A 55,988-nucleotide genomic window follows, 5' to 3' on the forward strand; every position below is an offset into this window, starting at 1 on the left:
GCAGCAGCGCGTGCGACGGTGCCTCGCGGACCAGGGTCGTGAACAGGTCCTTCTTGAACTCGACGCTCTCCGGTCCGTTCTCCTGCACGACATCCGCGTGCCGGACGGCTTCCGTGACGTCAGCGGCGAGGTGGACGCGAGGGGCGAGGTCCGCGGCGTCCCGGCCGAGATGCGGGGCGAACGCCTCCAGTGCGGCGGCGACGGCGTCGGCGAGGTCCGGCCGCGGGTCCGAGACCCAGACCTCCATCTCGTGCGCGGCGAACAACGCCGTCCACGAAAGGCCGATCGTGCCCGCGCCGATCACCGCGGCGGTACGAAAAGTCATGACTGCGCTCCCTTCAAGTAGTCGAAGACCGGCTTGACCGGGGCGAGCGTCAGGTCGGTGAGGATGTGGCTCGCGGAGACGACCTCCAGCACCGGGAGATCGGCGAGCGGGGCCAGGACGTGCTGGAACAGCTGCAGCCGCGCCGGCCCGGTCCACGCTTCCTTGACCACGACGTCGGTGATCTCGGTGCGGACCAGTTCGAAGACCCGGGGCGAACCGTCGTAGTCCGGGATGGTCTTGAGCATGAACGTCGGCACGGTGATCTGCGCTTCGGCCTCACGGACTTCCAGCCGGTTGTGCTTGTAGCCCATGGTCGCTGTCGCGACCCGCTGGCTGCCGTAGTCGAGTGTCCCGACGAGCGCGCCGTTCTCGGCGAACAGCTTCGGCGAGCCGATGGTCTTCGGGTACGCGCTGATCTCGCGGCCGGACGCGGTGGCCGGGAAGTTGTCGAGGTACATCGCGTGCAGGTACTCGCCGCGCTCGCCCTCGAAGCTCACCGGGATCGCCTGGCCGGACTCCGTGTAGGGCCCGTATCCGCTGACGTCGCCCATCTTCATCACCTCGAACCGCACCAGCGGCTCGTCGATCTCCAGGGGCTCCGGGACGACAGCGCGCAGGGCGTCGGCGTCGGTGCGGTAGACGATGTTCAGGTACTCGCGGTCGGTGAACCGGGGCACCACCGGCGCGTACGCCGGGTTCGTGAGCGGGGTGGTCACGTGCTGGAGGACTTCTTGCTGCTTCATTTCACTCACCGGTCCTCTCACTTACAAGTCCACAGTGGGGCGCGGCGCTCGGCGAAGGCCTGCATGCCCTCGCGGACGTCGGCCGACTTCATCAGCGCCGGCATCGCCGAACGCTGGGAGGCAAACGCTTGCGCGTCCGGGACGCCGTCCGCCGCGCGGACGATCTTCTTGACCAGGGCCAGCGCCAGCGGAGCGTTGGCGGCGATTTGGTCGGCCAGCTGCAGGGCGACGGCGGCGGCCTCGCCGCTCGGGACGACCCGGTTCACCAGACCCAGCTCCCCGGCGCGCCCGGCGCCGATCGGCTCGCCGGTGAGCAGGAACTCCATCGCCAGGTGATGCGGGATCCGCTTCGGCAGCCGGATCACGCCACCACCGGCGGCGATCAGCCCGCGCTTGACCTCGGGCAAGCCGAACTTCGCGTCTTCGGCGGCGACGATCAGGTCGCAGCCCAGCGCCAGTTCGAACCCGCCGCCCATGGCCCAGCCCTCGACGGCGGCGATGAGGGGTTTCGACAACTCAGCCTCGGTCAGCCCGCCGAACCCGCGGCCGGGGAGCTCGGGAGACTCGCCTTTCAGCGCCGCCTTGAGGTCCATTCCGGCACTGAACGAGCCGTCCGCGCCGGTCAGGACCCCGGCCCGCAGCGCGGGATCGGCTTCCAGCAGGTCGAGCGCTTCCGCGAGCCCGGCGGCGACGGCGGCGTTGACCGCGTTGCGGGCCTGCGGTCGGTCGATCGTGATCAGCAGCGTGCTGCCGACCCGTTCTGTCCTTACTTCGTTGGTGCTCATGGGTTCTTCCTCAACTGGGTGTTCTCAAAGCGTGGTGGCGAGTTCGCGCAGGACGTCTTCGGTGTCCTGACCCGGCAGGGGAGCCAGGCGCCGGACGGAACCGGGGGTCGCGGAGAACTTCACCGGGATGCCGATGGTGCGGATCGAGCCCTCGCTCGGGTGCTCGACGACGTCGAGCAGGTGACCGTCGCGGACGTACTCGTCGTCCTGCGCCTTGTCCAGTTCCAGGACCGGGGCCATCGGGATGCTGTGCTTCGCGCAGACCTCGGTCCACTCCTCGGTGGTCAGCGCCGGGGCGCATTCGGCGATCATCGCGGCCAGCGCCTCGTGGTCGGCGCCGTCGATCGCGTCGCCGTTGACCCGGGGGTCGTCGGCCAGTTCCGGCCGGCCGGCGGCGTGGAAGAAGTCGCGGAAGTTCTGCGGGTTGTAGGGGATCACGCAGGCCATGCCGTCCTTGGTGTGCACGGCCTGGTGCCCGGGGTTCATCGACGGGCCGAAGCCGGTCGGGCCCTCCGCGGGCTCGAAGACGTGCCCGGCCAGGTGCTCGACCAGGTTGAACGCGATCAGCGTGTCGGTCATCGGGATCTCGACCCGCTGGCCCTCGCCGGTCTTGTCGCGGTGCACCAGCGCCGCGAGCACGGTGTAGGCGATGGTCAGGGAGGAGACCTTGTCGCCGATGATCGTCGGCAGGTAGACCGGCTTGCCCAGCGCGCGGTTCGCGACGTCGACCAGGCCGGAGGATGCCTGCACTGTCTCGTCGTAGGCGGCGTGGCCCGCGCGGTCGGAGTCGCCGCGGAAGCCCTGCGCGTGGGCGTAGACCAGGCCGGGGTTGCGGGCGGCGACGTCGGCGTAGTTCATGCCGAGCCTGCTCAGCGCACCCGGGCGCATGTTCGTGATCAGCACGTCGGCGGTGTCGATCAGCTTGAGCGCCTGCTCGCGCTGCTCCTCGTCCTTGAGGTTGAGGGCGACGCTGCGCTTGTTGCGGTTCACGTTCAGGTTGAGCGGCGTCATCCCCGGCGTCGTGCGGAACTTGCCCACTCGCACGGTGTCGGCGGGGGACTCGATCTTGATCACGTCGGCGCCGAGGTCGCCGAGGATCTGCGCGGCGTACGGACCCATGACGACCGTCGAGAGGTCGATCACGCGAACGCCGTCCAGCGGTCCGGTGGCGGTCTGAGTCATTTGCTTTCCCTTCGCCGTTGTTCGCTCTACTTACGAAGTTAGGCGCGAATGGCGATAAAGGGAATGATCAAAGAAAGAAGAATGGTATGACCGCGGTGGTCATACCATTAAATGGTGTCCGGAGGGAGGTGGGGCGCGTTGTCGTGAGTGGTAAGTGTTGTTAGAACGGCACTTACCACTCACGACCAACCGGACCGAGGCGGCTGGTGAGATGCACCGGAAAGCGTTGCGAAAGCCACTTTCGCAACATCGTCTTCCGTCAGGCCGCACTGGGGTCGTGAGTGTGAGGGGTAGGGCGAACGTGGCGTGCTGTTGAGGTGTGCCCCCAATGCCACATTGGAGCCTTCAGGACATTCCGCGGCGCTGCTCAGGGCACCCGAACCTTTGCGGACGTGACGGTGAAGGGAACCTTCCCCGCATGCGATGCGACGAAAGTCCCTTTCACCCCGACCGACAGGACACCTTTGCCTTTCGGTCCACTAGAACCAACCGTGTCCTGGGTGCCCGCACCGGGCAGGTTCGCGTGACTGGATGGACGACACACGTGACTGAGCGGACGACTCGCGGTGAGGCTCCGGTCATGAGCGAGTTGTCCGTCCAGGCGCGCGAAAGTACTGGCTGGGGCCGGTGGGTCGTGAGTGGCAATGAGCGTTAGAACGACACTTGCCACTCACGACCAACGGGACCGAGACGGCTGGTGAGACGCACCGGCCGCGCGACCGCCTTCACGTTGAAAGCGGCTCGGCGAAGATCTCGCGGACCCCGGCGACGAGTCCGGCGAGGTCCCCGTCCTCGGCGCGGTCGCGCCGCCAGACCAGGGCGGTCTCCAGCTGCGGGCGGAAATCGGCGAACGGCAGGATGGTGGCGCCGTCGACCAGGAACAGGTGCATCGGGCTGGCCGGATCGAGCATGGTGATCGAGAACGACGAGCCGTTCGCCACCAGTTCGGAAATGCCCGAATATTCGGTTCCGCAGACCTTGAGCCTTTTCTTGATGCCCGCGTTCGACAATTTCCGGTCCATATCGTCCGAATAGGCTGGAATACTTTCCGAGGCCGACGCGATATAGGACAGATCAGTCAATTCGGCGATGTCCACCGTTTCCCGGCCGGTGAACCGGTCGGCCGGGACGACGGCGCCGAGTCGCTCGACCTGCACCGGGACGATCTCCAGCGCGGGATCGGTGACCGGCATCCGGACCAGCGACAACGCGAGTTTGCCCTCGTGCACCGCGGCGACGAGATCCGGCGTCGTCCCGGGCCAGCGTTTGAGTTCGAACCGGTCGTGGCAGCGTTCTTCGAGCCGTTTGACCCGTTCCCGCAGGGCCGGGTGCACGCCGGCGGGCATGCCGACGAACACGGTGCTCCGGCTCGGTTTCACCGCTTCCTGCAGCCGCCACGGAATCGCGTTGACCTGGTCGAGGACGTCCCGCGCGATCGGCAGCAGCGCGGCCCCCGCCGCCGTCAGCGTGACGTGGTGGGTGCTGCGGTCGAACAGCTTGTGACCGAGCTCGTGTTCGAGATCCTTGATCCGCTGGCTCAGCGGGGAGGCGGCCATATGCAGCTTCCGGGCCGCCTGGGAGAAATTCAGCTCCTCGGCGACGGCCACGAAGTACCGCAGGTGCAACATCTCCACGTGATCACCCTAACCGGAACGCGACGGTGAACGCCGCTCCGCCTTCCGGCGCCGGACCCGCGGTCAGCGTCCCGCCCATCCGGGTGACCAAGCCGTGGGCCAGCGCGAGCCCGATGCCCGACCCGACCGGGCGGCTGTCGCGGTAGCGCTTGTTCAGCACGCCGCGGTCGAACGCGACAGGGTAGTCCTCCGGCGCCAGGCCCGGGCCGCCGTCCCGCACCGCCAGCTGCGCCTGTCCCTGGGTCGTGACCAGGGAGAACACGATCGGCGCGCCCGCCGGGGTCACGCGCAGCGCGTTCTCGGCCAGCCCGTCGACGACCTGGCGGAGCCGCCGCGGATCGGCGACGACCGGGACCTCTCCGGCGGACCGTTCCACCAGCAGCGTGACGTTCTGCTGAGCGCATCGCAGCCGCCAGACGTCGGCGCATTCGTCGACGAGCGCGGCGAGATCGAGCCGTGCCGGGTCGAGACGGAACTCGTCGGCGCCGAGCCTCGCCAGTTCCAGCAGGTCGCTGACCAGGCGTTCCAGTCGGGCGGCCTCACGGTGGATGGTCTGCCCGGCGCGGCGCGCGTCCTCGCCTTCGGCCACGCCGTCACCGATCGCCTCGGCGAATCCGGTGACGGCGGTCAGCGGCGTCCGCAGTTCGTGCGACACCGAAAGCAGAAACTCGCGTTGCCTCGCCTCGCTGCACTGCAGCGCGTCGGCCAGCTCGTTGACCGACGTCGCCACGTCCGCGACCTCGGACGGCCCTTCGACGGGAACCCGCAGGTCACGGCGTCCGGACCGCATCCCGTTCGCCACCGACGCGGCCCGGCGCAACGGCCGGGACAGCATCCGGCTCAGCACGAGCCCCGCGATCGCGGCGACCGCGAGCCCCGCGCCGAGCGCGAGCACGGTGTTGCGCACCAGCATCCGTCCGCGCGCCTCACCGAGCTTGGTCGATTGGACGAGCGCGAACGCGGCGCCCTTCGCACCGACAGTGCGGGCTTCGACGAGGTACTGCTGACCTTCGACGAGGACCGTGCCCGAGCGGGTGAACCCCGTCTTGGTGGCGGCGATCGCCGCGACGGTCCCGGCGCCGTCGAGCGTCCCGTTCGGACGGCGGGCCACGACGTCGATCCCCTGTCCCCGAACGACTTCCGCGGCCTTGCCGATGCCGAGCCGGTTGCCGATCCCGGTCTCGTCGAGCTGGCTCGCGACCACGTCGGCCTGCGCCGAGAGCGACTGGCGGAGCACGTCGATCCCGGTGGTGCGGATCAGCCGGGCCGCGACCAGCCCGGCGACCACCACCGCGACCGCGGCGATCGCCAGGCACACCACGGTGATCCGCAGCGCGAGCGACGTCCGCTTCATCCGGCGTCCGCCGCGTAGCCGATCCCGCGGACCGTCCTGATCGGACTCCGGCCGCCGAGTTTCCCGCGCAGCTGGGCGATGTGGACGTCCACGGTCCGCGTGCCCGCCGAAGCCGCGTAACCCCAGACGGAACTGAGCAGCTGTTCGCGGCTGAACACCTGGCCGGGGCGTTTCACCAGATGAGTGAGCAGGTCGAACTCGGTCGAGGTCAGCGCGACCTCGGTTTCGGCGGCCCAGACGCGGCGCTGGGTGACGTCGACGCGAACACCGCCCGCCGTGTAGGTCTCGGCGGGCGGCGCGGCCCCGGCGGCACGGCGCAGGACGGTCCGGACCCTGGCCGAGAGCTCACGCGGGCTGAACGGTTTCGTCAGGTAGTCGTCCGCGCCGATCTCCAGGCCCAGCAAGCGGTCCAGTTCGTCGTCGCGGGCGGTCACGAACAGCACGGGTGTCCAGTCGCCGTCCGCGCGCAGCGTCCGGCAGATCTCGATACCGTCCATTCCGGACAGTCCGATGTCGAGCACGATCGCGACCGGGCGCGTCCGCCGGATCGTGGCCAGCGCCGCGCCGCCGTCCGCCTCCACCTGCACGCCGAACCCGTCCCGCCGCAGGTACAGCGAGGCGAGTTCGGCGATCGCGGGGTCGTCCTCGACGACCAGTACCAGTCCGCGTCCCGGTTGTGTCGTCACCGGCAGATCCTGTCACGGGGCCGGGTCGCCGGCCATGTCCTGTTCTATCGAGTCGAGGGTGCGCTGGACATCGCTCAGCTCACCCGGCGCCGGGCTCGACGTCGGCTTCTCGTCGGTGCACGCGGCCGCTCCGAACAGTGCGAACGCGGCCAGGGCCGTGATCAGGAGGCGTTTCACTTGCCCGCCCTGCAGTGCGCGCCCGCGAAGGCGTCGAGCTTCTGCTTCGCCGCGGTGAGTTCGGGAAGCCGTCCGCTGCGCTTGTCGGCCCGTTTCTGAAGCCTGTCGGCGGTGTCGTTGTGGTTCTTCTTGCGATGGTCCTCGGCCCTGGCCTTGAGATTCGCCACGGAACCGCGGATCTCGGGGCCGCCGTTGATGCGGTCGGTGAGCTTCGTGGTGCGCTCGGTGAGCTTGGGCAGCCACTCGGTGCACAGCTGCTGGGACTCCTCAGGGCTGAGGGTGATGGGCGCCGTCTGGGCCGAGGCGGCGGGGGCGAGGACCGTGAGACCAGCGAGGCCGGCCGCGGTCAGGCAGGCGGCGATGGTGTGTTTCAGCATGCGAAGAGCGTCGCGCGGGCAGATACGAGGAATGTGGGGGAAATGTTCGGGTTTCGTAAGCGATACTCGGACGATGGGGCTGAAGACTCTGACCGCCACCGTCGTGGCGACGCTGTTGCTGACCGCCGCACCGGCCATCGCGTCACCACCCGCGTTCGTCCTGCGGGACGGCGTCAGCGAGCCGGTGTTCTCCTACGAGAAGGCCATCCGTGAGACCGCCTGGGTGGAGACCGGCCAGGACCTCGACCGCGACGGCCAGGTCGATCGGGTCGCCGCCGACATCATCCGCCCGGCCGAACCGGCCGCACGCGGGCAGCGCGTTCCGGTGATCATGGACGTCAGCCCGTACTTCGAGAAGATCGGGCGTGGCAACGAGCGCCAGCCGAAGACCTACCTGCCCGACGGCACGCCTTCGCAGTTCCCGCTCTTCTACGACAACTACTTCGTGCCGCGCGGGTACGCCGTCGTGCTGGTCGACGTCGGGGGCACCAATCGCTCGTCCGGGTGTTTCGACGACGTCGCCTCCGGCAACGGGGTCGTGAACTGGCTCAACGGGCGCGCGAACGCGTTCCGGACGCCGTTCGGGCCTGAGCGTGTCCGGGCGGGCTGGGCGAACGGGTCGGTCGGCGCGATCGGGAAGTCGCAGGACGGGGCGACGGCGATCGGGATGGCGGCGTCCGGGATCGAGGGTCTGAAGACCATCGTGCCGATCGCCGGGGTCAGTTCGTACTACGAGGTGCACAACGCGGACGGCGCGTACTTCGGCTGGGCGGGCGGGCCGGGCCTGTACAACGAGCGGGCGCTGAAGCTGTGTCAGCCGTTCGAGGACGACAACGCGCGGCGCGCGGGCACGGACGGGAACTTCAACGACTACTGGCGCGGGCTCGACTATGTCGCGAAGACGGGGAAGGTGCGTGCAAGCGTTTTCGCGTCGATGGGCTTCCACGATCTCAACGTGAACCCGATCCAGTTCGGGCCCTGGTGGGAGGCGCTGAACGCGTACGGCGTGCCGCGCAAGGCGTGGCTGCACCAGGCGGCGCACGTCGACCCGTTCGACCTCGACCGGTCGCTGTTCGTGAAGACCCTGCACCGCTGGTTCGACCGGTGGCTGCTCGGCGTCCGCAACGGCGTCGAGACCGAACCCGCGATCCGGATCGAGCACGCCCCGGACCGCTGGGCCGACGAACGCCGCTGGCCGCCTGCCGGTCGTTCGCGCACCCTGTGGCCCTCCTCGGATGGCGGGCTGGGGAACCGTCCTGCCGCTGGCGTCGCTTCGGTGACCGAAGACCCGGCGCGCGGCGCGTCCCAGTGGGTGGAGAACCCGTCGCAGTCCAGTCCGGATCGCCTTGTCTTCGCGGGTGAACCGGTGCGCGCGGACACCCGGATCGCCGGGACCGCCACCGTGACGGTGACCGCCCGTTCCGACAAACCGAGCGCGCGGCTCGGGGCGGTGCTGGTCGACTACGGTCCCGCGACAGTGCGGAACACGCAGTTCCCCGCGCTGGGCACCAAGAACCTGACGAGCCGATCCTGCTGGGGCGCGGGCACGGCCGTGGATACCGGCTGCTTCCTCGACACCGTCGCGGATCTGACCACCGTGGACAAACAGATCGTGGCGACCGGCTGGGCGGATCTCGGCCACCATCGGTCGCTGTGGCGGGGCGAGCTTCTGGAGCCCGGCAAGGCGTACACGATGACGTTCCGGCTGAGCAGCCTCGACCACGTCGTCCCTGCCGGACACCGGCTGGCGCTGGTCCTGGGCGGTACCGACGCGGACATGTTCGACCCCACGCTGCCCGCGCCCGGGGCCCGGGTGACCTTCGACCTGGGCGGGACTTCGCTCTCGGTGCCGGTCACCACCCGCGTTTAGTCCTCTGAATGCGGTCCTTGCGTGCGCAACTACCGCGTTCAGAGGACTAAACGCGGGGCGACCGGCTCGGGAGGGCGTCGGTCCGGGGTGGTCGTGAGTGGCAAAGAGCGTTCTAGTGGCGGGTAGGGGGAATGTGTCATGTCGTTGAGGTGTGTCCCCAATGCCACATTGGGGGCTTTCCGGGGGCGTAGGGTCGGTGTCGTGAAGGCCCCCTTCAGGACAGTGACGTAGCGCGGGCTTGGGGGCACCGGAACCCAGCGGGGTGAGGTGAAGGGAACCTTCCGCGCGCGCGATGCGGCGAAAGTCCCCTTCACCAGACCGACACGGCCGCCTTACCCCTCAATAGAACCCGACTTGCCACTCACGACCCCCTGGACCGGCCGCCCTCCCTCGCCCACCAACGGCCACGTCGCGAAAGCCACTTTCGCGACGTCTGATGTCCCGAAAGTGGCTTTCGCGACACGCCGACGGCTCGTGAGGCGCACCTGCCCGGGCAGCGGCAGCACCATCCGCGTTCAGTCCTCTGAATGCGCGGGCGGAACACCCTGAGCGAGTGGTAAGCCTGGAGCCGGGAGTGAAGGAGTCCGCATGGCGAAGATCCAGCGCATTTCCGCGAACGGCCACACGAGCGCGAGCCCCGAAGCCGTCTACGCCCTCCTCGAAGACCGCGAGCACTGGCCCGACTGGTCCCCGCTGGGCAAGTTCCGCCTCCTGGAGAAGGGCGACCAGAACGGCCTCGGCGCCGTCGGCGTCTTCAGCACGAGCGGCGTCAACGCCTGCGAAGAGGTCATCGCGCTCGAACCCGGCAAACGCTTCGGCTACACGCTGCGCAAGGGGATGCCGCTGCGCGACTACCGCGCGTACGTCGACCTCACGCCCGCGCTCGGCGGCACCGACATCCACTGGCACGCTTCGTTCATCGCCAAGATCCCCGGCACCGGAGGGCTGTACCGCCGGTTCCTCGGCGGCTTCTTCGGACGCATGGTCGACGGCCTCGTGGCGCGGGCCTCGCGCGGCGCCCCATAAAGTAGGCGCATGGCAGCCCCACGACGCACGCAGGAGGAACGCAGCGCCGCGATGCGCGTCAGGCTGCTCGACGCCACGATCGACTGTCTCGTCGAGTACGGCTACGCGGGCACGACGACCACCCGCGTCGCGGATCGCGCCGGGGTGACCCGCGGCGCGCAGGTGCACCATTTCCCCACCAAGACCGACCTCGTGACCTCCGCGATCCGGCATCTCGCGGCCAAGCGCACCGAGGTCGCGATGGCGGAGATCGACAGGCTGAAGGCGGCGGCCGACCCGGTCAGGGACGCGTTGCAGCTGCTGTGGGAGATGCATCAGGGCCCGGTCTTCTCGGCGACCGTGGAGCTGTGGGTGGCCTCGCGGACCGACGCGGAACTGCGCGCCCAGATGGCGGTGGTCGAGCCGATCGCGACGAGCAGCCTGGTCGAGTTCGGCAAGGCGCTGCTCCCGGACCATTCGGCGCATCCGGAGTTCCTGCACGCGGTGTACACGGCGATGGACGTCGTCCGTGGCATCCTCATCGCCAGCTGGGCGACCCGCGACCAGACCGAACTGGAGGCGCGCTGGGAGCGCGGCCGCCGTCACTTGATCCTGCTGTTCGAGGCGCTGATGCAGCCCTCTCCCTCTCGTTAGGCGTGTTACTCTCCTGGAGAGAGTGAGGAGGTCACGTGCTCGGAAACCCGTACGACCCCGACTGCCCCACCCGCGCGCTGCTCGACCGCATCGGCGACCAGTGGACCGTGCTGATCGTCGGCGTGCTCGGCGACGGCCCGCTCCGGTTCACCGAGATCGGCAAACGCGTGCGCGGTATCTCGCAGAAGGTCCTCACCCAGACGCTCCGCAGCCTCGTCCGCGACGGCATCCTGACGCGCACCGCGTACCCGGAGATCCCGCCGCACGTCGAGTACGAGCTGACCGAGCTCGGCCGCAACCTGGCCGAACCGCTCGACATGCTCGACAAATGGGCCCGCGTCCACATGGGTGAGGTCCTCGACGCCCGCCGTGCCCACGACGGTCAGCTCACCGCTTGACCAAGCCGGCCTCGTGCGCCAGCAGCCCCGCCTGGGTCCGGTTCGCACAGTCCAGTTTGACCAGCATCCGCGACACGTAGCTCTTCACCGTCGCCTCCGCGAGGTGCAGCCGCGCCGCGATGTCCGCATTGGACAGTCCTTCGCCGAGACAGGCCAAGACATCCGTTTCGCGCTCGGTCAGCCCGTCGGTCTTCCGCCGCGCGTCGTCCCCGCGACGCCGTCCGTCGGCCGACATCGCCACCAGCCGTTGCGCCGCTTCGGGGGAGAGCACGGTGTGCCCGTCCGCCGCGACCCGGACCAGGCCGATCAGGTCCTCCGGCGGCGTGGACTTCACCAGGAACCCGGCCGCGCCCGCCCGCAGCGCGCGGATGACGTAGGTGTCCGCGTCGAACGTCGTCAGTGCGACGACCGCGGGCGGCTCCGGGAGTTTCGCGATCCGCTCGATGGCCGTCAGCCCGTCGACGCCCGGCATCCGCAGATCCATCAGCACCACGCGCGGCCGATGCCGGATCACGGCTTCGACAGCCTCGGCGCCGTCCTGCGCCTGCGCCACGACCTCGATGTCGGCCGCGGAGCCGAGGATCGTCCGCAGATGCGCGCAGACCATCGGTTCGTCATCGACGACGACCACCCGGATCACCGATCTCCTTCCGCCGTCGGGACGTAGGCCGGAAGTATCGCACCGACGCGGTACCCGCCGCCCGCCCGCGGCCCCGCGTCGAACCGGCCGCCGATCAGTTCGACGCGCTGCCGCAGTCCGGCCAGGCCCGAGCCGGAACCGCTGCCCGCCAGCGCTGGATCCGGCGCGGCACCCGCTCGCGTGTTCTCCACCTCGATGTCCAAGCCGCCCGCGTGATACCTGAGTTCGACGGTCGCGGTCGAGCCCGGCGCGTGCTTGCGGATGTTCGTCAGCGCCTCCTGCACGACGCGGTACGCGGTGCGGGCGACGGTCGGGGAGATGCGCCCTGGGTCGCCGTGCACGGCGAGTTCGGTCGGGATGCCCACCGACGCCGATTCCGCGACCAGCGTCGCCGGATCGCCCGCCACGCCGTCGGTGAGCGTGCGCGGTTCGGCGTTCGCGCCGTTGCGCAGCACCCCGACGAGATCACGCAGTTCGTCCAGGGCCAGCGCGCCTTCGCGCCGGATGTCCTCGGCCGAGGTCCGCACGGCCTCATCCGCCGAGACGACGCCGAGCGCGCCCGCGTGCAGCACCATCAGGCTCAGCCGATGGGTGACGACGTCGTGCATCTCCTCGGCCAGCTTCCGCCGCTCTTCGGCGCGGGCGCGTTCGGCGAGCAGGTGTTGCTCGCGCTCGGCACGTTCGGCACGGTCCCGCAGCGAGCGCAGCAACTGGCGCCGGGCCTCGAAGTACAGCGAAAGCGTGGTGGGCAACGCCGTGCCCAGCAGGCCGAACGGGGTGGTATTCCACTGCGCGTCCCAGGGCCGTGACGCGCAGAGCACCAGGATCCCGGTCAGCCAGAGCAGGGTCCGCCGGTCCATCAGGCGGGCGAGCTGGCTCAGCACCACCGGGGTGATCGTCGGGACGGTCATCAGCGTCAGCTGGCGCTCCGGCACCAGCAGCCCGGGGGAGAACAGGTCGGAGGCGAGCATCAGCAGCCCGCCCGCCGTGACCAGGCCCGCGACCAGTTTCGGATACCGGAACAGCAGGATCAGCGAGAGATCGAGCAGCACCTGCAGGGTGACGCCCGCGGCAGGGCCCGCCCAGCCTGTCGTCGGTTCGCCGAACACGTACAGCGTGATGTCCAGGCCCACGAACGCGAGCGCCGCCAGCGTGAGCCACACGGTGTCGGCCGGACCCGGCCGGAACGGCCTGCTTTTCTCCACCCGGTCACGGTAACCAGCCGTCGACCGAAGGCGGGGAGATCCGCAACTTTCGTCTATCCGGTGACCCTCCTTACCCGGTTTCCCGCAGCCGCCGTCTCCGGTGGACTGGAGCACATGGACATCGCGACCCCAACAGTCCGAACAGGACAGGAGCAGGCGTTCGCCCGGCTCCCGGTGTTCGTCGTCGCCGCGGTGGCCGCCGCCGCGCTTCTGGCCACGAGCGGCCGCTACGCGCACGGTTTCGACGAGCTGTACTTCCTGATGGCGGGCCGGGAACACCTGGCGTGGGGGTACTTCGACCAGCCGCCGCTGATCCCGGCGCTGGCCGGGGCGATGGACTCGCTGTTCCCCGGCTCACTGGTGATGCTGCGCCTGCCGATGACGGTGGCCGCGGCCGCCGGGGTGGTCGTCACCGCGCTGATCGCCAGGGAACTGGGCGGCGGACGCGGCGCGCAGGTGCTCGCGGCCGGGCTCTACGCGACGTCCGGGGTGATCATCGTCAGCCACTGGATCGGCACGTACGTCTTCGATCCGTTCCTCTGGACGGTGATCGTCTGGCTGGTCGTCCGCTGGGTGCGTGTCCGCCGTGACGGCCTGCTGGTCTGGGCGGGCGTGGTCACCGCGATCTCCCTCGAGACGAAGTTCCTCATCCCCGCGTTCTGGGCGTTGGGCTTGCTCTCCGCGCTCGTACTCGGCCCGAGGGAGCTCGTGCGGCGGCCGAAACTGTGGCTGGGCGCGGGAATCGCCGTCGTCGCGACGATCCCCACGCTGCTCTGGCAGGCCTCGAACGGCTGGCCGTACCTGATCATGAACGACGTCGTCTCGGCGGAATTCCCCGGCACCTGGCCTTTTCTTCGCGACGGCTTCCTGACGGCCGGAGTCGGGGCGGGCGTGCTCGCGTTCGTCTACGGTCTCGTCCGGCTGATCTTTTCCCGTGAACTTCGCGGCTATCGCTTCCTGGGGGTAGCGATAGCCGCGCTCGTCTTGGCGTTCCTGCTGCTGCACGGCCGTTCCTACTATCTGATGAGCGTCTTCGCGCTGCCGTTCGCCGCCGCGGCGACGGGCTTCGCGCGGCACGTTCCCAAGTGGCGGCTCGTGGCCTGGCCGGCGATGGTGCTTTCGGCCGTGATCACCCTCGCCGGCCTGCCGATCTATCCGGCGAGCATGACCCGGACGAACTTCGGCCCGATCACACTCGGCAGTTCCTTCGCCGGTGGTGAACTGCCGCAGCAGGAGCTGGTCAAGGCGATCGGCGAGACCTACGCGGCCCTTCCGCCGGAGCAGCGGGCGCACATCGCCGTCTACGCCGAGATCTACCCGTTCGCCGCCGCGACCGAGTTCTACGGTCAGCGGTACGGCATCGACCACGTTTACAGTGGCCACCGCGGCTACTTCTACTTCGACCGGCCACCGGAGTCCGCGAGCAGCGTGCTGTTCCTCGGCTTCGATCCGGAACTGCTCAAGCCGTACTTCACCTCGGTGACCCCGGTGGTGGAAGGACTGCTGTGGCGGTATGACGGCAGACAGGGTTCCTGGGACGAAATCTGGCCCAAGCTGGAAAGGCACTGACGATGACCGAACTTTCGTTGCCCGCCAAGGCGTATCTGCTCGCCTGCGACGTCGGGAAGAACAAGCTGCGCGACCGGCGGCGGGCGGGCCTGCTGATCCGCGGCGCCGCGCTGACCGATCTCGTGCTGCGCGGCCGCGTCGCCGACGCGGACGGCCGGGTCGCGGTGTCGGGCGCCGGGCAGACCGGGGACCTCGTCCTGGACGAGATGCTCGCCGAGATCGCGGCCGAGAGTCCCGGCAAGTGGAAATGGTGGGTGCGCAAGGACGCGCGCGGCACCTTGGAGGCACTGGAGTCCCAGCTGGACACCGCGGGCGTGATCGAGCTGAAGACCGGCCGGACGCTCGGGCTGTTCCCGTCGCGGCGGCCGAATGTGCGGGACACCGCCACCGTCGACAGGCTGCGGGCAACGGTCGACCGGACGTTGCGCGGGCCTTCGCCGGCGTCCGATGTGGACGCGAGCGACGCCGCCCTCACCGCGCTCGCGGCCGCCGTCGAGCTCAAGGACGTCGTTTCCGGCAAGGACAGGCGGCAGTACAAGGACCGGATCGAGGAGCTGACCGAGCGGGGCGGCGACGCGGTTCCCGCACTGCGGAAGCTGTTCCGGGAGCTGCGCGCGGTGCGGGCGTCGGCTGCGGCTTCATCCGGTGGGAGCTGAGCCGAACAGCCGGTCGAGGTAGTAGTCCACAGTGGACACCACCTCGTCCGGTGTCCGGTGCTTCAGCACGACGTTCGTGCCCTGTGAATCGGCGAGCGCCCAGAGCATCGCGGACTCGTGCGCCGGATCGGCCGACTTGTCGACATCGCCCGCCTCCTGGCCCTGACGGATGAGCATGGCGAAGAGTTCGAACAGCTCGGGAACGCCTTCGGCGTACACGGCCGCGAAAGACGGGTCGGAGACCGCGCGGATGAAGAACGCGACGCCCATCAGCCAGTTGCCGCGGCTGTGTTCGTCGAGCGGCAGGATCTCGATCATGATCGCGCGGAGGATCGCCTTGGGTGTCGACGGCAGTTCGCCGGCCTCGAGCTGAGCCTTGATGCGTGCTTCGTACACCTCGGAGCGGCGTTCGACGGCGAACAGCAGCATTTCGTCCTTGGTCTTGAAGTAGTGCTGCACCAAACCCATCGACATGCCCGCCTCGGCGGCGACGTGCCGCAGGCTGACGCCCTCGAGGCCGCGCCTGGCCGTCAGCCGCGTCAGTGCCTCGGCGATCTCCCCACGCCGCGCGGCGTGATCCACCTGCTTCGGCACCTTCACCATCCGTTCCGGGAGTTTGCAATGCGATCGCATTGCCACTACGGTCCCAGGTTATTGCGATGCGACCGCATTGTAAACGATCGTCGGGGGTGAATTCGGTGGAAGCCGATCGGGGGAAGGTGCGGCTGAGGCCGCCGCGGAACGCGCTGGATCAGCGGGTCGTGGGCTGGTGGCGGCTGCAGGGAACGCTCTTCTGGGTGTCGCCGGTGCTGGTGTTGGTGCTGCTCGGGTTGCTCATCGCGCCCGCGCGGACCTGGCTGCTGACGCCGGCGGCGGTGATCGCGGTGCTCGGCCTGGTCTGGGTGCTCGCGATGCCGGTGTGGTGGTTCAAGGTGCACCGCTGGGAGGTCACGGAGACAGCGGTGTACGCGCGCTCAGGGTTCTTCTGGCAGGAGTGGCGGGTCGCGCCGATGTCGCGGATCCAGACCGTGGACACCCTGCGCGGACCGCTGCAGCAGGTGTTCAAGCTCGCGACCGTCACGGTCACCACGGCGTCGGCCCGGGGCGCGGTCAAGATCCGCGGGCTCGACCACGAACTGGCCGCGAGCCTGGCGGAGCAGCTCACGGAGACGACGCAGGCGACGCCGGGGGACGCGACATGACCTCGGGCGAGTTCGAAGGCTGGAGCACACTCGACAAGCGGACCCTCCCCGTCACCGCGCTGACGATGGCGGGGGTGGCCGTCGGTGCCGCGATCCCGACCACGGCCGCGATCGTGGGCGCCGGAGGACGGTTCTGGGTCGCTCTCGCGTGGGTCGTGGGCGGTGGGCTGGTGCTCGTCGGCGGCGGCGTGCTGGCGGAACTGTTCTACTGGAAGGGCGTGCGGTACCGGGTCACGCCGGACCGGCTGGAGACGGCGTTCACCCTGGTCTTCCGCTCGCGGAAATCCCTGCAGCGCGAACGGATCCGCAACGTCGACCTGACCGCGAACCCGCTGCACCGGCTGTTTGGCGTCGCCGTGGTGACCATCGGCACCGGCTCACACGAGTCGGGCGGGCAGGGCAGGATCAAGCTCAACCCCGTCTCGCGCGCCGAGGCCGAGCGGCTCCGCGCGGATCTGTTGCGCCGCGCGGAAATCGCGGAAACCGACGAGGACGCACCGCTCGCCGAGCTGGACCGGAGCTGGATCCGCTACGCGCCGGTGTCGTTCGTCTCCCCGACACTCGGCCTCGCGGCGGGCGGCGGGCTCATGCAGCTCGCCGATTGGACAGGGCTGCAGAAGGGCCTGATCGACTGGGTGATGGACCTGTTCCTCGGCATCCCGCTGGTGGTGGCGATCCTGATCCTGCTGGCGGCCGCGATGCTCGTCGGCGTGGTCGGCGCGCTGGGCCTGTGGGTCGAGATGTGGTGGAACTACCGGCTCGACCGCGAAGCCGGCGGCACGCTGCGAGTGCGCCGAGGGCTGTTCACCACACGCTCGATCTCGATCGAGGAACGCCGGATGCGCGGCATCGAGCTCGTCGAGCCGCTCGGGAACCGGATCTCCGGCGCGGCCCGCGTCGACGCGATCGCCACCGGCATGCGGCAGAGCGACGACCAGGACAAGACCGACTACCACACCCTCCTGCCCGCCGCGCCGGTCGCGACGGCCACCCGGATCGCCGCGGAGGTCCTGCGTGAACCGGTTTCGCCGACCGAAGCCGTCCGGCTCGCCGGGCATCCGCGCGCCGCGCGGGGACGGCTGCTGCGCTGGTGGGTCGGTTCGGTGGTGGTGCTGCTGGCGATCTTCGCGATCCTCGGTCTCCTGCTGACCGACGTCCTGCTGGTGATCGGCGCCGCGCTCGGTGTCGTGCTGCTGCCGGTGTCGGTGCTGCTGGCGCTGGACGCCTACCGCAACCTTGGGCACGGGATCACCGGGCGGTACCTCGTCGGGCGGCACGGGTCCGTGCGGCGGAGCACGTTCGCGCTGGAGCGGGACGGTGTGATCGGCTGGACGGTCAAGCAGTCGATCTTCCAGCGGCGCAAGGGATTGCTGACCGTCGTGGCGACCACGGCGGCCGGGGCCGGGGCGTACTCGGTGTACGACGCGGGGGAGGAGCAGGGCCTGCTGTTCGCGGAGGCTTCTGTGCCGGACCTGCTGACGCCTTTTCTTGAGCGAGCCTGACGTTCTTGGGTCGTGAGTGGCGATTCGGGTTCTAACGGCACCTACCACTCACGACCAAAGTGCCCCAGGGCCTGCTCGCCGTGCATGAAGGTCCCTCTCTTTGCGTCTGGTGCGAGGAAGGGCCCTTCACGTACTTGGCCGCGCCAGTTTCGCCGCTGAGCCGGGGGAAGGGGACCTTCGCGCACCTCCGCCGTGACCAGTGCCGGAAGTGGCGATACCGGATGCCGTGAAGGCCTCCTTGCCTACCGTCAGGGTAGGAAAGGAGGCCTTCACGGACGTGCTGCCTCCTGATGGCGCCCCTCACTCACGAGGGCGCCCCAGGCGGTCCTAGCGCGCAATATGCCTGCCGGAAGTACGTGAAGGACCCCTTCACTGCGCTAGGCGCAATGAAGGGGTCCTTCACGTACTGAAGAGTTTCCTCGCCTGAGCCGCCCACCGGACCGACCCGCCGCCGACACGTCGGCCGCCGCCGAAGCGTCCGCTGGCTACCGTCGTGCCATGACCGCATTCGCCGCACTGCACGTCCCCGGGTCCCCGCTGCTCCTGCCGAACGTCTGGGAGTTCGGCACGGCCGCCTTCCTCGCCGCGCAAGGCTTCCCGGCGCTCGGCACGACCAGCCTCGGGGTCTCGGCCGCCGAGGGCGAGCCGGACGGCGCCCCGTCCTCGAAGGGCGCCACCGTCCGGCTGGCCGGGCGGCTCACCGGGCTGGACGCGCTGATCAGCGTCGACCTCGCCGACGGGTTCAGCGATGACCCGGGCGAGGTCGGCGCGCTGGCGGCGGAACTCGCCGAAGCCGGTGTCGCGGGCATCAACCTCGAAGACGCCCTCGGCGATCCTGTGCGGCACGCGGCCAAGATCGCGGCGGCGAAGGAACATGCTCCCGGTCTCTTCGTCAACGCGCGCACGGACACGCATTGGCTGGGGGAGCCCGACCTCGGGGCCGCGATCGAGCGCTCGCTGTCCTATGTGGACGCCGGTGCCGACGGGGTGTTCGTGCCGGGGCTCGCCGAGCCCGCGGACGTCGAGCGGCTGGTGAAGGCCGTCGGGGTGCCGGTGAACCTGCTGTTCCTCCCCGGCAAGGTCACCGTCGCCGGTCTGGCCGGGCTCGGCGTCGCGCGGATCAGCCTCGGTTCGCTGCCGTACCGGATGGCGCTGGCCGCCACGCTGCGCACGGTGACGGCCATCCGCGACGGCGGCGAACTCCCGCTGACCCCGCCGTCCTACACCGACGTCGCGGCCCTGCTCCCGGAATCTCATTAGCCTCGGGAGCATGCAGACCTTCGGAGCCGAATTCGCCGCCCCGCCCGGCTATCTCAACACCCCCAGCATCGGCATCCCGCCGTCGCACGTGGCCGACGCGGTGGCGGAGGCTGTCGAGCGGTGGCGGCGAGGCGAGGCCCGCCCGGCGGACTTCGACGAGCCCGTCGCGCGGACCCGGGCCGGGTTCGGCGCGCTGATCGGGGTCCCGGCGGAGCGGGTCGCGATCGGGGCGTCCGTCTCGCAGTTGATCGCGAACGTGGCGGCAGGGCTGCCCGACGGTGCCAGCGTGCTGGTCGCCGGCAACGACTTCACCAGCGTCACCTTCCCGTTCGCGGCTCAAGCGCACCGCGGGGTGAAGGTCACCGAAGTCCCGCTGGCCGAGCTGTCCGAACGCGTCGAGGGACATGACCTGGTCGCGGTCAGCGTCGTCCAGTCGGCCGACGGCGCCCAGGTCGACCTCGGCAGGCTCCGCGCGGCGGCCGAAGCGGCGGACGCGGCCGTCCTGCTCGACGCCACCCAGGCCGCCGGGTGGCAGCCGCTCGACCTCGGCTGGGCCGACTGGGTGGTCGCCGCCGGCTACAAATGGCTGCTCGCGCCGCGCGGGGCGGCGTGGCTGGCCGCGCATCCGCGGGTGCTGGAGCGGGCGGTGCCGGTCGCCGCGAACTGGTACGCCGGGGAGGACCGCTGGCAGACCGTCTACGGCCTCCCGCTGCGGCTCGCGGGCGGCGCCCGGTCGCTCGACCTGTCCCCGGCCTGGCTCGCCTACGTCGGCGCCGCCGCCTCGCTCGACTATCTCGGTTCCCTGGACCTCGACGCCGTCCGCGCGCACTGCGTGGGTCTCGCCGACTCACTCCTCGAAGCGCTCGGGTCACCCGTCCAGGGGAGTGCGATCGTCTCGCTCGCCGCTGACGCCGAGAAGGTGCGGGAAGCGGGCATCGTGGCCGGTACGCGGGCCGGAAGGCAGCGCTTCGGGTTCCATCTCCACAACACCGCTGACGACGTCGAACGGGTGATAAGCACGTTCAGGTGAACCGCCGGACCGGCGTGAACTACCGTATGTTCCCGTGGTTGGTGCGCAATATTCCCCGGGACCGACGGAAACGGCCCGGCTTCAGCCGGTGCGACCGGCAGGGCCGGGCGGGCCGCCGCCCGCGCCGAAGCCGTCGAGGGACACGAAGGCCCTGGCGCTGAAAGGCGCTGGTCTGGTCGCCATCGCGGTCGTTTCGTCGCTGCTCTGGTGGCTGATCCGGCACGAGCCGGAAGCGGCCCCTGTCGCGGACACGCCGTCGAAGACCGGCCAGTTCCAGTACACGTTGGCCGAAGGACCGCAGGTCACCACCGACTGCGCGAGCAAGGCCTACGGCGACACCAAGGGGTTCTTCACCGAGACGCCCTGCACGCGGCTGTCGCGGGCGCTGTACACGACCGAGAGCGGCGGGAAGAAGGCGCTGGTGTCGGTCGTCCTGGTCACCATGCCGGGCGAGGTCACCGCGACCCAGCTCAAGGCGCTCACCGACAAGGACGGCACGGGCAACGTGTCCGACCTGGTGCGCGACGGCACCTTCAAGGCACAGGGCGCCCCGAAGATCTCCGGACAGGACGCGGCCTACGACTCCCACGTCACCGGACCCGAGGTGGCCATCGTGCTGGCCGGTTTCTACGACAAGCAGAAGGACAAGCCGCTGCTGGAGCGGATCGCGACCGACGCGTTGCGGCTTTCGGGTGACCTGCGCCGCTGAGTTTTTCACCCTCCGGACGCAATGAAATGAAAGGTCCTTTCCTCGCAAAATTTTGCGAGGAAAGGACCTTTCATAGCGCTCGTGGAGAGTCTCAGACCGACTGGCCCGGCATCGCGATCGCCACCGGCTTCGCGCCGAACTCCGCCCGCCAGGCCGTCCCCCGCCGCGCCGACCCGATGAGCGCGTTCAGCGCCGTCGTCCGCAAAGCCGCGTCGTCGGTCCGGTCGATCACGCCGAGCCAAGCCGCCGCGACGTCCGACTCGGCCGTCGCCACCAGCTCCATCGCCGACTTCGCCTCCGTCACCGGCTTCGGCGGCACGTACGCGGCCTCCGGTCCCGTGGGCGTCTGTCCCGCCGCGGAAAGCATCCGCTCGCAGACGTTCCTCCGCTTGACGTGCTCGGCCGTGCCTCGCGACACCGCGCCGGTGAAAGCGGCCGGCAGGTAGGCGCTGACCAGTCCGTACACCCAGATCGCCGCGTGTTCGGCGCTCAGCGCCTGCTGGACGGCCTCCGCCCCTTCCTGGTTCAGCGTGACACCGGCGGGCACGTCGACCGCTCCGGCGTCGTCGCCGCGGCCGAGCTTGTCCGAACTCTGCTGCAACGCCGCACAGCCCGCCGCGACGGAGGCGACCATCCCGGCGCGGTAACGGGGCAGCGAAGGCACGAGGCCCTCGGCCTGTTTGCGGGCCTGGGCGAGCCGTTCCTTGAGCCCGTCCACCGACGACGGCGGGGTTTCCGCCGGGCCGGACTGCTCCGGCTTGGGCCGGTTGAGCCTGTCCACCTCGGCTTTGAGCGCTGTCGCGTGCGCCGCCCGCGCCGTCGCGACGGCTTCGCCCTCGGCGCCTGTCACCGCCTTCGCGCCCGTCGCGTCGGTCTCCGCCGCGCGCAGCAGCGGGCCCAGCGGATCGGGGGTTTCGTCGAACCCGGGGGAGCAGGCGGCCGCCAGCGGCACGGCCACCGCGGCCAGCGCCGCCGCCCGCAGGAAAGCGCGGCGGCTCGGCAAGGTGGGCTCTGTCGATCTTCCGGTCACGCCGCCCCATCCTGCCAGTACCCCGTGCGGGGCCGCCGCTCGCGCGTCACGCGAGGGTCACCAGATAAGCTGGTCCACTACCGAACCCGGATCCACACCGCCGGGTCGCCCCCAGCCGAACAGGAGCGCTTCACCGTGCCCAACGACCTCGCCAGCAGGCTGGAGCCCATCGTGGCCGAAGCCGTCAAGGCCGCGGGTTTCGACCTCGATTCCTTCGAGGTCCAGCAGGCAGGCCGCCGTCAGCTGGTCAAGGTCGTCGTCGACGGGGACGACGGCGTCGGGCTGGACGAGGTGGCGAGCGTCAGCCGGGCCGTCTCCGCCACGCTCGACGAGAACGAGCACGTGATCGCCAGCGCGTACACGCTGGAAGTCACCTCGCCGGGTCTCGACCGGCCGTTGACCCAGCAAAGGCACTGGCGCCGCGCGAAGTTCCGCCTCGTCAAGGTCACCCCGGCCGAGGGCACCGCCTTCATCGGCCGTGTCGGGCACGCGGGGGAGAAGTCCGCGCGCGTGCTCGTCGACGGCGAGATCCGGGACGTCGGTTATGCCTCGGTGGCCAAAGCGGTCATCGAGATCGAGTTCAAGCAACCACCTGCCGAGGACCTGAAACTGTTGGAAACCGATGCGTCGGCCCTGAACGCCGCCACCACGGAGCCGAAGGAGGAGCCGAAGTGAACGTCGACATCGCAGCGCTGCGCGCGATCGAACGGGACAAGGACATCCCCTTCGAGACGGTGATCGAAGCGATCGAAACCGCCTTGCTCACCGCGTACAAGCACACCGAGGGCCACCAGGCGCACGCCCGGATCGACATCGATCACAAGAGCGGCCTGGTGCGCGTCCTCGCGCACACCCTCACCCCGGACGGCCAGACCGACGAGGAGTGGGACGACACCCCGGAGGGCTTCGGGCGGATCGCCGCGACCACCGCGCGGCAGGTCATCCTGCAGCGCCTGCGCGACGCCGAGCACGAGAAGACCTTCGGCGAGTTCTCCGCCAAGGAGGGCGAGATCGTCGCCGGCGTGGTGCAGCGCGACGCCCGCGCCAACGCCCGCGGCATGGTCGTCATCCAGGTCGGCGACATCGAAGGCGTACTGCCCTCGGTCGAGCAGGTGCCCGGGGAGTCCTACGAGCACGGCAACCGGATCAAGGCGTTCGTCGTGACCGTCGCGCGCGGCAACCGCGGCCCGCAGATCACGCTGTCGCGCTCGCACCCGAACCTGGTGCGCAAGCTGTTCGCCCTCGAGGTCCCCGAAATCGCCGACGGCACGGTGGAGATCTCCGCCATCGCGCGTGAGCCGGGACACCGGACCAAGATCGCGGTCCGCTCGACGGTGCCCGGCGTCAACGCCAAGGGCGCGTGCATCGGCCCGGTCGGCGCGCGCGTGCGCAACGTGATGAGCGAACTCGCGGGCGAGAAGATCGACATCATCGACTTCTCGGAAGACCCGGCGAGGTTCGTCGGGAATGCGCTGTCGCCCGCGAAGGTTATCTCCGTACGGGTCGTCGACGAGCGGGCCAAGACCGCTCGCGTCGTCGTCCCGGACTTCCAGCTTTCGCTCGCGATCGGCAAGGAAGGGCAGAACGCCCGCCTCGCCGCACGCCTCACCGGATGGCGGATCGACATCCGCAGCGACGCCGCTCCTGAGCAGGGTGACGAAGCACACGCCGGGCAGCCGCGGCCCGCCGCGGCAACCGGTTCGGCTGAGTGAAGGTCGAAGCGCTAGACTTACGAGTGGTTCAGAGCCCGCGGCCGGGAACCGACCTCCAGCACGACCGGGAATCTCCGGTTCGCACCTGTGTGGGTTGCCGTCGGCGGGCCTTGATCGGCGAGTTGCTGCGAGTGGTCGCGGCGGACGGGCGGCTGATCGTCGACGAACGTCGGCGGTTGCCGGGCCGGGGTGCTTGGTTGCACCCCGTGCCGGACTGTCTTGCCAAGGCCGAGCGGCGCAGGGCGTTTCCACGGGCACTTCGTGTTCCGGGTTCGCTCGACGCCCAAGGTGTCCACGAACGCCTGGAGCGGCTCGCCGAAAGCTGAAGGCGCCGGGACATCCCCGGTGCCAGTTGGAATCAGGAAGCAGGTCGACCCGTCATGAGTCAGCCGTGAAGCTGAATCAATGAACGCGCGACAATAGGACGAGGTCTGCGGGTCTGCCGCCGGCCTCCCCAGATGAGGAGAGCTGTGCCAGGCAAGGCCCGAGTACATGAGCTCGCGAAAGAGCTCGGCATCACCAGCAAGGAAGTTCTCGCCAAGTTGAAGGACCAGGGCGAGTTCGTGAAGTCCGCGTCGTCGACCGTCGAAGCCCCGGTGGCCCGACGTCTTCGTGACGCGTACCCGTCCAAGGACGGCCAGAGCAAGAAGCCGGTTCCGACCCCCGGCCCGCGTCCGCCCGCGAAGCCCGCTGCCCCGGCTCCGGCCGCGAAGCCCGCTCAGTCGGCGCCCGCGGCGAAGACCGAGGCCCCCGCGGCGTCCGCCCCGGCGGCGCCCGCGACGTCGGCTCCGGCCCAGCAGCCGTCCCGCCCCTCCACCCCGGGTGTCCGCCCGGGTCCGCGCCCCGGCCCCCGGCCGCCGGCGCCCAAGGAAGAGGTGGCTCCGGCGGCGAAGGCCGCTCCGGCCGAGCCCAAGCAGGCCGAGCCCGTCAACGAAGCCCCGGCAGCACCGGCCACCCCGCCGGCGTCCCAGACGCCGTCGCAGGGCTCGGTCGTGCCGCCGAAGCCGCAGGGCCCCAAGCCCGTCGGCCCGAAGCCCGGCCCGCGTACCCCGCGTGTCGGCAACAACCCGTTCGGTGTGGGTTCCGGTTCCCCGGCCCCGCGCCCGTCGGGACAGCGTCCCGGTGGCGGGAACCAGCAGGGCGGCGACAACCGTCCGCCGCGTCCCGGTGGCGGGCAGGGCGGCGACCGTCCGGCCCCGCGTCCCGGTGGCGGCGCTCCCGGCGGTAACCGGCCGAACCCGGGCAACATGCCCCCGCGGCCGAACCCCGGCATGATGCCCGGCCGTCCGGCCCGTCCGGCCGGCGGTCCCGGTGGCGGCCGTGGTGGCCCCGGTGGCGGAGCCCGTGGTGGCCCCGGCGGCGGCGCTCGTGGCGGTCCCGGTGGCGGCGGTGGCGGCGGCGGTTTCCGCGGCGGTCCCGGTGGCGGTGGCGGCGGTGGCGGTTTCCGTCCCGGTGGCGGCGGTGGCGGCGGTTTCCGTCCCGGTGGCGGTGGCCCCGGTGGCGGCGGCGGTGCCCCGGCCGGTGGCGGCGGTTTCCGTGGCGGCGGCGGCCGTGGTGGCCCCGGTGGCCGTGGCGGTACCGCGGGTGCCTTCGGGCGTCCCGGTGGTCCCGCTCGCAAGGGCCGGAAGTCCAAGCGCCAGAAGCGCATGGAGTACATGGACAACATGCAGGCGCCCAGCGTCGGTGGCGTTCGCCTGCCCAAGGGCAGCGGCGAAACGATCCGCCTGCCGCGTGGCGCTTCGCTGACCGACTTCGCCGAGAAGATCGACGCCAACCCGGCTTCGCTGGTGCAGGTGCTCTTCCACCTCGGTGAGATGGTCACGGCGACGCAGTCCGTGTCGGACGACATCCTCGAGCTGCTCGGCGGCGAGATGAACTACGTCGTCCAGGTCGTCAGCCCCGAGGAAGAAGACCGCGAGCTGCTCGGCACCTTCGACATCACCTATGGCGACGACGCCGGTGGCGAAGAAGACCTGCAGGTCCGGCCGCCGGTCGTGACGATCATGGGTCACGTCGACCACGGTAAGACCCGCCTGCTCGACACGATCCGCAAGACGAAGGTGCGCGAGGGCGAAGCCGGTGGCATCACCCAGCACATCGGCGCCTACCAGATCGAGACCGAGCTCGAGGGCAACCCGCGTCTCGTGACGTTCATCGACACCCCGGGTCACGAGGCGTTCACCGCCATGCGTGCCCGTGGTGCGAACGCCACGGACATCGCGGTCATCGTGGTCGCGGCCGACGACGGCGTCATGCCGCAGACGGTCGAGGCGATCAACCACGCGCAGGCCGCCAAGGCCCCGATCGTGGTCGCGATCAACAAGATCGACAAGGAGGGCGCGAACCCGGACAAGATCCGGCAGCAGCTCACCGAGTACAACCTCGTGGCCGAGGAGTACGGCGGCGACACGATGTTCGTCGAGATCTCGGCGCGGGAGAACATCAACATCGATGGTCTCCTCGAGGCGATCCTGCTGACCGCGGATGCCGCACTGGACCTCCGGGCCAACCCGGACATGGAGGCCCAGGGTGTCGCGATCGAGGCGCACCTGGACCGCGGTCGCGGTCCGGTCGCCACGGTGCTGGTCCAGCGCGGAACGCTGCGCGTCGGTGACTCCGTCGTCGCCGGTGACGCGTACGGCCGCGTGCGGAAGATGGTCGACGAGCACAACGTCAACGTCACCGAAGCGACCCCGTCGCGTCCGGTCCAGGTCATCGGGTTCACCTCGGTGCCCGGCGCCGGTGACACGTTCCTCGTCGTCGACGAGGACAGGGTCGCCCGGCAGATCGCCGAGCGGCGTTCGGCCCGTACTCGCAACGCGCTCAACGCGTCGCGTCGTAAGCGGGTCAGCCTCGAAGACCTCGACGAGGCCTTGAAGGAGACGAGCACCCTTAACCTGATCATCAAGGGTGACAACTCCGGTACGGTCGAGGCCCTCGAAGCCTCGCTGATGCAGCTGGATGTCGGCGAAGAAGAGGTCGAGCTCAACGTGGTCCACCGCGGTGTCGGTGGCGTCACGGAGTCCGACATCGACCTGGCGACCGCGTCCAACGCGATCGTCCTGGGCTTCAACGTGCGGGCACAGGGCAAGGCGACCGAGCGGGCCACCCGCGAGGGCGTCGACGTCCGGTACTACACGGTCATCTACCAGGCGATCGACGAGATCGAAGCCGCGCTCAAGGGCATGCTCAAGCCGATCTTCGAAGAGGTCGAGCTGGGCAAGGCCGAGATCCGCGGGATCTTCAAGTCGTCGAAGGTCGGTACGATCGCCGGTTGCATGGTCATCTCGGGCGAGATCCGGCGTAACGCCAAGGGTCGTCTCCTCCGTGACGGCAACGTCATCGTCGAGAACCTGCCGATCAACTCGCTGAAGCGCGAAAAGGACGACGTCACCGAGGTCCGCGAGGGCTTCGAGTGTGGTCTCACCTTGGGTAACTACAGTGATTTGAAGCTCGGCGACGTCATCGAGACGTACGAGCAGCGCGAAAAGCCGCGTGCGTAAGTGACACGGCGGCGCTCCTCCGCATCTGGGCGGGGGAGCGCCGCTTCACCTTCGAAACAACCCAGAAACCCCCATGTTCGTAGGAGCTCTTGAGCTCGACATCCTGCTGGGCGATGTTCATTCGCTCAAGCAGAAGCGATCCGTGATCAAGCCGGTGCTGGCCGAGGTACGCAGGCGTTTCGACGTCTCCGTCGCCGAAGCCGGTCAGCAGGACCTGCACCGGCGCGCGCTGATCGGCGTGGCCGTGGTCGCGGCGAGTGGCGAGCACGTCCGTGACGTGCTCGACTCGTGTGAGCGCTTCGTGGCCGGAAGGCCGGAGTTCGAACTGCTCTCCGCCCACCGCCGGCTGCTCGGCCCGGATGACTGACGGAAGATCTTTCGAGGAGAAGAATCCCATGGCCGACCCCGCTCGGGCTCGCAAGCTCGCCAAGCGGATCTCACAGATCGTCGCGCACGCGATCGAGCACGACATCAAGGATCCGCGGCTCAACCACGTGACGATCACCGACACGAAGATCACGGCCGACCTGCACGACGCCACGGTCTACTACACGGTGCTCGGCGAAAACCTGGAGTCCACGCCCGACCACACCGGTGCCGCGGCCGCGCTCGAATCCGCCCGTGGTGTCCTGCGCACGAAGGTCGGACAGGGCACCGGAGTCCGCTACACTCCGACGCTGGCCTTCGTGGCCGACAGCATCCCTGAGGACGCCAAGCGCATCGAGGACCTCCTCGCGAAGGCCAGGGAAGCGGATGCGGAGGTCGCCCGGCGGGCGACCGGAGCACAGCACGCCGGTGAAGCCGACCCGTACAAGCCGCCACGGGAAGAGGCCGAAAACGATGAGTTCGCCGATGAGGAGACCCGGGGCTGAGCAGGTGAGCCACGCCGTGAACAGGCGTGGCCTGCTGCTGGGAGCCGCGGCTCTCGGCGGCTCGGCGCTGATCTCCGCCTGTGGCGCTGAGAAAGCACCCTTGGTGGGGCCGCCTCCGGTGGCCCCACCGACCGCCCCGACCCCGCTCACCGAAGCGGTCACGGTGCAGAAGATGCGGTCCGCGGCCCGGAACCGCGATGTCAACCTCGTCATCATCGCCCCCGACCGCGTGTCCCGGGTCGGGTTGCCGGTCTGCGTCGCCCTGCACGGGCGCGGCGCGGACGCCCGGACATTCCTGGACCTCGGCGTGCAGAACGCGCTGAACCAAGTCGTCGCGGCCGGGCTGCCCGGCTTCGCGGTCGCCGCCGTCGACGGAGACAACTACTGGGTGGACGTCGGCAAGGCCGACGACCCCCAGCGGATGCTGTCCGACGAACTGCCCGGCTGGCTCTCCCAGCGCCAGCTGCGGCCGCTGTCGGCGATGTTCGGGATCTCGATGGGCGGCTTCGGCGCACTGCGCTACGCCCGCGAGCACAAGAACCTCAAAGCCGTCGCCGTGGCGAGCGCCGCGCTCTTCGTGAGCTGGCCCGATGCCAAGTCCCGCAAGGTTTTCGCGGACCGCGAGCAATGGGAATCGCATGAGCCGCTGCTGCACACCGGCGATCTCTCCGCGGCGTCGACAGGGGTGTGGTGCGGGAGTTCGGATCCCTTCGCCCGCGCCGACCGCAAACTCATCAAGGCACTCGACCCCGCCGTTGCGAAGATGACTCCTGGGGAGCACAACGAAGACTACTGGCGGGGCATCATGCCCGAGATGATGAAGTTCGTCGGGGAACGCATGGCCTGACCAGGCCCTCCTCCGCCCCCGACCGGCCCGCATTCAGAGGACTACTTGCGCGGGAGGCCCGGCGGGTTGACCAGTGGCGCCTCCACGGCCTCGCTCCCCAGGTTCCAGCGTTTGAGCACCTCGGCGTACTGGCCGTTCGTGAGCACGCTCTGGATGGCCTGACGCAGCGGCTCGGCGAGCCCGTTGCCCTTCTTGGTCATCGCCGCGATGTCGGCCGGGATCTGCCCGCCGCCGGACACCGTCCCGACGATCTTCGTCTGCCCGTCCACGGCGACGTGGTAGGCGGCCGTCGGGTTGGGGCCCGCGTAGGCGTCGATCCGGCCGGACTGCAGCGCCAGGTAGTAGTCGGTGGTGTTCTGGAAGTACTGGAACTCCACCGGTTTCAGGCCCGCCGCCTTGTTCTGCTCGTCCCAGCGCACCAGGATCTGTTCCTGGTTCGTCCCGGAGCCCACGCCCACCTTGAGCCCGGCGATGTCCTTGGGTTCCTTCACGGTGACATCGCGGTTCTTCTTGACCTCGAAGGCGATGGTGTCCTTGCGGTAGGTGGCGAAGTCGTACTTGTCCTTGCGTTCCTCGGTCACCGTGATGTTGGAGAACCCGGCCGCGTACTGGCCGGTCTCCACCGAAAGGAAGAGGTTCTCCCAGGACGTCGCTTGGAGGTCGAGTTCCAGCCCCAGCACGTCCGCGACCAGCTGCGCGATGTCGGTCTCGACGCCGATCACGGTCTTGTCGTCGTCGGCGTGGAACGACAGCGGGGGAGTGCCGTTGCCGGTGGTGCCGACGGTCAGTTTCCCGGTGTCGCGCACCGCTTTCGGCACGAGATTCGCGACGGCGTCGACCTTCTGCGCGCGGATCCGGTTCTGCTGCGCGGTGATGTTGATCCCCGAGGCCCCGGGCTGGGGTGCGGCGGGGGCCGCAGCCTCGGTCGTCCCGCACGCGGCCAGCGCGACCGTGGACAGGAGCAGGATCGGGTACAAGAGCTTTCTCACGGTGGTACTCCTTCTAAAGAACCTTTTCGAGGAACGCCTGGGTGCGGGGATGCTCAGGCGCGTCGAGGATCTGTGCGGGCGGGCCCTGTTCGACGACGCGGCCGGCGTCCATGAACACCACGGTGTCGGCCACTTCCCTGGCGAAGCCGATCTCGTGGGTGACGACGATCATGGTGGTGCCGTCGCGGGCGAGTTTCTTGATCACGTCGAGCACCTCGCCGACCAGTTCCGGGTCGAGCGCGGACGTCGGCTCGTCGAACAGGAGGACTTCGGGGCGCACGGCGAGCGCGCGGGCGATCGCGACCCGTTGCTGCTGCCCGCCCGAGAGCCGCCGGGGATAGCTGTCCGCCTTGTCTTCGAGCCCGACCAGCGCGAGCAGCCGCCGCGCGTGGTCCGTCGCCTCCGCGCGAGATCGGCGCTGCGCGGAAATCGGTGCCTCGACGACGTTTTCCAGCGTCGTGAGATGCCCGAACAGGTTGAAGTTCTGGAACACGAACCCGATCCGTGTGCGCTGCTTGAGGATCTCGCGCTCGCGCAGTTCGTGCAGCCTGTCGCCCGAACGCCGGTAACCCATCAGTTCGCCGCCGACGCTGATGAACCCGCGGTCGGCGCGGTCGAGGTGGCTGATCAGCCGGAGCAGGGTGGACTTGCCGGAACCGGACGGGCCCAGCACCACGGTGACCTCGCCTGGGCGGACCTGGAGGTCGACCCCGTCGAGCACGGTCAGCGTGCCGAAGGCCTTGTGCACGCCGCGGACGTCCACCTTGAAGTCGTCGCTCATCGGGTCGCCGCCTTCAGTTTGGCGAGGCCGGCGCGGGCCTTCTGCAGGGGAGTGGGCGGGACTGTGCGCAGCGCGCCCTTGGCGTAGTGGCGTTCGACGTAGAACTGCGCCACCGAAAGGAGCGTGGTGAGCAACAGGTACCAGGCGGTGGCCACCAGCAGCAGCGGGATCACCCGGCCGCTCCGGCTGTAGATCACCTGGACCTGGTAGAAGAGTTCCGGCAGCGCCATCACGTACACCTGCGAGGTGTTCTTGACCATGCCGATGATCTCGTTGGCCGCGTTCGGCACGATCGAGCGCATCGCCTGCGGCAGCACGATCCTGCGGAACTGCCTGCCCGCCGGGATGCCCAGCGCCGCGGCCGCCTCCCGCTGCCCCTGATCGACCGCGAGGAACCCGGCACGCACGATCTCCCCGGAATAGGCGGCCTGGTGCAGGCCGAGCCCGAGCCCGGCCGCGAGGAACGGCGGGATCAGGCTCATCGTGTCGAACGAGACGAACGACGGGCCGAACGGAATGCCGAAGGAAAGCTGGTTGTAGAGAATGGCGAGGTTGTACCAGAAAAGCAGCTGGAGAATGAGCGGCACCGACCGGAAGATCCACGTGTAGGTCCAGCTGACCGAACGCAGGAGCGGATTCCGGGAAATGCGCATGAGCGCGAGAACCGTGCCCAGCACGAATCCCGAGACCACGCCGAACACCGTCAATTCCACCGTCAGGACGACCGAGGAGAGGACGGCGTCGGCGAACACGTAGTCGGCGACGACCGACCACTCCCAGGCCTGGTTGGTCACCAGGGCGTGCCCGGCCATGGCCACCAGAACCGCGACCACCGCGGCGGCCAGCCAGGTCAGCGGCCGCCGGGCGGGCACGATCTTCAATTCCTCCTCCGGCCGGGCAGGTGCCGGTGGTGGCGCCGGAGGCGCGTCCAGATCACTCGTCATAAGACACCTGTCTCGCGGGAAATGGGCAGCATGAATCGCCGAAAGCGGGAATGATCGAAAAGGAGATACCCCTCGGCGCGGCATTGATCGCCGCTTTCCTTCTCGTCGAGCCGACTTTAGGAAGACGTGCCCGTTCCGGTCAATGAAGCCGGTGCCGGTTCCAGATGTTGGAAGCCGCGGGACAGGCGAGCGAGAGCGCAAGCCTCTCGGGCTACCCGGCTGTCGCTACCGGACCGGTCACGCGGGACTTGTGTCGGCGCCCAAGGCCTTGCGGCGCGCAGAGCCACTGACCTGTCCCACGAAAACGCCGGTGCCGAGCCGGTCGGGTCTCGTGAGTGGCAAGTCGCGTTCTGGCGGACCCGTATTTGCCTGCCCGCTGGGCCCGGATCGCGTCTCGGTGTCCTTGGTGGGGCTCGTGCTGGATGTCGGTGTGGGCGACGGGGGAAGGTTCCGGACGTTGAATGGCCGGAATCTTCCCTGCTCGGTTGTCGGCCGCAGGGGTTGAGGGGCACGGTCTTGATCAACGGAGGATTCGGGACGTTCAACGTCTCTGATCTTCCGTTGATCAAGGTCCATGGCCGGGTGACTTCGCGACGGTGAAGGATTTGGGACGTTGAACGTCCCAAATCCTTCACCGTCGATCTGGGCGTCCGCCGGGATCGTCACCTTCGCGCAGGTCGGCGGCAGGTAGGCAAATACCGGTCCGCCCTAACGACACTTACCACTCACGAGGCATATGCGCGGCTCAGACCGGTTTGGCCGCGACGATCAGGTCCCGCACGATCGCCTGGTCCACCCGGTGGGAGAAGCCGGCGTACGGGCCGTCCTCGCGGACGTCCAGCCCCGCCTTGTCCAGGATCGCGGCGAGTTCCTCGCGCGGCGCGACGTTGGTGTTCCAGGAGATCCCGAGCGCGCCGCCGGGCTTCAGCACCCGCGTCCACACCGGGACCGCGGCCGCGAGCAGGTCTCGCGGGCTGCGCGCGAGCGACGCGTCCTGGGTGCGGTGGCTGCCGTGCTGCACGCCGTACGGGGCGTCGGTGACGATGAGGTCCACCGAGTTCGGCCGCAGCAGTTCGTCCGTGGTGAGGGTGTCGCAGTTGAGGTAGCTCAGCTTGCGGACCTCGCCCGCCTTGTACTGCTCCTTGGTGATCCCGAAGCCGATGTCGAGCCGCCTGCCGAGCCGGACCTTGTTGCGGCGCACCTGGCCGGATTCGGCGCTGTGCTTGACGCGCTTCTGCTTCAGCCAGGTCTTGACGAACAGTTCGTAGGAGTCGAAATCCTTGCCGTCGACGTCGAGCCCTGTCGCGTCGAAGCCGTACATCATCGCCTGGTTCAGCGTGGTGCCGCGGCCGCACAGCGGATCCAGCAGGTGCAGCGGCTTGTCCAGCATCGCGGCCGGGTCCGCCGTCGCCAGCAGGGTGACGTTGACGAGGAGTTTGGTGAACAGTTCGTTCGTCTTGCCCGGGTACTTCTGGATGGTCAGCAGATCCGAGTCGAAGTTCGCGAGCGGGCTGATCGTGACCGGCTTGAGGACACCGTCGCCGAGTTCGAAAAGCGCGTACAGCGCGGAAAGGTTCGAAAGGAGCGCGAGATCGCGTTCGCTCAACGGGGCGGGCGTGGTGAAGGTGATGTAGCCGACGCCGCCGAGCCGCGTCTCGCCGATCTCCGCGATCTCGCTCTCCAAAGCGGACAGACCGAACACCGCCAGCTCCGCGCTCAGCAGGGCGGGGGTGGAATCGGCGTAGACCCGGTTGGCGGACGGGTAGACCAGGATCGCGTACTCGGACATCCGGTAGAGCGTAGCTTGACTGATTGTGACAGCGACTCCAGTGCCGAACCTGAAGGAAGCCGCCGCCATCCTGGCGCGGGCGAACGACGTGACCCTGCTCGGCCACGTCCGGCCGGACGCCGACGCGCTGGGCAGCGCGCTGGCACTGGGCCGGGCCCTGCAGCTGCGTGGTGTCACGGTCCGTGTCTCCGTCGGCGAGCCCGAGGAGATGCCCGAGACCCTGCGGAGCCTCGACGTCGGCGGGCTCTACGTCCCCGCGAGCGAGCTGCCGGAGAGCGAACAACTACTGGTCGCGCTCGATACGCCGACCCCGGGCAGGCTCGGGAAACTCGCGCCGCGCGTCGACGCCGTCCGAGCCGCGGGGGGCGAGGTCCTGGTGATCGACCACCACGCGTCCAACGTCTTCTTCGGCACGACGCATGTCGTCGACGACACCGCCGAAGCCACCGCCGTCCTCGTGTTCGACTTGCTGCAGGAGCTCGGCGCCGAGATCGACGAGCCGATCGCGCGCTGCCTTTACGCGGGGCTCGTCACCGACACGAGCGGGTTCCGCCGGGCCAGGCCGTCCACGCACCTGATGGCCGCGAAGCTGCTCGAAGCCGGTGTCGACCCGGACAAGGTGGTCCGTGAGATCGTCGAAGATCACCCGTTCGCGTGGTTGCCGATGCTTTCGGACGTCCTCGCGGGAGCCCGGCTCGAACCGGACGAGGCGCGAGGCTTCGGGCTGGCGCACGCTGTCGTGACGCTCGACGCCGCGCGGAGCGTGCGCGCGGAGGAGGTCGAAGCGGTCATCGACGTCATCCGGTCCACTCGTGAGGCCGGGGTCGCCGTGGTGCTCAAGGAAGCCGAACCGACCGGGCCGCAGCGGCGGTGGACGGTCTCACTTCGCTCTGCGGGCGGTGTCGACGTCTCGGCAGCGGCAGGGGAGCTGGGCGGCGGCGGACATCGCCAGGCGGCCGGGTGCACCGCGGAAGGCACCGCGGACGAGGTGCTCGGCAAGCTGAGGGTGGCACTGTCGAGGGCGCCGCTGCTGTGACCCGGTGACGATCGATGTCATCGTAATTTCATCGGCGGTTCCTAACGTGATCCCCGATGAACGCTCACGCTTCCCTCCGCCGCCGGATCCTGGTCACGCTGGGCGTGATCGTGCTGTTCCGGCTGGGCCAGAGCCTGCCCACACCCCACGTGACCGTCCGCGTGCCGGAGAACGATCATCCGTTGCGCTGGATCCTCGACCTGCTCACCGGCGGCGGCCTGTCCACCCTGCCGGTGTTCGCGTTCGGCGTCCTTCCCTGCCTGGCCGCCCCGCCGGTCCTGCGGGCGCTGATCGTCCTGATCCCGCGGCTGGCCGCGCTCCGTGCCGAAGGTGAAGCCGGCGCCCTTGTGCTGACGCGGTATCAGCGAAGGCTCACCGTCGTGCTCGGCCTGCTGGGCGCCGTCGCCGTGGTCGCGTTCCGCGGTCCGGACGTCTTCGACGGAGCCGTCGCGGTGGCGTGCCTGACGGCGGGCGCCGCGCTGGTCCTGCGGCTGACCGAGGTGATCACCGATCGCGGATTCGGCGACGGCGTCCGGATCCTGCTGCTCGCGCAGGTCCTGGCGGTGCTGTCACGGGAGTTCCCGCGCCTGTACGAAACGAAGGGCTGGGCCGCCGTCGTGGTCATGGCCGTGGTGGCGCTGTCGATTTCGGTGATCACGATCGTCGTCGCGCAGGGACAGCGCCGCGTGCCGGTGCAGTACGCCAAGCGGATGATCGGCGTCCGTGCCTACGGCGGGAGCCCGACCTACATCCCATTTCGGTTCCCCCAAGCGAACAGCCCGGCCGTCCTGGCCGCGGTGCTGCTGTCCTTGCCGGCGCTCTGGCCCGGTGTGGACTGGCTGCGCGACGAGGGAAACCCCGGACGGATCGCGCTCTACTTCGTGCTCGTCTGTCTCTTCGCTTTCGCCAGGGCCGCTGTGACGCAGGACATGGACAAGGTGGCCGTCGAGCTGGTGCGGGTGGGTGGTTTCGTCCCCGGGATCCGGCCGGGAAACCCGACCGCCGAATACCTCGACTACGTGAACCGCCGGATCATCGGCTTCGGAGCGCTTTGCTCGGGGCTGGTCGCGCTGATCCCGGCCGTCGGCCTGGCCTTGCTGGACGTGAGCCCGAGGGTGCCCGTCGCCGGGGTGGCCCTGCTGGTGGTCCTCGTCTTCGTCGTCAGTGTCTCGCTCGACACCACGCGGCAGATCGAGGCACTCCGCCAGCAGGAACGGTATGAGCCGTTCCTGCGCTGATCTTCCCGGCGACTGGGACTGTCGTACCAGACGTTTAGTCTGCGGTGGTGCCTGAAGCTTCCGAACCCGACGAGCGCGTCCCGCCGAAACGCGTGCTCGGTCTCGCTGTGCCCGCACTCGGCGTGCTCGCCGCCGAACCGCTGTACGTCCTGGTGGACACGGCCGTCGTCGGGCACCTCGGCGCGTTGCCGCTGGCCGGGCTGGCCGTCGGCGGTGTCGTGCTCTCGCAGGTTTCGAGCCAGCTGACGTTCCTCTCCTACGGCACCACCTCGCGGACGGCGCGGCTGCACGGCGCCGGACGCCGTGGCGAGGCGGTCCGCGAAGGTGTCCAGGCGACCTGGCTGGCGGTGATCGTCGGGCTGTTCGTGATCGTCGCCGGGCAGCTGCTGGCCGCGCCCATCGCGCGGGTCCTCTCCGGGGACGCCGCGATCACCGACGCCGCCGTCTCCTGGCTGCGGATCGCGCTGTTCGGGACGCCGTTCATCCTGATCACGATGGCGGGCAACGGCTGGATGCGCGGTGTGCAGGATTCCGCGAAACCGTTGCGCTATGTCTTGGCGGGCAACGGGATCTCAGCCGTGCTGTGCCCGGTGCTGGTGTACGGCGCGGACTGGGGGCTGGAAGGTTCGGCGATCGCGAACGTCGTCGCGCAGGTGATCTCGGCGTCGCTGTTCATCGTGGCCCTGGTGCGGGAGCGGGTCCCGCTGCGCCCGGAGCCGCCGGTGATGCGCGCCCAGCTCGGCCTCGGACGGGACTTGGTACTGCGCAGTCTCGCCTTCCAGGCGTGCTTCGTCTCGGCCGCCGCTGTCGCCGCGCGGACGTCCACCGAGGCGGTCGGCGCGCACCAGGTCGTGCTGCAGCTGTGGACGTTCCTCGCGCTCGTGCTGGACTCGCTCGCGATCGCCGCGCAGTCGCTCGTGGGGGCCGCCCTCGGCGCCGGCGCGAGCAAACGGGCGCGGGGCCTGTCGAGCCAGATCACCGTCTACGGCCTCGTGTTCGGCTGTTTCCTCGGTGTCGTGTTCGCGTCGCTGGCCGGGGTGCTGCCGCAGGTGTTCACCTCGGACGCGGCCGTACTCGGCGAGATCCCGCACGCGTGGTGGTTCTTCGTCGCGTTGCAACCGATCGCGGGGGTGGTGTTCGCGCTGGACGGTGTCCTGCTCGGCGCGGGCGACGCCGCCTTCCTGCGCAACGCGACGCTGCTGAGCGCGGCGGCGGGGTTCCTGCCGCTGATCTGGCTGTCGCTCGCGTTCGGGTGGGGGCTGGCCGGGATCTGGACCGGGCTCTCGTTGTTCATGCTGCTGCGGCTGGCGACCCTGCTGGTGCGGTGGCGCTCGGGGCGCTGGGCCGTGGAAGGTGCCGTCCGCGCGGCCTGACCCGCGCCGATAGGAGGTACGCGCTGTGGCGAAAAGCACCCGGGTAACGGGTATGTTTCGCCGTTGCTTAGGGGCTACAACTATATGAGGCGGCAGTGCGGGCGTCTCTCTTTGCCCGAAAACCGTGCTCGAGGAGGAATCACTGTGACAGGCCGAGCCACCCGCCGGTCCTGGTTCATCTGGCTCGCCGCCGTCACCGTCTACCTCTTCGGCGTCTTCCACCGCACGTCGTTCGGCGTCGCCGGGCTTCAGGCCGCCGAGCGCTTCGGCGTCGGCGCGGCCGCGCTCGGCACGTTCACCGTCCTGCAGGTCGGCGTGTACGCCGCGATGCAGATCCCCACGGGCGTCCTCGTCGACCGCTACGGCCCGCGCCGCGTGCTCACCGCCGCCGTGTTCTTCCTCGGGCTCGGCCAGATCCTGCTCGCGATCGCCGATTCCTACCCGCTCGGCCTGCTCGCCCGCGCCGTCGTCGGCTTCGGCGACGCGCTGACCTTCGTCAGCATCCTGCGGCTGATCGCCGCGCACTTCCCCGGCCGCCAGTACGCCCTGCTCGCCGCGCTGACCGGGGCCATCGGGTACGTCGGCAACCTCGCCGCGACCCTCCCGCTCGGCCTGCTGCTCGACGGTCCCGGCTGGACCCCGACGTTCCTCGCCGTCGGCCTGGTGACAGCGCTGTACACCGCCGTCGTCGCCTTCCGCGTCGAGGACACTCCACCCGGCTTCCCGGAGCCGGTGCGCGAAAAGGTGCATCCGAAGGTGCTCGGCCGCCAGGTCTCCGAGGCGTGGCGCACGCCGGGGACGCGGCTGGGATTCTGGGTCCACTTCAGCACGATGTTCGCGCCCAACGTGCTGACCATGCTGTGGGGTGTCCCGTTCCTGGTGCAGGGACAGGGAATCCCGAAGGCCACCGCGAGTTCGCTGCTGATCGTCTTCGTGTTCGGCTCGATGATCGGCGGTCCGGTGATCGGCGGCCTGATCGGCCGCCGTCCGTCGCTGCGAATGCCGCTCGTCGGCTGGTACATCGGCGGCGCCGCGGTGGTGTGGGCGGTCCTGCTCGGCTGGAGCGGGACGACCCCGGTCGCGGTCCTGGTCCCCGCGTTCGCGTTCCTCTCCCTCGGCGGCCCCGCGTCGATGATCGGCTTCGCGCTGGCGAGGGACTACAACCCGCTCTCGCGCGTCGGCACCGCGACCGGTGTCGTGAACGTCGGCGGGTTCGTGGCCACGACGATCTCGGCGCTCGCGGTCGGTGTGCTGCTGGAGTGGACGGGCGGCGCGTTCCGCCTGGCACTGCTGTCCGTCGTCGTGGTGCTCTCGTTCGGCACCTTCCGGATGCTCGTGTGGTGGCGGCGCACCCGCGCCGCGCTGTTCGAGGCCGAGGCCCGCGGCGAGGAGATCCCGGTGCAGATCCGGCGCCGCCGCTGGGACGCCGAAGCGCCGCTGCCCGTCTCGTCCTAGGCGAAAGCCCGAAAGATAGGGTTCGGCCCGTGTCGCGCCCCAATCAGGCTCCTGCCAACAAACGTCCCGCCCCGCCGCCCGGTCTCGTCATCGTCGACAAGCCGTCCGGGATGACCTCCCACGACGTCGTCGCGAAGGCGCGGCGCTTCATGGGCACCCGCAAGGTCGGGCATGCCGGCACCCTCGACCCGATGGCCACCGGTGTCCTGGTGCTCGGCATCGAACGCGCGACGAAACTCCTCGGCCATCTGGCCCTGGACCGCAAGACCTACCTCGCGACCCTCTCCTTGGGACTGTCGACCACGACCGACGACGCCGAGGGCGAGCCGATCGCCGAGGCCGCCCCGGACGCCGTCGAGAAGATCACCGACGACGAGATCGCCGCCGGGATCGCCGTACTGACCGGTGACATCCAGCAGGTGCCGAGCGCGGTCAGCGCGGTCAAGATCGACGGCAAACGCGCGTACGCCCGCGTCCGGGCAGGCGAAGAGGTCGTGATCCCGCCGCGTCCGGTCACCGTTCACCGCTTCGACCTGCTCGCCACCCGCCGCGAGGCGGGCCGGATCGAACTCGACGCCGTCGTCGAATGTTCGTCGGGGACCTACGTCCGGGCGCTGGCCCGCGACCTCGGCGCCGGACTCGGTGTCGGCGGCCACCTGCTCGCGTTGCGGCGCACCACGGTCGGGCCGTTCACGCTCGCCAAGGCGCGCACGCTCGATCAGCTCGAAGAAGCGCCTCAGCTGTCACTGGACCTCGACGCCGCCGTCGCCGCGGCGTTCCCGCGCCACGATCTGGACGCGCGCGCGGCACAGGCGGTCCGATATGGACAGAGGGTGCCCGCGGCCGGGATCGAGGGCACGTACGGGATGTTCGGACCGGACGGCCGGGTGCTCGCACTCGCCGCGGACGAGGGCGAACTGGCCCGGTCGGTGGTCGTGTTGCTGCCCGCCTAGGGTGGTGCACAAGCAGGGCTGGAGGAGACGGGGCACAAGTGCAGCGTTGGCGTGGTTTGGGTGACCTCCCCGGGAGCTGGGGACGGTGCGTGGTGACGATCGGCGTCTTCGACGGCGTGCACCGCGGACATCAGGAGCTGATCTCGAGGACGGTCCGCGCCGCCGCCGAACGCGGTATGCCGAGTGTGGTGCTGACGTTCGACCCGCATCCGTCGGAGGTGATCCGGCCGGGCAGCCATCCCGCGCAGCTGACCACGTTGCGCCGCAAGGCGGAACTGGTCGAGGGCCTGGGCGTGGACGTCTTCTGCGTGCTGCCGTTCACGCTGGAACTCTCGCGGCTGACGGCGCACGAGTTCGTGCACGAGGTCCTGGTGGACAAACTGCACGCGGCCGCGGTGATCGTGGGGGAGAACTTCACCTTCGGCGCCAAGGCCGCCGGTGACGTCGAACTTCTGCGCACGCTGGGGAAGCGGTTCGGTTTCGTGGCGCAAGGGGCGGAACTGCAGGGGCTGCTCGCACAGGAGCAGGCGGACAACGAGATCACGTTCTCCTCGACCTACGTCCGCTCGTGCATCGACGCGGGCGACGTCGTCGCGGCGTCCGAGGCGCTCGGCAGGCCGCACCGGCTGGAGGGCATCGTCGTCCGGGGCGACCGCCGGGGTCACGACCTCGGCTACCCGACGGCGAACCTGTCGACGCCGCGGTTCGCCGCCGTGCCCGCCGACGGTGTCTACAGCGCTTGGTTCACCCGTTCGTCGGATCCTGGCCGGCGGCTTCGCGCCGCAGTCTCGGTCGGGACGAACCCGACGTTCTCCGGGCGGGAACGCACGGTCGAGGCTTTCGTCCTCGACATCGACGAGGATTTCTACGGGCAGCACGTTTCGCTCGATTTCGCCGCCAAGCTGCGGGATCAGGTCCGCTTCCCGACGTCGGAAGGTCTGGTGAAGCAGATCGACGAGGACGTCGCGCGGACCAGGGACCTGCTGGGCGAACAGGACTGACCGGCCCCGGACGGAGCCGGACGAGAATCTACAAACACACCCGTCACGGTGCGTTCCGGTGGCAAGATGTCACGGACCGCGCAGGGCGTTCGACGGGGTTAGGGGAGCGGACCAGGTGGAGGACCACAAGATCGTCCAGCGGAACATCGCGCTGCAGAAGGAGTGGTACGGGGAGCCGCTCGGCGATCGCGTGCGGAGACTGGTCGTCGCCTTCGACATCTCCCAGGCCTTCCTCGCCGAGGTCCTCGGCATCAGCGCGCCCATGCTCAGCCAGGTGATGAGCGGACGCCGGGCGAAGATCGGCAACCCGGTCGTCCTCGCCAAGATGATCATGCTGGAACGCAAGGTGCTGGTCCCGTCGGTCGCCGCGGGGGACCGCAAGGCCATGCAGGAGGCCCTCGAAGACGTCCGCGACTCGCGGCCGACGGTGGGCCGCGACAGCATCCCGGTCGGCGCCGTCGCCGACGACCAGGGTGTGCTCGTGGCGCTGCGGGACATCGGCGAGGACGAAGACCTCACCGAAGCCGCGAAGCTGCTCGACGAGGATTTCCCGGCCCTGGCGGACCTGCTGCGCCGGGCGGCCAAGAACTCCTGACGATGCTGCTCTTCAGCGCACTGATCCCGCCGCCTGGTGTCCTGGACGAGGTCGCCGCGGCGCTGGGTACGCCCGAAGACGGCGATTTCCGCTGGTCAGCGCGGGACAACTGGCACGTCACCCTCGGTTTCTACGGCGAGGACGACGCGGGTGAGCGGGGCGATTGGCTGGCCGGACGGCTGGCCGGCGCGGGGGCGATCGACCTCCGGCTGGAAAAGGCCGCGACATTCCCCGGGGTCCTGTGGTTGAGTGTGGTCGGAACCGGGCTCCACGAGCTGGCCTTGAAGGCCGGCGCGGAGAGCGAAGGCGGGCCATATGTGGCCCACCTGACCCTGGCCCGCTTCCCCCGCGACCGGCCGGAAGCCGCGAGCGCGTGGGAGGAGCGGCTGGCCGGGTTCACCAGTGAGACTTGGACGGCGGCAAAGGCCGTTCTGATGAGCAGTGAACGTGAACGAGGCGTGTCGCGCTACCGGGTGATCCGGTCGTACGAGTTGCAGCACGCCCGCGACTGAAGCCGCTGATCACGAGGCTGGTAACCTCGATGATCGGGTCCGGCTGCAGTCCGTGGCGGCCGTGACCGTCTCACCCGGCGTGAAGCATCGTCCGGGCCGCACGGCACAGAATATCTAGGAGCACCACTGTGGCTTTGTCCACCGAAGAGAAGAAGTCGATCCTTGCCGAGTACGGCGTGCACGACTCGGACACCGGATCCCCCGAGGCCCAGGTCGCGCTGCTGACCAAGCGCATCGTCGGCCTCACCGAGCACCTCAAGGCTCACAAGCACGACCACCACTCCCGTCGCGGGCTCCTGCTGCTGGTCGGCCGTCGCCGCCGGCTGCTGAACTACGTGATGAAGGTGGACATCGAGCGTTACCGTGCGCTGATCCAGCGTCTCGGCCTTCGCCGATAGCTTGAACCCGAGGGGGAGTGACCACGTCGGTCGCTCCCCCTCGGTCCAAGAAAGCTCTGTCTTTGCGAAGAGCGTGGCGCGAGCGCGCCCGAGGAACCGTCCGCCGGTCCTCGGTAGTGGTTCCCGGGCAACGGCCCGGGGGCTTCGATCGAAGACCGGCCTCACTCCTCGAGCGTCCGCAGGCGAAACAGGTCCCAGGGTGGGAGACTCGCGCCGTTACAGAGGATCAAAAGAGGAGATACACCCTATGACCGACTCCACCGGAGTCACCGTGCACGAAACCGAAGCCGTGATCGACAACGGCCGTTTCGGCACCCGCACCGTCCGCTTCGAGACCGGCCGCCTGGCCCGTCAGGCCGCCGGCGCCGTCGTCGCGTACCTCGACGAAGAGACCATGCTGCTTTCGGCGACCACCGCGTCGAAGCACCCGAAGGACCACTTCGACTTCTTCCCGCTGACCGTGGACGTCGAGGAGCGGATGTACGCCGCCGGACGCATCCCCGGCGCGTTCTTCCGTCGCGAGGGTCGCCCGTCGACCGACGCGATCCTGACCTGCCGCCTGATCGACCGGCCGCTGCGCCCGTCGTTCACCGACGGTCTCCGCAACGAGATCCAGGTCGTCATCACCGTCCAGAGCCTCAACCCGGACGACCCGTACGACGTGCTCGCGATCAACGCGGCTTCGGCCTCGACCCAGATCGCCGGCCTGCCGTTCTCGGGCCCGGTCGGCGGCGTCCGCGTCGCGCTGATCGAGGGCCAGTGGGTCGCGTTCCCGACCTGGAAGCAGCTGGAAGACGCCACCTTCAACATGGTGGTCGCCGGCCGCATCGTCGGTGACAGCGCCGATGACGTCGCGATCATGATGGTCGAGGCCGAGGCCACCGACAAGACGCTCGACCTGATCGCCGAAGGCGGCAAGGCGCCGGACGAGATCGCCGTCGCCGAGGGCCTCGAGGCCTCGAAGCCGTTCATCAAGGTGCTGTGTGAGGCCCAGCAGCAGCTGGCCGAGGTGGCCGCCAAGCCGACCGGTGAGTTCCCGGTCTTCCTGGCCTTCGAGCAGGACGCCTTCGACGCCGTCGCCGCCATCGCGACCGACGACCTCGCGAACGCCCTGACCATCGCGGGCAAGCAGGATCGCGACAACGCGACCGACCAGGTCAAGGCCGCGGTGCTGGAGAAGATCGGCCTGGGCGAGGGCGAAGCCTTCCAGGGCCGTGAGAAGGAGATCGGCGCGGCGTTCAAGTCGCTGTCGAAGAAGATCATGCGCAAGCGCGTCCTCACGGACAAGATCCGCATGGACGGCCGCGGTCTGACCGACATCCGGTCGCTCGCCGCCGAGGTCGCCGTGATCCCGCGGGCGCACGGTTCGGCGCTGTTCGAGCGCGGTGAGACGCAGATCCTGGGCGTCACCACGCTGAACATGCTCCGCATGGAGCAGCAGATCGACTCGCTCTCCCCGGAGACGCACAAGCGCTACCTGCACCACTACAACTTCCCGCCGTTCTCCACCGGCGAGACCGGCCGCGTCGGTTCGCCGAAGCGGCGCGAGATCGGCCACGGCATGCTCGCCGAGCGCGCCCTGGTCCCGGTCCTGCCGAAGCGGGACGAGTTCCCGTACGCGATCCGCCAGGTCTCCGAGGCGCTGGGCTCCAACGGCTCCACCTCGATGGGCTCGGTCTGTGCCTCGACCATGGGTCTGCTGAACGCGGGTGTCCCGCTGAAGGCGCCGGTCGCCGGCATCGCCATGGGCCTCATCTCCGACGAGGTCGACGGTGAGACCCGCTACGTCGCGCTGACCGACATCCTCGGTGCCGAAGACGCCATGGGCGACATGGACTTCAAGGTCGCGGGCACCAAGGACATCATCACCGCGCTGCAGCTGGACACGAAGCTCGACGGCATCCCCTCCGAGGTGCTCGCCGCCGCGCTGAAGCAGGCGAAGGACGCTCGCCTCACCATCCTGGAGGTCATCGCCGAGGCGATCGACAGCCCGGACGAGATGAGCCCGTACTCGCCGCGCGTCACCAGCGTGAAGATCCCGGTGGACAAGATCGGCGAGGTCATCGGCCCGAAGGGCAAGATGATCAACTCGATCACCGAGCAGACCGGTGCCGACATCTCCATCGAGGACGACGGCACGATCTACGTGGGCGCGGCCGACGGTCCGTCGGCGGAGGCGGCGATCGACCTGATCAACGCCATCGCCAACCCGCAGCTGCCCAAGGTCGGCGAGCGTTTCCTCGGCACCGTGGTGAAGACGGCCGCGTTCGGCGCGTTCGTCTCGCTGCTGCCGGGCAAGGACGGCCTGGTGCACATCTCGAAGCTGGGCAACGGCAAGCGGATCGCCAAGGTCGAGGACGTGGTCAACGTGGGCGACAAGCTCCGCGTCGAGATCGCCGACATCGACAACCGCGGCAAGATCAGCCTGATCGTGGTCCAGGAAGAGGACGCCGCCGAGGCCAAGCCGGCCGAGGACGCCGCCGAGGCCCCGAAGGCCGACGCTTAGGCAGTCCTGCTTAACCGATGTGAAACGTCATGAAAGGGTCGTTCAGGACAGTTTTCGTCCTGAACGACCCTTTCATGACATGTGAGTAAGGGATCCGTTGGCTCGTCAGATCTCCGGGCACGAACAGCCCATCGGCAGCACCCGCACTTTGGAGTCCACTTCGGACGGTGCGGTGGTCAAGCGCAGTGTCCTCGCCGGTGGCCTCCGGGTCATCACCGAGCACGTGCCCGCGTCCCGGTCGGTGACGGTCGGGCTGTGGGTCGGCGTCGGGTCGCGGGACGAACCGTCGGCGGTCGAAGGCGCGGCGCACTACCTCGAACATCTGCTGTTCAAGGGCACCACGAACCGTGACGCCACCCAGATCGCCGAGGAGATCGACGCGGTCGGCGGGGAGTTCAACGCGTTCACCGCGAAGGAGCACACCTGCTACTACGCGCAGGTGCTCGACGAGGACCTGCCGCTCGCGATGGACCTCGTCACCGACGTCGTGTTCGAGGCGCTGTGCACGGACAAGGACGTCGAGACCGAGCGCAGTGTCGTGCTCGAAGAGATCTCGATGCGCGACGACGACCCCGAAGACCTGCTGCACGAGACGTTCGTCGGCGCGATCCTGGGCGATCACGCGCTGGGCCGTCCGGTGCTCGGCAGTGAGAAGTCCATCATCGAGATGTCGGCGTCGGCGCTGCGCGGGTTCTACCGGCGCCGCTACACGCTGCCCCGGATGGTGCTCGCCGTCGCCGGGAACATCGAGCACGGCCAGGTGCTTCGCTTGGTGCGCAAGGCTTTGCGGGACCGGCTGACCGGGACGGCCACGCCGGTACCGCCGCGTGGCGGGCGCGCGCGGATCGCGATGGCGCCGAAACTCGCCCTGCACACCGACGACACCGAGCAGGCGCACGTGATGCTCGGCCTGCGTTCGCTGTCACGGCACGACGACCGGCGGTTCGCGCAGTCGGTGCTCAACGCCGCGCTCGGTGGTGGGATGAGCTCACGCCTGTTCCAGGAGGTCCGCGAGAAGCGCGGGCTGGCGTACCAGGTGTACTCGTCCGCCGCGAGCTACGCCGATACCGGGCACATGGCGGTGTACGCGGGCTGCCAGCCGGAGAAGCTCGGCGAGGTCGCCGGGGTGATCCGCGAGGTGCTCGAACTCGTCGGCAAGGACGGGCTGAGCGAAGCCGAGGTCATGCGGGCGAAGGGGCAGTTGCGGGGCGGGCTCGTGCTCGGCCTCGAGGACACGTCTTCGCGGATGTCGCGGATCGGCAAGAACGAACTGAACTACGGCCGCTATCTCGGCGTCGACGACACGGTGGCGCGGATCGACGCCGTCACCACCGAAGAGGTCTGTGCGCTCGCTCGCACTCTGCTGCGTCGCCCTGGTGGCGTGACGGCGGCGGCGGTCGTCGGGCCGTACGCTCACGCCGACGACCTGCCGGACGATCTGCACGAGGTGATCGCATCATGACCGCTGGAATTCGCGTCGGTGTGCTGGGCGCACGCGGCCGGATGGGCCAGGAAGTGGTCAACGCCGTCAACGGCGCCGACGACATGGACCTCGTCGCCGAACTCGACGCCGGGGACGACCTCTCGGCGCTCAAGCAGGCGCAGGTCGTCGTCGACTTCACCCATCCCGACGCGGTGATGGACAACCTGGAGTTCCTGACCGCCAACGGGATCCACGCCGTCGTCGGCACCACCGGGTTCAGCGGGGAGCGGCTGGAGAAGCTGCGTTCGTGGCTCGCCGCAGACGTGTCGCTCGGCGTGCTCATCGCGCCGAACTTCGCTCTTGGCGCGGTGCTGGCGATGCGTTTCGCCCAGCAGGCGGCCCGGTTCTACAACTCGGCCGAGGTCATCGAACTGCACCACAACCGCAAGGCCGACGCGCCCTCCGGTACCGCCGCGCACACCGCGCGGCTGATCGGCGAGGCCCGCGCGGAAGCCGGTCTCTTGCCCGGCGAAGACGCGACGACGTCCGAAGTGGACGGTGCTCGCGGCGCGCTCGTCGACGGCGTCCGCGTGCATTCGGTCCGGCTGCCCGGACTGGTGGCGCACGAGGAGATCCTGTTCGGCGGCGAGGGGGAGACCCTGACCATCCGGCACGACTCGCTGCACCGCACGTCGTTCATGCCGGGGGTACTGCTCGGCGTGCGCTCGGTGCTCACGCGGCCCGGTCTGACGGTCGGTCTCGAGAACATCCTCGACCTGTGAGGGCCCGCAATTTCGCGCTGGTGATGACGGCGGCGCTCGCGATCTACGTCGTGCTGCTGGCCGGCAGGGGGATCGCGCTGCTGGGTACCGGTGAGACGGTGCCGGTGCTCTTCGGTGTCGGTGTCCTGCTGCTGCCGCTGCTCGGGATCTGGATCATCGTGACCACCTGGCGCTCCGGCGTCCAGATCCAGCGGCTGTCGCGACGGCTGGACGAAGAGGGCGGCCTGCCCGACGTGTCCGATCTGCCCCGGCGGCCTTCGGGCCGGGTGGATCGCGACGCCGCGGACGCCTGGTTCGACGAGCGCCGGGCCGAGGTCGAGGCGGATCAGGAGAACTGGCGCGTCTGGTACCGGCTGGCCTACGCGTACGAGATCGCGGGGGACCGGAAGCGGGCCCGCTCCACGATGCGGCGGGCTGTCGAACTCGAGGCCGCTTCCCGCTGAGCTGAAGGACGCTTCCCCGCATGACATGGGGCGAAAGCGTCCTTCACCGCATGAGACGCGGGGAAAGCCCCCTTCCAGCTCAGTAGTGGAACCAGCCGGCGAACAGGGCAGGCGAGGCGGCCAGCAGGCTGAACCGCAGCCAGCGGCCGAGGAAACCGGTGGCCAGGAAGCTCGCCAGCGGCATCTTCACCAGTCCCGCGAGCACACTCGTGGCCATGTACGGCGGCAGCCCGATGACCGAGCTGACTCCATAAGTGCCGGCCATCCAGTGCGGATGCCGATGGCAGCGTTCGCGAAGGGCGTCGAGCCGAGCGCGCAGCTTCTTGGTACGAACCCGCCACCGTTCCCGGCGCGGGGTGGGCGGCCGCTCCCGGTGCAGGCGGTCGTGCAGGGGTTTCGGCAGCTTGATCGTGCCCTTCGCGGCGAGGTAGTACAGCGTCTTCCCGCCGACCTGACCGGCCGCGACGATGGCACCGAGCAGCAGCCACGGCAAAGTCGGCTGGCTCGCGCACAGGCCGATGAGGAACATTTCGATGCTGACCACGGGCAGGATCGCCGAGCCGAAGGCGATGCCGAACGACAGGAGCAACCAGCCCACCATCGTTGCCTCCCCGTTATCTTCGTCTTCTCCAAGTTATCAGCTGAAATGCGGGTCGCACTGGGGCCAGCCCCCGTTACCGGCTTCGGGCGGGCACCAGAAGATCACCCGCTCGTCGGCTCACGGCCACTTGCCACTGCCATGCTGAACGGGTGGCCGACGTGCACGACGCGGTTCGCGGCAAGAGTTTCGCGGATCGCTTCGCCGACTTCTGCGCGGCCGTGGTCCGGCGCCTCCCCTTCGGGCTTTCCCGGCTGGTGGCGCCGAGTTTCCTCGGTTTCGCGCTCATCAACGGGTTCACCTTCGGGGTCGACCTGATCCTGCTGATGCTGCTTCGCGGCTGGCTCGGCCTGCCGGTGTGGCTGGCGATCACACTCGCGTACGCGACGGCGTTCGGGCTGAGCTTCGTGCTGAACCGCAGCATGAACTTCCGCTCGCACGCGCCCGTCGGCAGGCAGGCTGTGCTGTACGCCGTCGCGATCGTCGTCAACTACGTGGCGTTCCTGCTCGGCGTCGGTGCGGGACTGGCCGAGCTGGGCATCGACTATCGCCTTTCCCGGCTCATCGCCGGGGCGTGCGAAGGCGTCTTCATGTACTCGGTGATGCGCTGGGTCGTGTTCGCGAAGTCAGGGAGTGAGCTCGAGGTCGAGACCGCCGGTGAGCCGGACTTCGCGCACGTTCGTGCTTCCGGTGTCGAGGATGCGGACGGTTCCGTCGGGGGACCAGCCCGCGCGGCGGAAGAACCCCAGTGACGCGTGGTCGGTCTGCGCGACCCAGCTGATCCCGCGGGTGGCGCCGTCCTCGCGCAGCCAGGCCGACGCGTTCGCCAGCAGCCGTCCCGCGTGTCCGCGCCGCCCCCAGCGCGGCTCGACCAGCAGTGAGGCGATGAGCGCCGTCGTCGAAGCGTCGTCGGGCAGCGATCCGTCGGCGGTGGCGACCTCGCTCTCCGGGGCCCGGCCGACGACACAGAAACCGACGGTGAACTCGCCTTCGGTGGCGAGGAAGACCCGCGTGCCCGGGTACTCGACCGTCTCGGCCCAGGTCTTTTCGAGCTCCACGACGTCGAGCTCGGCGACGGCCGCTTCGCCGAGCAGTTCCGTGTACGCGGTTTGCCAGGTGTCGCGCTGGATGCGGGCGATCTCGGGAGCGTCGGACACGACTGCTGGGCGGACTTCGGCGGCGGCCATGGCAGGCAATCTACTGCTGCCGTCAGAAACTGTCGGTGGTGGATGGCACCATGCGGATGATGAGCACTTCGACCATCAGCGGACCGGTCGCGCGCCGGATCGCCCTGGCCGCGCAGGGATTCGCCGAATCGCGTCCGAGCGGGGCGGTGACGAGACGGCATCTGCAGCGCGTGCTGTCGCGAACCCAGTTGCTGCAACTGGATTCGGTGAACGTCGCGGTCCGCGCGCACTACATGCCGATCTTCGCCCGGCTCGGCGCGTACGAGCCCACGCTGGTGGACGACGCGGCCTGGTCCCATTCCGCGCGCAAGCCCCGGATGCTGGTCGAGTCCTGGGCGCACGAGGCGAGTCTGCTGCCGGTGGCGGACTGGCCGCTGCTGCGGTCCGGGGCGAAACGCATGGGCTGGTGGACGAACTACGCGCGGGTGCTGGAGCAGACGCCCCAGCTGGTGGACGACATCCTCGCCGTGGTCAAGGAACAGGGACCGATCGGCGCGGGCGGCATCGAGCGCGCGCTGGAGAGCGATTCGGGTGGGTACAAGCCGGGCTCGTGGTGGGAGCGCTCGGAGGTCAAGAAGGCTTGTGAGTGGCTCTTCGGCATGGGGCAGCTGACCACCGGCACGCGCCGGTCGTTCGAGCGGCTGTACGACCTGACCGAACGCGTCGTGCCGCCGGAGATCCTGTCGCGGCGGGTGAGCCCGGAGGAAGGCGCTCGCGAGCTGATCACCCGCGCGGCCGTCGCGCTGGGCATCGGCACCGAACCGGACCTGCGGGACTACTACCGGCTCGGCCCCGACGTCAGCAAACGGGCCGTGGCCGAACTGGTCGACGCGGGCGTGCTGGAAGCGGTGACCGTGGACGGCTGGCCCGCCCCGGCGTACCGGCATGTCGCGGCGAAGGCGCCGAGGTCGGTCACCGGCCGCGCGCTGCTGTCGCCGTTCGACCCGCTGATCTGGGAACGCGCCCGGACCGAGCGCATCTTCGACTTCTTCTACCGCATCGAGATCTACGTCCCCGAGCCGAAGCGGATCTACGGGTACTACGTGTTCCCGTTCCTGCTCGACGGCGAACTCGTCGGCCGGGTCGACCTCAAATGCGATCGTGCGGCAGGCGTGCTTCGCGTTCAGGGCGCCTTCGCCGAGCCTGGGGTGAACGTCGCGCGGGTCGCGAGTGAGCTGGCGGGTGAGCTGCGGCTGATGGCGGAGTGGCAGGGGCTGGACGGGGTCGCGGTGGGGGAGCGGGGCGATCTCGCTCCCGTGCTTTCGCGCCTCGTGCGCTAGGCGAGCCTCGTGAGTGGCTAGGACCTCAGCAGAGCTGGGACCGCAGGCCCTCGGTTTGGCGACAAACCGCTCGCACACGTACCTACGGCACTCGATGTGGGTGGCCTCGCCACGGTGAAGGAATTGGGACGTTGAGTGTCCCGATTCCTTCACCGTCGACCCGGGCGCCCACTGGGATCGACACCCCCTCGTGCCTCGTGAGTGGTGAGGACGGTTAGAGCCAACAGTGTCTTAGGTACCTACTGGATTTCTGGCCACGGACTTGCCGATCGCCACGTTCGCGCCCCACGCGCACCAGCAGCCACAGCGGGCGCGCGTGAAGGACCCCTTCCCTCGGCTGAGCCGAGGGAAGGGGTCCTCAAGTACGTGAAGGCCCCCTTCATTGCGCCTAGCGCAATGAAGGGGGCCTTCACGTACTTCAAGCGGGGCAAGGGCCCGGAACCGAGGTGGTCGTGAGTGGCGATTCGGGTTAGAACCGTCCTCACCACGCACGAGGTCAAGCCGCTCGCCGGGGCATCATGGCGGGGCTGGTCACCGGCCTGGTGCGGGTCGATCCGCGCACCGGGATCACCGGCGCCCATCTGGCGGCCGTCCGCGAGCACCTCGAGAAATGAGCAAGGGACCTTTGCTCCCACCCCCGTGGAAAAGTGAGAGCAAAGGTCCCTCGATCCCCCTGCAGTCCGCGGCTCACCGGGCCGCGCTGGTCACCTTCGCGTCGCCGGTACCGGTGCGCGCCCGCACCTTCAGCGAGACCTCGGAAGGAGCGGTCTCCGCGACTTCCAGCTCGCTGGACACGGCCCCGGTCGTCGACGACAGGTCGATCTCCGCCTGAACGCCGCCGCGGATCCCGACCCGGACCTCGCCCGATCCGGTGGTCAGCTCCAGCGACCCGGAGGCGGCGTCGGCCACCGAGAGGTCGCCTGAGCCGGTGCGCGCCAGGACCTCGCCCGCGATCTCGCCGAGCCAGACGTCGCCCGTGCCGGTCGCGACCGTGGCCGAACCGCTCACCGAGGCCGCTTCGACGGAACCGCTGCCGGTGCGCAGCTGCAGACCGGACAGTGTCGGCCCGAGTTTGATGTCGCCGGTGCCGGTGCGGACGATCGCCGAACCGTCGGCCCGCTCCAGGCCGATCTTGCCGGAGCCGGTGAGGAGGTCGGCCCGTCCGGCGGATCCGGTCACCGTGACGTCGGCCGCCCCGGCCCGCACCTCCAGATGCGAACCGGCGGGTGCCCGCACGGTCACGGCGAGCGGGACGTTCTTCAGTTGCCAGGCCTTGGGCGCCTGGACGACCAGCCGGTTGCCGACCTTCTCGATCCGCGTCTGCGCCACGGCGTCGCTCACCGGGTTCCCCGGCGACCCGCCCAGCTGGTCGCCGAAGCGTTCCCCGACCCAGCTCAGCAGGCTCGTCATCCCGTCGACCCACGGCTGCTGCTCGCCGCCGTCCCGGCGGACCTCGGCGTGGACGCCGCTCTCGCCGGTCAGTTCGATGGTCACCCGGCCGATGGCCACGCTCACGTCGATCTCGATCGGGCCCTCGGCCTCGAAGTCTTCGACGCGCACGGTCTCTTCACCGGCGGGAATGCTTTCCTCGGTCATCTTCGTCCCCTCAGCCCTGGACCCAGCCGTGCAGGTGCGAACCGGCACCGCCGCCCGGCTTCTGCTTGTACTGCCAGTGCTCGCTCCCGCTCTTGCCCAGCGCCCCCTGGACGGCCTGCGAGACGAACGTGTTCAGCGAAACGCCCTGAGAGGCGGCCGCGGCTTCGGCCTGGCCCTTGACCTGCTCGAACAGGCGCAGCGTGATCCGCGTGATGTCGCCCGTGTCCACCTTGGGGGCGCGCGGGGCTTCCCTCGGCGGCTCGTGGCGGGACGCGGACTGCTCGGTGCTCTCGGCGGAGCCGGTGACGACGACGCGCACGTCGCGGCCATCGAGACGGACGTCGACGACATGTCCGGGCAGCGCCGAAGTCACTTCGGCGGCCAGGTCGGCGAGGGCGTTCATGATGGTCAGTCGGGCGGCCGGCTCCAGCGCCGACGACAGCAGCGCGGCAGCGCGCCGCGTCTGCTCGTCGCCGGCCGAAGCCGTGTTCGCGAGGTCCTCGCGAAGGCTTGTGATGTACGGCGTCAGATCCATGACACCACTATGACGTCATTCCTGACGTCGGTCAAGGAGCTCATGACGTCACCGTGATGTCGGCGCGGTGTCAGAGACCGCTGCGGTTACGCTGCTTGGAGTCGTGGAGCAGGGGTCGAAAGGGAGTGCGAACGTGGCCGAGACCGTGTCACCCAAGGTTCAACTGATCGCGAAGACGGAGTTCTTCCCGCCGTCGGACGTACCGTGGTCGACCGATGCCGACGGTGGTGAGGCGCTGGCCGAATTCGCGGGCCGGGCCTGCTACCAGTCCTGGAAGAAGCCGAACCCGAAGACGGCCACCAACGCCGGCTACCTCGAGCACATCATCGACGTCGGCCACCTGTCGGTGCTGGAGCACGGCTCCGTCAGCTTCTACATCACCGGGATCTCCCGGTCGCTGACGCACGAGCTGATCCGTCACCGTCACTTCTCCTACTCGCAGCTCTCGCAGCGCTACGTCCCGGAGCGCGACGCCGCGTTCGTCGAGCCCGAAGTCATCGCGCAGGACCCGGAGCTGCACGCGAAGTTCCTCGCCGCCTCCCAGGCCGCCGTCGACGCCTACACCGAGCTGCTCGCCGGGCTGGAGGAGAAGTTCGCCGACGTGCCGAGCGCGACCCTGCGCCGCAAGCAGGCCCGCCAGGCCGCCCGCGCCGTGCTGCCGAACGCGACCGAGACCCGCATCGTGGTCACCGGCAACTACCGCGCCTGGCGGCACTTCATCGCGATGCGCGCCACCGAGCACGCCGACGTCGAGATCCGCGCCCTGGCCATCGACTGCCTGCGCGAGCTGCAGAAGGCCTCGGGCAACGTGTTCGCGGACTTCACCATCTCCGCGCTGCCCGACGGCACCGAGGTCGCGTCCAGCCCGAAGGTTCTCGAGGGCTGATGCGGCGTCTCGCGATCGACGTCCGGCCAGGCGAGTACGCGGTCGCCCGCCTGGCCCCGGACGCGCCGGTTCCGGCGAACCTGCTCGACCCCGGTGAGCCCGTGCTGATCTCCATCACGCGGACGCCCGAGGAGCTGTCGGTGATCTGCCCGGCGGGCCTCGCGCCTGCCGAGGCCACGGTCGAGGACGGCTGGCGGCTGCTGTCGGTCCGCGGGCCGCTGGCCTTCACGCTGACCGGCGTCATCGCGGCGCTGTCGAGCGAGCTGGCCGCCGCCGGGGTGGCGCTGTTCTCGATGTCCACTTTCGACACCGACCACGTGCTGGTCCGGGGTTCCGAGCTGGAGCGCGCGGTGAAGGCGCTCCGGGAATCCGGGCACGAGGTCACGGTCTGATCCACCAGCTCGGAGAAGGAACCTTTCGGGGCGCGAACGGGTCCGAGTTGGCATCCTGTGCGAACCGAAGGAGCACCGAACCTTGACCGACGAACAGACCCGTCCGTACGGGCCGCCCCAGCAGACGTATCAGGCCGCCGGCGCGCGGATCGTCGCCGGCCGATACGCCCTGCTGGGCGAGCTCGGCCGCGGCGGGATGGGCATCGTCTGGCGCGCGCAGGACCAGGTGATCGGCCGTCAGGTGGCGATCAAGGAACTGAAGTTCCCGAACGCTCCTGAGGACGCTTCGGTGCTGACGGAGCGGATGCTGCGTGAGGTCCGCTCCGCCGGGCGGCTCAACGACCCGGCCGTGGTCACCGTGTACGACGTCGTCACCGAAAACGGCGCGACGTACATCGTGATGGAGCTGGTCGAGGCGCCGACGCTGGCCGATCTCGTGCGCGAGCGCGGCCCCCTGCCCGCTCAGCAGATCGCGGTGGTGGGGGAGCGGGTGCTGTCCGCGCTGCGGGCCGCGCACGCCGCCGGGATCGTCCACCGCGACGTCAAACCGGCGAACATCATGGTCGCGCCGGACGGCCGCGTGAAGCTCACCGACTTCGGCATCGCGCACGCCGCCGACGACCCGCGTCTCACCACCAGCGGCATGATCGTCGGCTCGCCCGCGTTCATGGCGCCGGAGCGGGTCGAAGGCCGCGACGCGATGCCCGAATCCGACCTCTGGTCGCTGGGCACGACGCTGTTCTTCGCCGCCGAAGGCATCGTCGCGTTCGAACGTTCGACCACCGCGGCGACACTGCACGCGATCATGACCGAGGCGCCGTACCTGACCCGGATCCAGGGCCCGCTGGCCGCCGCGATCCTCGGTCTCCTGGTCGCCAAACCCGAAGCGCGCATGTCGTACGACCAGGTGCGCAGCCTGCTCTCGGCGGCACAGGGTGTGCAGGCTCAGCCCACCCCGCCCTCGGGCGGTACGGCGATGATGCAGCCCGGTCAGCCGATGACCCGGCTCGCGCCCGCCCCCGCCAAACGCAACCTCCGTCCACTGTGGCTGAGCTTGGCCGCGGTCGCCGTGATCGGCGCCCTGGTCGGCGGGATCTTCCTGGGCCGCTGGATGGCCGCGCCCGCGGGGAACAAGCAGGCACAGCCCACGCTGACCTACGGCATCAACGGCCAGCTCAAGATCGACCTGTCCGGGGACTGCTACAACGTCCCTCTCGCGGACAACACCACGATGAACAGCGAGACCAGCGGCAACTGTGCCAAGAACCACCTGGTCGAGGTCTACGCGAAGGGTGAACTGCTCGGCGTCGAATCGGCGAGCGACAAGGAGGCCACGGTCGTCGCGTACCCCGGCGCGGAAGTCGTGAACCGGATCGCCGAAGCGGTCTGTTCGGCGACCTTCAACTCGGACGCGGTGCCCGCGCAGCAGCGGAGCGGGCTCTACTGGCGGGCCGTCGTCCCGACCGAGGCCGAGTGGAACCGGCCGCTGGGCGAGGAAGACCACGACTACTCGCGCGAGTATCTGTGCCTGCTGGCCAAGACCGACGGCGGGCAGCTCACCTCCCAGATCACCACCAAGGTCAAATAGCTCACAGAGAGTTTGCGCCGAGTTCGCCTTGATCGCGGAAAATCTCCCGCATTCGTAGGGAACGACCACGTCGGCGAGGGGTTCGGCGTCGCAGGAGGTACCTTCACACCATGTCCACTCCACCCACCGCAGCGCCGGGAAGACCGTTCGGGCGCGTGCTCACCGCGATGGCCACCCCCTTCGACGCCGACGGCGCGCTGGACCTGAAGCGGGCGCAGGAGCTGGCCGAACACCTCGTGGAACTGGGCAACGACGGTCTCGTCGTGAACGGTACGACCGGGGAGAGCCCCACCACGACCGACGCCGAGAAGGCCGAGCTGGTTCGCGCCGTCGTCGAAGCCGTCGGTGATCGTGCGACGATCGTCGCCGGGGCGGGCACGAACAACACCGCGCACAGCATCGAGCAGGCGAAGCAGGCCGAAGCGGCGGGTGCCCACGGTGTCCTCGTCGTCACGCCCTACTACTCGCGGCCCAGTCAGGCCGGGCTCTACGCGCACTTCACCACCGTCGCCGACGCCACCGGCCTGCCGGTCATGCTCTACGACATCCCGCCGCGCTCGATCGTGCCCATCGAGGTCGACACGCTGCTGCGGCTCGCCGAGCACCCGCGCATCCTCGCGGTCAAGGACGCCAAGGGCGATCTGATCGCCGGCTCCGAGGTCATCGCCAACTCGCAGCTCGCCTACTACTCCGGTGACGACGGTCTCAACCTGCCGTGGGTCGCCGTCGGCGGCGCGGGCGTGGTCAGCGTGATCGGGCACGTCGTGGCGGGCCGTATCCG

At 69.4% G+C, this 55,988-nt stretch carries 57 protein-coding genes and 1 pseudogene (2 of these 58 running past the window's edge); 37 read left to right on the plus strand and 21 right to left on the minus strand.

Annotation, left to right across the window (positions count from 1 at the left end; genetic code table 11):
- The 9 genes from ACZ6YV_RS39165 to ACZ6YV_RS39205 form a co-directional block, all read right to left on the minus strand.
- Positions 1-325 carry the 5' portion of a 3-hydroxyacyl-CoA dehydrogenase NAD-binding domain-containing protein gene (locus ACZ6YV_RS39165; protein WP_465514450.1) on the minus strand. 608 nt of this gene lie to the left of the window's left edge, so the window shows 325 of its 933 coding nt (coding positions 1-325); it begins with the start codon at positions 323-325; its stop codon lies off the left edge, out of view.
- The gene (locus ACZ6YV_RS39170; protein WP_465514451.1) at positions 322-1,068 is read right to left on the minus strand and encodes an acetoacetate decarboxylase; all 747 of its coding nucleotides are present in this window, start codon (positions 1,066-1,068) and stop codon (positions 322-324) included. The genes ACZ6YV_RS39165 and ACZ6YV_RS39170 overlap by 4 nt, the downstream gene beginning before the upstream one ends.
- Positions 1,069-1,085: 17 nt before the next feature.
- Positions 1,086-1,853, minus strand: a complete 768-nt coding sequence (locus tag ACZ6YV_RS39175) for a crotonase/enoyl-CoA hydratase family protein (protein WP_465514452.1) — start codon at positions 1,851-1,853, stop codon at positions 1,086-1,088.
- A gap of 24 nt (positions 1,854-1,877) precedes the next feature.
- Positions 1,878-3,035: a CaiB/BaiF CoA transferase family protein gene (locus tag ACZ6YV_RS39180; protein WP_465514453.1), complete on the minus strand. Its 1,158-nt coding sequence runs from the start codon at positions 3,033-3,035 to the stop codon at positions 1,878-1,880.
- 725 nt (positions 3,036-3,760) lie between these two features.
- Positions 3,761-4,669 carry a LysR family transcriptional regulator gene (locus ACZ6YV_RS39185; RefSeq protein WP_465514454.1) on the minus strand — a complete coding sequence of 303 codons (909 nt, stop codon included), beginning with the start codon at positions 4,667-4,669 and terminating at the stop codon, positions 3,761-3,763.
- A gap of 4 nt (positions 4,670-4,673) precedes the next feature.
- Positions 4,674-6,023: a HAMP domain-containing sensor histidine kinase gene (locus ACZ6YV_RS39190; protein ID WP_465514455.1), complete on the minus strand. Its 1,350-nt coding sequence runs from the start codon at positions 6,021-6,023 to the stop codon at positions 4,674-4,676.
- On the minus strand, positions 6,020-6,709 hold the full coding sequence (locus ACZ6YV_RS39195) for a response regulator transcription factor (protein WP_465514456.1): 690 nt from the start codon (positions 6,707-6,709) through the stop codon (positions 6,020-6,022). The genes ACZ6YV_RS39190 and ACZ6YV_RS39195 overlap by 4 nt, the downstream gene beginning before the upstream one ends.
- 12 nt (positions 6,710-6,721) lie before the next feature.
- Positions 6,722-6,886 carry a hypothetical protein gene (locus ACZ6YV_RS39200; protein ID WP_465514457.1) on the minus strand — a complete coding sequence of 55 codons (165 nt, stop codon included), beginning with the start codon at positions 6,884-6,886 and terminating at the stop codon, positions 6,722-6,724.
- Positions 6,883-7,263, minus strand: a complete 381-nt coding sequence (locus ACZ6YV_RS39205; protein WP_465514458.1) for a hypothetical protein — start codon at positions 7,261-7,263, stop codon at positions 6,883-6,885. The genes ACZ6YV_RS39200 and ACZ6YV_RS39205 overlap by 4 nt, the downstream gene beginning before the upstream one ends.
- Positions 7,264-7,336: 73 nt before the next feature.
- On the opposite strand from ACZ6YV_RS39205, the gene ACZ6YV_RS39210 reads away from it, so the two are divergent.
- The 4 genes from ACZ6YV_RS39210 (at position 7,337) to ACZ6YV_RS39225 (ending at position 11,190) form a co-directional block, all read left to right on the plus strand.
- Positions 7,337-9,133, plus strand: a complete 1,797-nt coding sequence (locus tag ACZ6YV_RS39210; protein ID WP_465514459.1) for a CocE/NonD family hydrolase — start codon at positions 7,337-7,339, stop codon at positions 9,131-9,133.
- A gap of 588 nt (positions 9,134-9,721) precedes the next feature.
- Entirely contained in the window at positions 9,722-10,159 is a 438-nt protein-coding gene (locus ACZ6YV_RS39215) for an SRPBCC family protein (RefSeq protein WP_465514460.1), read from the plus strand.
- Between the two features lie 51 nt (positions 10,160-10,210).
- Complete coding sequence (locus ACZ6YV_RS39220; RefSeq protein ID WP_465514502.1) at positions 10,211-10,792, plus strand: TetR/AcrR family transcriptional regulator; 582 nt, start codon at positions 10,211-10,213, stop codon at positions 10,790-10,792.
- Positions 10,793-10,827: 35 nt separating this feature from the next.
- Complete coding sequence (locus ACZ6YV_RS39225) at positions 10,828-11,190, plus strand: winged helix-turn-helix transcriptional regulator (RefSeq protein WP_378247765.1); 363 nt, start codon at positions 10,828-10,830, stop codon at positions 11,188-11,190.
- Here ACZ6YV_RS39225 and ACZ6YV_RS39230 read toward each other — a convergent pair.
- Both ACZ6YV_RS39230 and ACZ6YV_RS39235 read right to left on the minus strand, forming a co-directional pair.
- The gene (locus ACZ6YV_RS39230; protein WP_378247763.1) at positions 11,180-11,830 is read right to left on the minus strand and encodes a response regulator transcription factor; all 651 of its coding nucleotides are present in this window, start codon (positions 11,828-11,830) and stop codon (positions 11,180-11,182) included. The two genes, ACZ6YV_RS39225 and ACZ6YV_RS39230, sit on opposite strands and share 11 nt — an antisense overlap.
- Positions 11,827-13,035 (minus strand): sensor histidine kinase, encoded by a 1,209-nt coding sequence (locus ACZ6YV_RS39235; RefSeq protein ID WP_465514461.1) that lies wholly within the window; start codon positions 13,033-13,035, stop codon positions 11,827-11,829. Before ACZ6YV_RS39235 ends, ACZ6YV_RS39230 begins: the two co-directional genes overlap by 4 nt.
- Before the next feature lie 60 nt (positions 13,036-13,095).
- Between ACZ6YV_RS39235 and ACZ6YV_RS39240 the strand changes: the two genes are divergently transcribed.
- Both ACZ6YV_RS39240 and ACZ6YV_RS39245 read left to right on the plus strand, forming a co-directional pair.
- Positions 13,096-14,604 (plus strand): ArnT family glycosyltransferase, encoded by a 1,509-nt coding sequence (locus ACZ6YV_RS39240; RefSeq protein ID WP_465514462.1) that lies wholly within the window; start codon positions 13,096-13,098, stop codon positions 14,602-14,604.
- Positions 14,605-14,606: 2 nt separating this feature from the next.
- On the plus strand, positions 14,607-15,260 hold the full coding sequence (locus ACZ6YV_RS39245; protein ID WP_465514463.1) for a GOLPH3/VPS74 family protein: 654 nt from the start codon (positions 14,607-14,609) through the stop codon (positions 15,258-15,260).
- Here the strand turns inward: ACZ6YV_RS39245 and ACZ6YV_RS39250 are convergent.
- Entirely contained in the window at positions 15,243-15,863 is a 621-nt protein-coding gene (locus ACZ6YV_RS39250) for a TetR/AcrR family transcriptional regulator (RefSeq protein WP_465514503.1), read from the minus strand. The genes ACZ6YV_RS39245 and ACZ6YV_RS39250 overlap by 18 nt on opposite strands.
- A 56-nt stretch (positions 15,864-15,919) precedes the next feature.
- On the opposite strand from ACZ6YV_RS39250, the gene ACZ6YV_RS39255 reads away from it, so the two are divergent.
- The 5 genes from ACZ6YV_RS39255 (at position 15,920) to ACZ6YV_RS39275 (ending at position 20,963) form a co-directional block, all read left to right on the plus strand.
- The gene (locus ACZ6YV_RS39255; protein WP_465514464.1) at positions 15,920-16,462 is read left to right on the plus strand and encodes a PH domain-containing protein; all 543 of its coding nucleotides are present in this window, start codon (positions 15,920-15,922) and stop codon (positions 16,460-16,462) included.
- Positions 16,459-17,964, plus strand: coding sequence for a PH domain-containing protein (locus ACZ6YV_RS39260; protein ID WP_465514465.1), 1,506 nt, complete (start codon positions 16,459-16,461; stop codon positions 17,962-17,964). The genes ACZ6YV_RS39255 and ACZ6YV_RS39260 overlap by 4 nt, the downstream gene beginning before the upstream one ends.
- Positions 17,965-18,462: 498 nt before the next feature.
- A complete protein-coding gene (locus ACZ6YV_RS39265; protein WP_465514466.1) occupies positions 18,463-19,224 on the plus strand; it encodes an isocitrate lyase/PEP mutase family protein in 762 nt (253 codons plus the stop codon).
- 10 nt (positions 19,225-19,234) lie between these two features.
- Positions 19,235-20,254 (plus strand): aminotransferase class V-fold PLP-dependent enzyme, encoded by a 1,020-nt coding sequence (locus ACZ6YV_RS39270; RefSeq protein WP_465514467.1) that lies wholly within the window; start codon positions 19,235-19,237, stop codon positions 20,252-20,254.
- 88 nt (positions 20,255-20,342) lie between these two features.
- Entirely contained in the window at positions 20,343-20,963 is a 621-nt protein-coding gene (locus ACZ6YV_RS39275) for a hypothetical protein (RefSeq protein WP_465514468.1), read from the plus strand.
- 91 nt (positions 20,964-21,054) lie between these two features.
- Here the strand turns inward: ACZ6YV_RS39275 and ACZ6YV_RS39280 are convergent, their stop codons facing one another.
- Positions 21,055-21,993 carry a ferritin-like domain-containing protein gene (locus ACZ6YV_RS39280; RefSeq protein WP_465514469.1) on the minus strand — a complete coding sequence of 313 codons (939 nt, stop codon included), beginning with the start codon at positions 21,991-21,993 and terminating at the stop codon, positions 21,055-21,057.
- 135 nt (positions 21,994-22,128) lie between these two features.
- On the opposite strand from ACZ6YV_RS39280, the gene rimP reads away from it, so the two are divergent.
- The 7 genes from rimP (at position 22,129) to ACZ6YV_RS39315 (ending at position 28,927) form a co-directional block, all read left to right on the plus strand.
- Entirely contained in the window at positions 22,129-22,668 is a 540-nt protein-coding gene (rimP, locus tag ACZ6YV_RS39285) for a ribosome maturation factor RimP (protein WP_465514470.1), read from the plus strand.
- Positions 22,665-23,705 (plus strand): transcription termination factor NusA, encoded by a 1,041-nt coding sequence (gene nusA / locus ACZ6YV_RS39290; protein WP_465514471.1) that lies wholly within the window; start codon positions 22,665-22,667, stop codon positions 23,703-23,705. The genes rimP and nusA overlap by 4 nt, the downstream gene beginning before the upstream one ends.
- A 110-nt stretch (positions 23,706-23,815) precedes the next feature.
- Positions 23,816-24,031, plus strand: coding sequence for a YlxR family protein (locus ACZ6YV_RS39295; protein WP_101606280.1), 216 nt, complete (start codon positions 23,816-23,818; stop codon positions 24,029-24,031).
- A gap of 144 nt (positions 24,032-24,175) precedes the next feature.
- Positions 24,176-27,208, plus strand: a complete 3,033-nt coding sequence (infB, locus tag ACZ6YV_RS39300; protein WP_465514472.1) for a translation initiation factor IF-2 — start codon at positions 24,176-24,178, stop codon at positions 27,206-27,208.
- A 73-nt stretch (positions 27,209-27,281) separates the two neighbouring features.
- On the plus strand, positions 27,282-27,575 hold the full coding sequence (locus tag ACZ6YV_RS39305; protein WP_378247739.1) for a DUF503 domain-containing protein: 294 nt from the start codon (positions 27,282-27,284) through the stop codon (positions 27,573-27,575).
- Positions 27,576-27,603: 28 nt separating this feature from the next.
- The gene (gene rbfA / locus ACZ6YV_RS39310; RefSeq protein WP_465514473.1) at positions 27,604-28,080 is read left to right on the plus strand and encodes a 30S ribosome-binding factor RbfA; all 477 of its coding nucleotides are present in this window, start codon (positions 27,604-27,606) and stop codon (positions 28,078-28,080) included.
- Complete coding sequence (locus tag ACZ6YV_RS39315) at positions 28,061-28,927, plus strand: alpha/beta hydrolase (protein WP_465514474.1); 867 nt, start codon at positions 28,061-28,063, stop codon at positions 28,925-28,927. The genes rbfA and ACZ6YV_RS39315 overlap by 20 nt, the downstream gene beginning before the upstream one ends.
- A 41-nt stretch (positions 28,928-28,968) precedes the next feature.
- Here the strand turns inward: ACZ6YV_RS39315 and ACZ6YV_RS39320 are convergent, their stop codons facing one another.
- From ACZ6YV_RS39320 to ACZ6YV_RS39335, 4 genes are all read right to left on the minus strand, one after another.
- A complete protein-coding gene (locus ACZ6YV_RS39320) occupies positions 28,969-29,916 on the minus strand; it encodes an ABC transporter substrate-binding protein (protein WP_465514475.1) in 948 nt (315 codons plus the stop codon).
- A 13-nt stretch (positions 29,917-29,929) separates the two neighbouring features.
- Positions 29,930-30,697, minus strand: coding sequence for an amino acid ABC transporter ATP-binding protein (locus ACZ6YV_RS39325; RefSeq protein ID WP_465514476.1), 768 nt, complete (start codon positions 30,695-30,697; stop codon positions 29,930-29,932).
- Positions 30,694-31,641, minus strand: a complete 948-nt coding sequence (locus ACZ6YV_RS39330; protein ID WP_465514477.1) for an amino acid ABC transporter permease — start codon at positions 31,639-31,641, stop codon at positions 30,694-30,696. Before ACZ6YV_RS39330 ends, ACZ6YV_RS39325 begins: the two co-directional genes overlap by 4 nt.
- A gap of 745 nt (positions 31,642-32,386) precedes the next feature.
- Positions 32,387-33,430, minus strand: coding sequence for a TRM11 family SAM-dependent methyltransferase (locus tag ACZ6YV_RS39335; protein ID WP_465514478.1), 1,044 nt, complete (start codon positions 33,428-33,430; stop codon positions 32,387-32,389).
- A 40-nt stretch (positions 33,431-33,470) separates the two neighbouring features.
- On the opposite strand from ACZ6YV_RS39335, the gene ACZ6YV_RS39340 reads away from it, so the two are divergent.
- The 13 genes from ACZ6YV_RS39340 to ACZ6YV_RS39400 all read left to right on the plus strand — a co-directional run bounded on the left by ACZ6YV_RS39340 (position 33,471) and on the right by ACZ6YV_RS39400 (position 47,145).
- Complete coding sequence (locus tag ACZ6YV_RS39340) at positions 33,471-34,466, plus strand: DHH family phosphoesterase (protein ID WP_465514504.1); 996 nt, start codon at positions 33,471-33,473, stop codon at positions 34,464-34,466.
- A 56-nt stretch (positions 34,467-34,522) separates the two neighbouring features.
- Positions 34,523-35,704: a preprotein translocase subunit SecY gene (locus ACZ6YV_RS39345; protein ID WP_465514479.1), complete on the plus strand. Its 1,182-nt coding sequence runs from the start codon at positions 34,523-34,525 to the stop codon at positions 35,702-35,704.
- A gap of 44 nt (positions 35,705-35,748) precedes the next feature.
- Positions 35,749-37,077: an MATE family efflux transporter gene (locus tag ACZ6YV_RS39350; RefSeq protein WP_465514480.1), complete on the plus strand. Its 1,329-nt coding sequence runs from the start codon at positions 35,749-35,751 to the stop codon at positions 37,075-37,077.
- A gap of 144 nt (positions 37,078-37,221) precedes the next feature.
- Entirely contained in the window at positions 37,222-38,532 is a 1,311-nt protein-coding gene (locus ACZ6YV_RS39355; RefSeq protein ID WP_465514481.1) for an MFS transporter, read from the plus strand.
- A 29-nt stretch (positions 38,533-38,561) separates the two neighbouring features.
- Complete coding sequence (truB, locus tag ACZ6YV_RS39360; protein WP_465514482.1) at positions 38,562-39,485, plus strand: tRNA pseudouridine(55) synthase TruB; 924 nt, start codon at positions 38,562-38,564, stop codon at positions 39,483-39,485.
- A 38-nt stretch (positions 39,486-39,523) separates the two neighbouring features.
- Complete coding sequence (locus ACZ6YV_RS39365; protein ID WP_465514483.1) at positions 39,524-40,486, plus strand: bifunctional riboflavin kinase/FAD synthetase; 963 nt, start codon at positions 39,524-39,526, stop codon at positions 40,484-40,486.
- 115 nt (positions 40,487-40,601) lie between these two features.
- The gene (locus tag ACZ6YV_RS39370; protein WP_378247722.1) at positions 40,602-41,081 is read left to right on the plus strand and encodes an XRE family transcriptional regulator; all 480 of its coding nucleotides are present in this window, start codon (positions 40,602-40,604) and stop codon (positions 41,079-41,081) included.
- 2 nt (positions 41,082-41,083) lie between these two features.
- Entirely contained in the window at positions 41,084-41,593 is a 510-nt protein-coding gene (locus ACZ6YV_RS39375) for a 2'-5' RNA ligase family protein (RefSeq protein WP_465514484.1), read from the plus strand.
- 128 nt (positions 41,594-41,721) lie between these two features.
- Entirely contained in the window at positions 41,722-41,991 is a 270-nt protein-coding gene (rpsO, locus tag ACZ6YV_RS39380) for a 30S ribosomal protein S15 (RefSeq protein WP_003084034.1), read from the plus strand.
- Between the two features lie 247 nt (positions 41,992-42,238).
- Entirely contained in the window at positions 42,239-44,497 is a 2,259-nt protein-coding gene (locus ACZ6YV_RS39385) for a polyribonucleotide nucleotidyltransferase (protein WP_465514485.1), read from the plus strand.
- 97 nt (positions 44,498-44,594) lie between these two features.
- Entirely contained in the window at positions 44,595-45,959 is a 1,365-nt protein-coding gene (locus tag ACZ6YV_RS39390) for a M16 family metallopeptidase (RefSeq protein WP_465514486.1), read from the plus strand.
- Complete coding sequence (gene dapB, locus ACZ6YV_RS39395) at positions 45,956-46,702, plus strand: 4-hydroxy-tetrahydrodipicolinate reductase (RefSeq protein WP_465514487.1); 747 nt, start codon at positions 45,956-45,958, stop codon at positions 46,700-46,702. Before ACZ6YV_RS39390 ends, dapB begins: the two co-directional genes overlap by 4 nt.
- Complete coding sequence (locus ACZ6YV_RS39400; RefSeq protein WP_378247712.1) at positions 46,699-47,145, plus strand: tetratricopeptide repeat protein; 447 nt, start codon at positions 46,699-46,701, stop codon at positions 47,143-47,145. Before dapB ends, ACZ6YV_RS39400 begins: the two co-directional genes overlap by 4 nt.
- A gap of 79 nt (positions 47,146-47,224) precedes the next feature.
- On the opposite strand, the gene ACZ6YV_RS39405 is transcribed toward ACZ6YV_RS39400, so the two are convergent.
- Positions 47,225-47,746, minus strand: a complete 522-nt coding sequence (locus ACZ6YV_RS39405) for a YqaA family protein (protein WP_465514488.1) — start codon at positions 47,744-47,746, stop codon at positions 47,225-47,227.
- A gap of 323 nt (positions 47,747-48,069) precedes the next feature.
- On the opposite strand from ACZ6YV_RS39405, the pseudogene ACZ6YV_RS39410 reads away from it, so the two are divergent.
- A pseudogene (locus ACZ6YV_RS39410) lies at positions 48,070-48,303 on the plus strand (GtrA family protein); the annotation flags it as partial.
- Between the two features lie 66 nt (positions 48,304-48,369).
- On the opposite strand, the gene ACZ6YV_RS39415 reads toward ACZ6YV_RS39410, so the two are convergent.
- The gene (locus ACZ6YV_RS39415; protein ID WP_465514489.1) at positions 48,370-48,930 is read right to left on the minus strand and encodes a GNAT family N-acetyltransferase; all 561 of its coding nucleotides are present in this window, start codon (positions 48,928-48,930) and stop codon (positions 48,370-48,372) included.
- 59 nt (positions 48,931-48,989) lie between these two features.
- Here ACZ6YV_RS39415 and ACZ6YV_RS39420 point away from each other — a divergent pair, with 59 nt between their 5' ends.
- Positions 48,990-50,210, plus strand: coding sequence for a winged helix-turn-helix domain-containing protein (locus ACZ6YV_RS39420; protein ID WP_465514490.1), 1,221 nt, complete (start codon positions 48,990-48,992; stop codon positions 50,208-50,210).
- Between the two features lie 687 nt (positions 50,211-50,897).
- Here the strand turns inward: ACZ6YV_RS39420 and ACZ6YV_RS39425 are convergent.
- Together ACZ6YV_RS39425 and ACZ6YV_RS39430 are read right to left on the minus strand one after the other, a co-directional pair.
- Positions 50,898-51,806, minus strand: a complete 909-nt coding sequence (locus ACZ6YV_RS39425; protein WP_465514491.1) for a DUF4097 family beta strand repeat-containing protein — start codon at positions 51,804-51,806, stop codon at positions 50,898-50,900.
- Between the two features lie 10 nt (positions 51,807-51,816).
- Positions 51,817-52,341: a toxin-antitoxin system HicB family antitoxin gene (locus tag ACZ6YV_RS39430; protein WP_465514492.1), complete on the minus strand. Its 525-nt coding sequence runs from the start codon at positions 52,339-52,341 to the stop codon at positions 51,817-51,819.
- 133 nt (positions 52,342-52,474) lie between these two features.
- Between ACZ6YV_RS39430 and thyX the strand changes: the two genes are divergently transcribed.
- The 4 genes from thyX to dapA form a co-directional block, all read left to right on the plus strand.
- Positions 52,475-53,227 (plus strand): FAD-dependent thymidylate synthase, encoded by a 753-nt coding sequence (gene thyX, locus ACZ6YV_RS39435; RefSeq protein WP_465514493.1) that lies wholly within the window; start codon positions 52,475-52,477, stop codon positions 53,225-53,227.
- Positions 53,227-53,619 carry an ACT domain-containing protein gene (locus tag ACZ6YV_RS39440; RefSeq protein ID WP_378247698.1) on the plus strand — a complete coding sequence of 131 codons (393 nt, stop codon included), beginning with the start codon at positions 53,227-53,229 and terminating at the stop codon, positions 53,617-53,619. Before thyX ends, ACZ6YV_RS39440 begins: the two co-directional genes overlap by 1 nt.
- Positions 53,620-53,701: 82 nt before the next feature.
- Complete coding sequence (locus tag ACZ6YV_RS39445; protein WP_465514494.1) at positions 53,702-55,207, plus strand: serine/threonine-protein kinase; 1,506 nt, start codon at positions 53,702-53,704, stop codon at positions 55,205-55,207.
- A gap of 110 nt (positions 55,208-55,317) precedes the next feature.
- Positions 55,318-55,988, plus strand: partial view of a 4-hydroxy-tetrahydrodipicolinate synthase gene (dapA, locus tag ACZ6YV_RS39450; RefSeq protein WP_378247694.1) — the 5' portion only. 343 nt of this gene lie beyond the right edge of the window; only the first 671 of its 1,014 coding nucleotides appear in the window; the start codon lies at positions 55,318-55,320; its stop codon lies beyond the right edge, outside the window.

The sequence above is a fragment of the Amycolatopsis sp. NPDC102522 genome, from assembly GCF_055584485.1.

What these genes read in the sequence shown, in the direction of transcription:
- ACZ6YV_RS39250 (WP_465514503.1), bottom strand. Translation starts at nt 15,863, where the DNA reads ATGGTGAAGGTGCCGAAGCAGGTGGATCACGCCGCGCGGCGTGGGGAG.
- ACZ6YV_RS39345 (WP_465514479.1), top strand. Translation starts at nt 34,523, where the DNA reads ATGAACGCTCACGCTTCCCTCCGCCGCCGGATCCTGGTCACGCTGGGC.
- ACZ6YV_RS39430 (WP_465514492.1), bottom strand. Translation starts at nt 52,341, where the DNA reads ATGGATCTGACGCCGTACATCACAAGCCTTCGCGAGGACCTCGCGAAC.
- ACZ6YV_RS39305 (WP_378247739.1), top strand. Translation starts at nt 27,282, where the DNA reads ATGTTCGTAGGAGCTCTTGAGCTCGACATCCTGCTGGGCGATGTTCAT.
- ACZ6YV_RS39315 (WP_465514474.1), top strand. Translation starts at nt 28,061, where the DNA reads ATGAGGAGACCCGGGGCTGAGCAGGTGAGCCACGCCGTGAACAGGCGT.
- ACZ6YV_RS39170 (WP_465514451.1), bottom strand. Translation starts at nt 1,068, where the DNA reads ATGAAGCAGCAAGAAGTCCTCCAGCACGTGACCACCCCGCTCACGAAC.
- rbfA (WP_465514473.1), top strand. Translation starts at nt 27,604, where the DNA reads ATGGCCGACCCCGCTCGGGCTCGCAAGCTCGCCAAGCGGATCTCACAG.
- ACZ6YV_RS39405 (WP_465514488.1), bottom strand. Translation starts at nt 47,746, where the DNA reads ATGGTGGGCTGGTTGCTCCTGTCGTTCGGCATCGCCTTCGGCTCGGCG.
- ACZ6YV_RS39375 (WP_465514484.1), top strand. Translation starts at nt 41,084, where the DNA reads ATGCTGCTCTTCAGCGCACTGATCCCGCCGCCTGGTGTCCTGGACGAG.
- ACZ6YV_RS39335 (WP_465514478.1), bottom strand. Translation starts at nt 33,430, where the DNA reads ATGTCCGAGTACGCGATCCTGGTCTACCCGTCCGCCAACCGGGTCTAC.
- dapB (WP_465514487.1), top strand. Translation starts at nt 45,956, where the DNA reads ATGACCGCTGGAATTCGCGTCGGTGTGCTGGGCGCACGCGGCCGGATG.
- ACZ6YV_RS39265 (WP_465514466.1), top strand. Translation starts at nt 18,463, where the DNA reads ATGACCGCATTCGCCGCACTGCACGTCCCCGGGTCCCCGCTGCTCCTG.
- ACZ6YV_RS39205 (WP_465514458.1), bottom strand. Translation starts at nt 7,263, where the DNA reads ATGCTGAAACACACCATCGCCGCCTGCCTGACCGCGGCCGGCCTCGCT.
- ACZ6YV_RS39420 (WP_465514490.1), top strand. Translation starts at nt 48,990, where the DNA reads ATGAGCACTTCGACCATCAGCGGACCGGTCGCGCGCCGGATCGCCCTG.
- ACZ6YV_RS39330 (WP_465514477.1), bottom strand. Translation starts at nt 31,641, where the DNA reads ATGACGAGTGATCTGGACGCGCCTCCGGCGCCACCACCGGCACCTGCC.
- ACZ6YV_RS39270 (WP_465514467.1), top strand. Translation starts at nt 19,235, where the DNA reads ATGCAGACCTTCGGAGCCGAATTCGCCGCCCCGCCCGGCTATCTCAAC.
- ACZ6YV_RS39260 (WP_465514465.1), top strand. Translation starts at nt 16,459, where the DNA reads ATGACCTCGGGCGAGTTCGAAGGCTGGAGCACACTCGACAAGCGGACC.
- ACZ6YV_RS39440 (WP_378247698.1), top strand. Translation starts at nt 53,227, where the DNA reads ATGCGGCGTCTCGCGATCGACGTCCGGCCAGGCGAGTACGCGGTCGCC.
- ACZ6YV_RS39325 (WP_465514476.1), bottom strand. Translation starts at nt 30,697, where the DNA reads ATGAGCGACGACTTCAAGGTGGACGTCCGCGGCGTGCACAAGGCCTTC.
- ACZ6YV_RS39385 (WP_465514485.1), top strand. Translation starts at nt 42,239, where the DNA reads ATGACCGACTCCACCGGAGTCACCGTGCACGAAACCGAAGCCGTGATC.
- ACZ6YV_RS39175 (WP_465514452.1), bottom strand. Translation starts at nt 1,853, where the DNA reads ATGAGCACCAACGAAGTAAGGACAGAACGGGTCGGCAGCACGCTGCTG.
- ACZ6YV_RS39190 (WP_465514455.1), bottom strand. Translation starts at nt 6,023, where the DNA reads ATGAAGCGGACGTCGCTCGCGCTGCGGATCACCGTGGTGTGCCTGGCG.
- ACZ6YV_RS39210 (WP_465514459.1), top strand. Translation starts at nt 7,337, where the DNA reads ATGGGGCTGAAGACTCTGACCGCCACCGTCGTGGCGACGCTGTTGCTG.
- ACZ6YV_RS39255 (WP_465514464.1), top strand. Translation starts at nt 15,920, where the DNA reads ATGCGACCGCATTGTAAACGATCGTCGGGGGTGAATTCGGTGGAAGCC.
- ACZ6YV_RS39180 (WP_465514453.1), bottom strand. Translation starts at nt 3,035, where the DNA reads ATGACTCAGACCGCCACCGGACCGCTGGACGGCGTTCGCGTGATCGAC.
- ACZ6YV_RS39415 (WP_465514489.1), bottom strand. Translation starts at nt 48,930, where the DNA reads ATGGCCGCCGCCGAAGTCCGCCCAGCAGTCGTGTCCGACGCTCCCGAG.
- ACZ6YV_RS39245 (WP_465514463.1), top strand. Translation starts at nt 14,607, where the DNA reads ATGACCGAACTTTCGTTGCCCGCCAAGGCGTATCTGCTCGCCTGCGAC.
- ACZ6YV_RS39220 (WP_465514502.1), top strand. Translation starts at nt 10,211, where the DNA reads ATGCGCGTCAGGCTGCTCGACGCCACGATCGACTGTCTCGTCGAGTAC.
- ACZ6YV_RS39215 (WP_465514460.1), top strand. Translation starts at nt 9,722, where the DNA reads ATGGCGAAGATCCAGCGCATTTCCGCGAACGGCCACACGAGCGCGAGC.
- ACZ6YV_RS39425 (WP_465514491.1), bottom strand. Translation starts at nt 51,806, where the DNA reads ATGACCGAGGAAAGCATTCCCGCCGGTGAAGAGACCGTGCGCGTCGAA.